The sequence below is a fragment of the Sulfitobacter sp. M368 genome (assembly GCF_025141875.1).
GTDB classification, from domain to species: domain Bacteria; phylum Pseudomonadota; class Alphaproteobacteria; order Rhodobacterales; family Rhodobacteraceae; genus Sulfitobacter; species Sulfitobacter mediterraneus_A.
This window is the reverse complement of sequence record NZ_CP081113.1, coordinates 2,780,350-2,838,020: the sequence shown is the minus strand read 5'-3', so window position 1 is coordinate 2,838,020 and position 57,671 is coordinate 2,780,350. Positions and strand designations below refer to the sequence as shown.

The following is a 57,671-nucleotide window of genomic DNA, read 5'->3' as shown; positions in this document are numbered from 1 at the left end:
TTCGGCACGCCGTTTTCTGACCTGCCAACGCTCGGCACGATTGAGATCACGGGGCTGGCGCAGGAAGACGAATTGCTTACCGCAAATTTGGAGAACCTGTCAGACGGAGACGGCTTTGCGACACTGGATTTCCAATGGTATCGCAACGGCACGCCGGTGCAGGGGGCGACAGAGGCGACCTATCTGTTGACGCAGGCCGATGTGGATGGCGAATTTTTTGTGACACTGAGCTATGTCGATAACTTCGGCATTGCGGGCATCGCACAGAGTGATCTTCTTGGCCCGATTGTGAATGTGAACGATGCGCCAACGGCAGAAGCGGACAGCTATACCGCCTTTGAGGACAAGCCGCTGCGGATGGATCTGCAAGCCAATGATTTTGATGCAGATGGCGATGATCTGACCTACAGCTTTTTCACCTCGACCATTGGCGGTGCGGGGACACTCACCATCAATGACGACAAGACAGTGACTTTCACGGCGGCAGATCAGTTCCTTGGGCCTGTGTTCTTTACCTATCAGTTGATCGACGAAGACGGCGTGGCTTCTGTCGCCACGGCCGTTAATATCGACGTGGTCGAGGTAAATGATGCACCTGAGATCACCGATCTGGCGGTTACGATTGTCGAAGAAAACTCTGTGACGCTGTCGCCCTTGGTGGGAGTCACGGACGAAGAGGGCGACGCATTTTCGATTGTCGATGCCTATCTCGGCGACAAGACCGAGATCAGCTTTACCGACGATACGATCACCATCACTGGCGATCTGAACGCAACCGGCGATGACATCGTGGCCTATACCGTTCGCGATGCCAGAGGCGCCGAGGCAACCGCTTATATCGCGGTGACAATATCGCCGGTCAATGATGCGCCGATGCCCGTGGATGACTTTGCGCGAGGACCGGAAAACCTTGTTCAGATTGTGGATGTTCTGGCCAATGACACGGACCCCGATGAGGGCGATGTCCTGACGGTCGTAAGCGTTACAGACGGCACATTCAGTACCTCAAAGATCAACGCAGACGGCACCATTTCCGTAACCCCGATTGCAGAAGAGTTCGGCACAGAGGTTCTCACCTACACGATGCGCGATGCTGACGGGGTTGAGCGGCAAGCAACGCTGACATTGACTTTTGATCAGGTGAACGACCCGCCGGTTGCTTTTGATGACCATGTGACCGTGAACGAAGATGCCTCCATAGAGATCGACGTGCGCGCCAATGATGAGGATTTTGGCGAAGAAGATATCTTTGTGGTCAGTTTTACGGCACCCAACTCTGGCGAGGTTGCGCTGCTGGAAAACGGCAACCTGCTTTACACGCCGGACCCGGATTTTGATGGGGAAGACAGCTTCAAGTACCTGCTGTCCGACCATGATGCCAAAGTCAGCGGTGCGTCGGTCTTTGTGGAGGTCACGCCCCAGCCGGACGATCCGGTTGCCAAGAATTTCACCGTTGAACTTCAGCAGGGCAGCACCGTGATGTTTGACCCGCGCCTGTCGGCGACGGGCAACCCGGCGGATGCAGACAGTGACCCCGACCGCGATCCGCTGGGCATCAGCAGCTTTGCCGAGGCTGAGGATGGCACCGTTGAATTTGCGGCAAACGGATTGGGCCTGATCTACACGCCGGATGCCGATTTCTTTGGCACGGATACCTTTGACTATGTCATCGACGACGGCACAGGCCGCACAGACACGGCCAACATCACAGTCACCGTCCACCGCAACGATGTGCCAATCGCCAGGCCCGACAGCTTTGAATTGGTCGAAGATACCAACATTATCATTGATGTTTTTGAAGCTTACCCCGGCGGCATTTTGGAGAATGATGATGACGCCGAAGGTGATTTCTTTGCATTTCAGAGCATCGGCACAGCGGTCAATGGCGCGATTGCCTTTAATGCGATCGAAGGCACAATCACCTATACGCCCGACGCCGATATCTTTGGCACTGGCCTCGATACGGTCAATTACTTTCTTTCAGACAGTTTCGGGCGCGTTGTCAGTTCCACCATCACCTTTAACGTGATCGGCCAGGACGACGCGCCGGTGGCCTTCGACGATGTGGCGACCACGGGGGAAGACACGCCTTTTGCCATTGATGTCCTCGCCAATGACGAAGATTTCGGCGAAGGCGATCTGTCGTTCAACGGGTTCTCGCAAGGTGCCTTTGGCGGTGTGGTTTTGTTGTCTGATGATACGCTGCATTATTCGCCCAACGCCAATTTCAATGGCCAGGACAGCTTTACCTACGGGATCAGGGACACAGCCGGAAACACCAGCACGGCCACGGTCACGGTGAACGTAACAGACGAGCCCGATACACCGACAGCCAATGACGACACGGCCCAAGGCAGTGAGGATGTGGCACTGGTGATCGACGTGCTTGGCAATGACACACATCCAGATACGGGCGCCGTTTTGACCGTTGTTGATGTCACCAACGGCACCTTCAGTACATCCGTGATCAATCCGGATGGAACAATCACCGTGACGCCCGAGGCAGAGGCGTTTGGCACAGAGATCCTGACCTATACAGTGCGCGACAGCGCCGGTGCGGAAAGCCAGGCGCAGATCACTGTCAGCTTTGCCGCCGTGGACGATGCGCCTGTGGCGCTCAATGACATTGCCACGACGGACGAAGACACCCCCGTCGAGATTGACGTGCTGGCCAATGATCTGGACTTTGGTGAGAATGACATTTCGATCCTCGGTTTCTCAGAAGGCAATTCGGGCGGTGTGATTGAACTGGCCAATGGCAATCTGCTTTATACGCCGGATCAGGATTTCAACGGTCCGGACAGCTTTACCTATGTGATCACCGACAACGCAGGGCAGGAAAGCACAGCAACCGTTTCCATCGATGTTGCGGCGCTGCCGGATGATCCGGATGCCAAGGACAAATCTATTTTTGTCCAGCAAGACAGCAGCTTAACCTTTGATCCTCTGCAATCGACCACTGGCAATCCTGCGGATGGCGACAGTGACCCCGATGGCGATGCGGTTTTCTTGGATACCTTTGCGACCGCCCAAAACGGCACGCTCGCGCTCTCCGACGATCTGACCCAGCTTATCTACACCCCCGATGCAGGCTTTATCGGCGAGGACACATTTCTTTATCGGATCGGCGATGGCACCGGACGGTTTGATGAGGCCAGTTTGACCATCACCGTGGGCCGCAACGACGCCCCCGTCGCACGACCAGACAGTTATGAGCTGAACGAAGACACCACTCTCACCATCGATCTTGCAGGCGGTGACAGCCCGCTTGCCAATGACGATGACACAGAGGGCGATCCGTTTTCTTTGACCAATGTGGGCGCTGCGGCCAATGGGGTGGTCCAGTTTGATGCAAATCAGAACACGATCACCTACACACCAAATGCAAACCTGTTTGGTGATGCCTTGGACGTCGTGGAATACACCATCGTTGACAGTTTTGGCCGGTCGGTGACCTCGACCATGAGCTTTAACGTTGCTCCCCAGGACGACCCGATCACCGGGGATTTGCTGATCCAGACCAGCTTTGACGTTTTTGGAAACCCCGAGTTCATGCTTGATGCATCGCAACTGGAAGATGCTGACGGATTACCGGCCCTGTCTTTGGACGACCTTCTAGATGGCGCAACGCCCACGGATGATGAATTTGGCTATTTCGACAACTGGGTGTGGCGGATCGATGGGGGCGTTGTCGAAGGCTTTGATGCGCAATATTTCCCCGCGCCGGATGACGGGCAGAAACAGCTCACGGTAGAGGCAACCCTGACGGATGAGCAGGGCAACACCAGCTTGATCCAGAGCGCGGCCGTTTCTGTGCCTGATGTGCGGGTCATTATCACTTATAACCTGCAACCCGGCGTGGATGACTTGCTTGATCCCTTCGACGGTTCGGGAGGTCCAAATGGGTCAATCCCCGGTTTTGTAAATCTGAAAGGGTTTGAACTGGGCAGAGACCGGATTGATCTGCGTGACGTTGCCTTGCTTGACGCGCTGAGCGCCGTGAACGATGCCACCGAAGGCAGCGCGGTTTTGATCTTTGACAATGGCAGCGTCCTGCGGATCGAAGGGGAGGGCGTGAGTCCGGACACTTTGACCTTTGACAATTTCCTGTTTGCCGACGGCAACATTGAACCCACCGGCACACCGGATGTGAACGGCGAGACCGAACAGGGGGCCGTGCTTCAGGCGGATCCGTCTACGGTCGAGGACGTCGAGAAAATCAACCCGGACAGCGTTACGTATCAATGGCAGCGTGACGGCGTGGATATTCCGGGTGGAACACAAATTACCTACACCCTCACCGAAGAGGATGTCGGCAAGACCATCACCGTGATCTACATGTTCGAAGACAGTTTTGGCACGCCGGAAACCGTCACCAGCGAAGGTGTCGGACCGATCATTGCCACCGGCGAGGAGATCACAGGCGGCACTGGCTCCGAGGCTCTTGACGGCACGGCAGGATCAGACGTCATTCGCGCCCTTGATGGCGATGATGTGATCAATCCGGGCAAGGGCAATGACACTGTCGACGGCGGCGCAGGCATAGATCGCGCCATCTATTCCGGCGACCAGCTGGGCTATACCCTGACCTTCACCCCTGACGGCACTCGGATCACCGATCGCCGCGCCGGCGGCGATGGCACGGATGAGCTTATCGACGTTGAGTTTCTGGATTTCGAAACTGAGTTGCCGATCTTTGGTGGTCAGCCGATGCCACTGAACATCTTTGGTGGTCCGGCCTCGCTGAGCGCAGAAGAGTTTGCGCCGATCATTGAGCTTTATATCGCGTATTTCAACCGCGCCCCGGATGCGCTGGGGCTCTACTTCTGGGCGACATCCTTTACCACCGGCACCTCGCTGGAAGAGATGGCAACCCTGTTTGTCGGGCAACCGGAAACGCAGCTTGAATATCCCGAAGGCACGGCCAACGACGTCTTTGCGCAGACCGTCTATAACAACGTGCTTGGCCGGACACCCGATGCTGCCGGTTTCAACTTCTGGGTTGGGTTGTTGGACAACGGTTTTGTCGCACGTGATGCCTTTATCCTTGAAGTCCTGCGGGGCGCCAAAGCCGATCCAGCGCCGGGTTCAACGCAAGAGTTTATTGACCAGCAGCAGCTCGACCAGGGCTATTTGCAGACCAAGACAGACATCGGCGCCTACTATTCCGTTCTCAAAGGCATGTCCGAGGTCAACAATGCCAAGACCGCGATGGCGCTTTATGATGGATCAGCGCAAAGCGTCGCTGACACACTCTTTGCCATCGACGCCTATTTCGAAGATGCGCTTGATCCCAATACGGGAGAGTTCTTGATGCAGCTGATTGGCGTCATCGATGACCCGTTTGCGATTGTCTAAACGGCCGGGGACGGGGCAGGACGTGCAGATGATCTGTTTGCGGTTTGTCATGGCGGCCTGTGATATTAGGCTAGCTCCAGCCCCTTCGGGGAGGGAGAGATCATGACAGATACTCCACTGTTTTCACTGACCGGATCAGAGTCTTTCGCTGCGTGGTTGGCAGTGCAGGATCTGTCGATTGCGTTTACGACCTATCAAATCGGCAAGTTGTTTTTGGTTGGCGCCCAGTCGAACGGGAAGCTGGCGGTCTTTGAACGCACCTTTGATCACTGCATGGGCTTGGGGGTGGGGCAACGCCGGTTCTGGATGTCCTCGCTCTATCAGCTTTGGCAGTTCGAGAACTTCCATGATCAAGGCGTCATTCAGGATGGCTTTGATGCGACCTACGTCCCGATTGCAGGCCATACCACAGGCGACATTGACGTGCATGACATCCACGTACAGCCGGATGGCACACCGCTTTTTGTGGCCACGCGTTTCAATTGCCTGGCGACGCTCAGCCATACGGGCAGCTTTGCCGAAGTTTGGCGGCCCCCTTTTACTGATCGGCTGACAGCCGAAGACCGTTGCCACCTCAATGGCATGGCCGCGGATGACATGGGGCCACGCTATGTCAGCCTTGTTGGCCAAACCAACGTCGCCGATGGCTGGCGTGACCATCGCCGGGACGGGGGCATGGTTTTGGATGTGGCAAGCGGGGCACCCGTTGCGGCCGGGCTGTCCATGCCGCACTCCCCGCGGTTGCATCAGGGACGGCTATGGATTTTGCAAACCGGCACTGGCGAATTTGGCGAGATGGATCTTGCAACCGGCCGGTTCAACCCGATTTGTTTTTTGCCCGGCTTTGCGCGTGGATTGTCCTTTGTCGGCGATTATGCGGTCATCGGCCTGTCGCGCCCGCGCGAGAACCGCACGTTTGAAGGGCTCATGCTTGATGCCCGCTTGGCGCAACAGGGGCTGAGCCCAAAATGCGGCCTGTGTGTGGTGAACCTCAAAACAGGCGAGTTGGAGCACATGCTGCAGATCGAAGGCGTGGTGCAGGAACTTTATGACGTGGCAGTGCTCACTGATGTCAAACGGCCAAGGGTGCTGGGTTTTCGAAGCGATGAAATCCGGTTTTTCCTCCGCCCTGAAAGCCAGCTTGGTCGGTGATGCGCTAGTAAAGGCGTTGTTCTTGTTTCAACCATGAATAGAGAGAAATTCCGGCTGGGTTAATCTTGGGTTAATTTTGACGGGCGAAAATGCTGCAGTTTACTGCTCTTGTCTGTTCTCACCGGAAAATTGATTGATTGGTTGAAAAAACCTACTTATCAACTGAGGATAGAAAAGAACAATTGACTTGATTTGGTGCGGGGTCGTGATCGAAGCAGAAGCTTTGCACCGCTCGGCAGTCACAAAAAACAAGGTGCGATCAATTGCGCAAACTTGAGATTCTGCTGGGATGTGTGTGTATTCTGGTCATCCTCGGTCTTTTTGCAAACAGCGTTCGCACGAACGCCAAGGTTGCGAACGCTGAATTCCGGCGCTTGACGGATGACAGTATTGAAACCCTGCAAGTCCGGATGAGCACCTATCTGAGCAGCCTCAATGCAACGGCCGCGTTCCTGGAATCCTCTAGCGAAGTGACACGCGCCGAATTCGATCGGTTTGTTTCTCAGCTGGAAATCGAGAGATATCTGCCGGGGATCAACGGCATTGGCTATATAACCCCCATTCAGTCGGGTCAGGAACAGCAACTGGTTGATGAGATGGCCGCTCTGGGTGAGCCGGATTTGAACATTCATCCGCTGACTGACAACGCGCAAAAGTACATCATCAACCGGATTTCCCCGATTGGCCCCAATGTAGAGGCGCTCGGCCTTGATATCTCGTTTGAAGAAGGTCGCAGAAATTCGGCCAATGCGGCGCGGGAAACCGGATTGCCGCAACTGACGCCGCGCATTTTGTTGGTGCAGGAACACAGCAGCCAACCGGGCTTTCTGTTGCTTCGGCCTGTTTATTATAACGACACAGGCGAAGTGCGGCCCGATCCGGCGGTGTCGCGTTTCAAAGGGTTTGTCTATGCCCCGTTTGTGGGCCGCAATCTGCTGACCAACCTGACCGCCAATCAAGGGGTTGTTTACCAATTTTCTGTGTTTGATGGCACCACGACAAACATGGACCAGTTGATTTACGCCAGCGAATCCGACAGCGAAGCGCCAAGCGGAAAATATACAGCGACCTATACATTTGAAAACTACGGTCGCAAGTGGACGGTGCTGTATGAAAGCACGTTGCCGTTCGAGGCAACGTTCCGCAACACCATGGCTTGGACGCTTTTGATCGGCGGTTTGGTGTTGTCGGCGATGCTGGTGTTTTCGGTGCGCAGCCTGCGCATACGGGGCGATGCAACCCATGAGCTGGCCCAATTGCGCGAGCGTCAGATCAGTGCCCGCGAGGAAGAGAACCGCGCCGTTGTCGAAAACGCTGTGACGGCTGTCTTTATCCTTGATGGGCAGCGAAAGATCCTTTTCGCAAACCAGGCTGCACAAGAAAGCTTTTGTTATTCTCCTCGGCAGATCAAGGGGTTGCTCTTTGACGATCTGGTTTCGGCGGCGCACGATCAGGATGAGACATCCGGCGTTAACGCCACAGGCACCACCCGCGAAGGGGCGGAGCTGGTCCTGGATCTGCACTACAATGAATGGACCACCTTTGAAGGGGCTCCCCGCGTCACCGCGATTGTGCGCGATCTGACCCGCGAAACCGAAGCCCGCGAGGAGATACGGATCACCAAGATCCGCTATGATCAGGCCTTGCAGGGGGCGGGGATCGGCGTTTTTGACGTGAACCTTGAGACCGGTCATTCCGATGTCACGGACACATGGCGCGAGATCATGGGAGTTGATCCATCAGAAACCGACATTGACGCACAGGACAACTTTCTAAGCCGTGTGCATCCGGAAGACCTACCTGTGTTGCTGGCCAACGACGCCGCCTGTATCGAGGGCAAAACGGCCCGCTCCATTTCAGAATACCGGATCAAGTTTTCGGACAACGAATGGCGCTGGATGCGATCAGAGGCGGTCGTGGTGAACCGCAACAAAGAGGGCAAAGCCCTCAGGATGATCGGCACGCAAGCCGATATTACTGAACTGCACAATTCCAGACATGCGCTTGAGGCCAGCGAAAAACGTTTCCGACAGGTGCTGTCGGCCGCGCCGATTGGCATGGTGCTGATGGACAATAACGGTAGATTTCTTGGGGTGAATGACGCGTTCTGCGCCCTTGCCGGCTACAGTGAGGAAGATTTGCTGGCCAATGTGCGCATGCCGGACATGATGTCCAAGGACGAACGCAAGAAGCTTTATTCAGCGATCAGCGATTTGATGAACAGCGATGGCAGCCATGTTTACACCGGGGAACATCGCATCGTGAACAGCAATGGAACCGAGCGCTGGGGCTTGTTTCACACGACTTGGGCCTATGACAAAAACAAGGACGAACACTATTTTATCTCGCAGATCATCGACATCACCGACCAGAAAAAGATCGAGCAGATCAAGAATGAATTTGTCTCAACCGTCAGCCACGAGTTGCGCACACCTTTGACCTCGATCAAGGGCGCATTGGGGCTGGTTCTGGCCACTGGGTCGGATCAGCTGGAAGATGCCAAGAAACGCCTGATCGACATCGCGCTGTCCAATACCGAACGCCTGACGACCATTGTGAACGACATTCTGGATCTTGAGAAGATTTCATCCGGCGAGGTGGATTTTGTCTTTCAGGATCTCGACATGACTGCATTGATCAACGAGGCAGTGCGGGAGAATTCGCCATTTGCAACCACCCACAAGAACACCTTGCGATTTGAGCACCCCGACGAGCCCTTGAACGTCAGTGCCGATTTCAACCGAAGCAAACAGGTGCTGGCCAACCTCATCTCGAATGCCTGCAAATATTCAGACCCCGAAACCGAGGTGTTGATAAAGGCCGAGCAATTGGAAGGCAAAGTCATTGTCTACATTCAAAACCGCGGCCCAGGCATTCCTGACAACTTTAAGCCACTGATGTTCCAGGCCTTTTCTCAAGCCGATAGCTCTGACACACGTGCGAAGGGTGGCACCGGACTTGGCTTGAATATCACCAAACAGATCGTGACGCGCCACCAGGGCGAAATAGGCTTTGAAAGCACGCCCGATGGCATCACGGTCTTTTGGTTCACCTACCCGTCAACCGCCGAAGATACGCTGGATGATCCCGTTGCGGCACCCAACGTCAAGCGTCTTCCAAGGCGCGGAAAAGCCCGCGTGCTGCATATTGAAGACGATTATGACTTTGCCGAAGTGGTCAAATCCGGCCTGTCAAAGGTGGCGGATGTCACCCATGCCGGCAGTCTGGAAGAAGCCCGAAAATGTATCAAGAACGGCAATCTGGATCTGCTCATCGTGGATTGGTCTCTGCCTGACGGGGATGCCTCTGAACTGTTTGATGACATTGACCAAATCCTACCGAATGTTACGGTTCTGGGCTTGTCTTCAGACGGCAACAGGCGCCGCGACAGCCGGGTGACGGTCAATTTGGAGAAATCCCGAACAGAATTGTCGACAATTGCGGAATATGTCTCTTCTCGGATGGCAAAAGTGTCTTAAAGACCGGATTGAGGGTCTTTTTCATTAAAAATGTTGCCGCTGCCACATTCTTGCCAGTTTGCTTGTGCAAGGTTTCAAAAATGTTGAGTTGCGTCCCGGTCATTTAAGCGGGCGAAAGCGATACAGATTTGAGTGTGAGGGCAGGATTGTGGCAGACATTATTTCTAGCAAGACCTCCGCAAGGGCCTTCGCCGTCGGGACATTGGCGGCGACAGGTTGGTATGCGATTACCAGCGCCCTTATGGCGTCCCCTTCGAGTTTCCTGCTGGACATGTTCATCCCCATTGGCGGCGCGATCGCGCTGGCGGGTATGATTCCGGTTTTCCTGAATCGCCATGCGGTCAAACAACAAGCCAATATCGACAATGTCGCCTTGACCCAACGCCTGGGCGTTCTGGACCGGCATGTAATGGTCAATGTGGTCGACACAAATCATTGTGTGAGCGAAGCGAACGACCAATTTCTTGATGTGACCGGCTATGCACGTGACGAATTGATCGGTCAGCCTGTTAAAATTCTCTATTGTGAAAGCAATGGACAATCCAAGGCGGATGAGATCCGCAAGACTTTGCTGCGCGGCGAGACATGGCAGGGTGAGACCCCGTTGCGCCGCAAGAACGGCACTGTGATGCACACGCATACAACTGTGATTCCGTTGTTCGATGCATTGGGAGAATGGACCGGGTCCATTGCCGCGCGCACGGACATCACGCGCACGAAAAAACTGCTGGCCGAGCAAGAAACAATGGAAACATTGGAAGAGCTCCGCGATGACATCTGGATTGTCGATGCCGACAGCGAGCGCTTTACTTATATGAACAGGGCGGCAATGCGCCGCACCGACTGGACCAAGAGTAATTACAAGGAAAAATCACTGGGTGATATCGCCCAGGACCGCGGCGCGAAGGCTATTGTCAGCGCCTGCCGGGAGCTGAAAGAAAATGGCGAGGGCATGACCCATTTCGAAACGGTTCTGAAGGGCAGACCGTTTTACGTCAGCATCAAGCTGCTGCGGGTCAAAAATGCCGAAGACCGGTTCCTGATCTTGCTGAACGATATCTCTGACCGCGTTGCCGAAGAACGTAAGAAATCCGATTTCATCGCGATGGTGAGCCACGAATTGCGTTCGCCTTTGACCTCGATCAAGGGGTCCATGGGACTGCTGTTGTCCAATGCCACCGGCGAGCTGCCGGACAAGGCGCTGGCACTGCTTGGCATTGCACACCGCAATGCGGACCGTTTGGTATTGATTATCAACGATATTCTGGACCTTGAGAAAATCTCTGCCGGTCGCATGGACTTTGATCTGCAAGATTGTGACATGTCCGACCTTGTACGCGAAACCAACCATGCCACCGAAATGCTGCAACAACGCTTTGCGCTTCAGGTGGAAACCAAGGGCATCGACAAGCCAATTCCGGTCAAGACAGATTCCACCCGGATCATTCAGGTGTTGACCAACTTCATGTCCAACGCCTGCAAATTTTCCAAGCCGAACGGCAAGATCGTCATCGAAGTTCAGCAGCTTGATGAAAGCCTGCGGGTGTCCGTCACGGACGAGGGTCCGGGCATCCCAAGCAGCGATCATCACAAGATTTTTGAACGCTTTGCAGATCTGGAAAATTCGGATAGATCTTCTAAAGGTGGTACAGGCTTGGGTTTGAGTATTTGCAAAGCCATCGTGGAAAGTCTAGGAGGCACTATAGGCTTTGAAACGGAAGAGAATGTCGGAACGACGTTCTATTTTGTTCTCCCGCAGACGCAGTGCGCAGAAGATGGCGACAGGGCAGAAGAAGAGTTCCGCGAAGCCTCGTAAAAGGGAACGCAGATGATCAACTTACTTCATGTCGAAGACGATGCTGATATCCGGGAAATTGCGATGATGGCGCTGGGCATCTCGGGAGAGTTTGCCATTATTCAATGCGAATCCGGGGATGAGGCATTGTCCGAAGTTGAAAACTCAACGCCGGATGTCATCCTGTTGGACATGATGATGCCGGGCATGACCGGTCTTCAGACACTGCAACACATGCGCAAGATGCCCCATCTGGCCGAGGTTCCGGCGATCTTTATGACAGCCCGCACCCAACAATCGGACATGGATGAACTGCGGGCGATAGGCAATGTCGAGGTGATCACCAAGCCGTTTGACCCGATGACCCTGTCCGATCAGATCAAAGAGGCGATGGCCAAGATCGACGCCTGACACTGCGATCACTTTCAAAACAACCTGAGAAATGCAAAAGGGCCCGCGCGGGCCCTTTGTCGTTCTACCTCAATTTTGATCAATCAATTCGGGTGGGACACAGCCCGGCATTGCACGACGAATTCATCCAGTTCCACAATCAGATCACCAGGGCAGGTCAGCGATCTGCCATCGTTGTCTTCGAGGTGTTTGATGATGCGGATTTCGCAGGCGCGGGCGGTGTCGCCCAAAGGACCAAAGCCCAGCGATCCGGCTGTGCCGGCTATCTGGTGCAATGTGGCTTGTGCCGCGGCAAGGTTGGTCTTGATGTCGTCGGGGTTCTTTGCGTCCCAGGCTGCAACAGTATGAGACGCGATTTGCTCGCGCCGTTCGGCCAGAAGGTCGATAAATCGAGTCCGAATTTCGGACATGCCGGGTAATTCGTAATTGAACCGTTTCACGCTGTTTGCCCCATCTGCCAAAAGTCATGTTTGGATTGCTCAAAGGCCAAGCTGGCATTTTCGGCACTGGCATGGGCCTGCGCCATCGCATCCATCAGGGAGGCGCCAGATTTCCAGATCAAACGCACGGCTTCGCCAGCGCTCACGCGGGCCTGCAAACGTTCGCCTTTATTGTTGTAGAGCTCGGTCTGCGCAAGCGACAGATTCACCGCATCCATCAACCGGCCCATGTCAGGACGCCAGCCGCTTTCAGTGATGCACACAAAGGTGCCGTTTCCGGCGTAAGACATCAGGTATTGATGGCCCTCAAGCGTGTCGGAAATAATCTCCGCCACATCAGAGATCAGGCTATAGAACTCGAAAGAGCTGAGGCTTTGATGGAACTGGAGCACTTCACGGATGGTGAAGGCAAAGGTCGTCGAGCCGAACAAGGCGCTGCGCGACAATTGTTCAACGTAGTTTTCCATCGCCATATAATCGATGACGTTTTCCACGTCATAAATCGAAATCGGCTCATAAAGCTCCACATGGGCTTCTGGTTCTGCCAGCCCCTGCGTTGCGAAAATCTTGCGATTGCGTTCCCGGCGGGACTCGACAAGCCCTTCAACCATCGTGACACGTGCGGTCAGCTCTGCAATGTCGAATGGCTTGGTAACGTAGTCAGTGGCTCCGGCTGCAAAGGCCGCGTCCACGTAACGTTTGTCCGCCATCGCGGTCAGCATCAGAACAGGCGTGTCCGCATAGGTGGACATGCTGCGCACAGACCGGGTCAGGCTGATCCCGTCCATTGCGGGCATTTGAACGTCAAAAAGGAAACAATCGAATTCGGGGGTGTTGGGGTTTTCGAGAACAACCAGCGCTTCTGTTGCGCTGTCCGCTGTGGTCAGATCATGATCGCCGATTGCCATCACGAACTGCGTGAGCAATTCGAGAATGATCGGATCATCGTCTACCGCCAGGATTCTCATTTCAAACTCCAAAAACCGTTTATATGCGCCAAAAGCTTTGACTGCGATGTTACCAATCTGAACGGGAAACATGGCCTAATTTGGGCGGAGATCAGAAAATTCTGAATTCTAGGTCAAATTATCTGCAATTATTTACATCGCTTTAACCCACCCCCCTCTAAACGGGGGGCAGGCGTGTCGGAAATGGTACGTTCGGCCTCATTTATTACCAAACTACATGGTCTTCTTGTCATTCACGATTTTCATCTGTGCGATCCCGCTCTGCCCCAAATCAACTTTGGCAAAAGGTCCGCCCTGCAATATTTCGGCAGGATCGGTCAAATCGGGGGCAGGGGTTTCAGCCAGCACTTTTTCGGCAAATTGTTCGGCGTTGTCCTTGGGCCGATAGCCGAGGAACGATGCCTTGGTGTTGTCGACCGGGACGCGGTCATTGTTGGACACACCGTAAATGATGCTGAATCCGACCGATGGTGTATCGACCGCCCGCGTGACCAGATGGATCAGATCATCATAAGACAGCCAAGACCCCAAAGCCCGGGCGTTGTTGACCTGTGCCGCGCTCAGGATGCGCAGATGCACGGATTCCAGCCCGCGTTTGTCCCAGTACATGCTGCCCAGGTCTTCGGTGAAGCATTTGGCGAGGCCGTAGAATGTGTCCGGGCGGTGCGGCGCGTCAACGCCAATGAAGTCGGACTTCTTGTGCATCCCGACGGCGTGGATAGACGACGCATAGACAATCCGGCGTACGCCCTGTTGATACCCGGCCTCCCAGATATTGTAGGAGCCGACAAAGTTCGGGCCAAGCAACTCCTCAAAAGGTTTTTCGTCCACGATGGCACCAAAATGTACAATCATTTCAGCGCCTTCCAGAACCGGAAACACCGCGTCATAGCTGGCCAGATCAGCTTGCTCATAGGTCTCATTTGGGTGGAGCTTGCCAATATCATCGGCGATATCGGTGCTGACCAAGGTGTCGCACATCTGGCTCAGTGGCTCGCGCAGATAAGAGCCAAGCCGCCCCGCGGCACCGGTGAGAACGATTTTCTTGAGTTTCATGAGATGTCCTTTCGAATGGTGTGAACCCGTGGCGATCAGGGCCTAGGCGGCAAAGGGTTTGTCCAATGCCCGCGCCACCATGTCCAGCCGGTCCTGACCATAAAACATGTCCCCGCCGACGAAATAGGTGGGCGAGCCAAAGACGTTTCGGGCGATGGCCTCTTGGGTGTTGGCATCATGCTGGGCCTGCACTGCATCCGTTTCGGCGGCCAGCAACAGGGCGTTTCCGTCCAATCCAATTTGCTCGGCAAGTGTGATCAAGGTGGCCCGATCGGCAATATCCGCATCATCCCGCCAATGGGCTTGCAAGATTGCCTTGCTCAGCGCGGGCGCATGATCGTCCGATGCGATGATCATTCCATTGGCCAAATGCAGCGGATTGTCATGAAACGTAGGACGATGGCGGATCATCGGCAGACCGCGCCATTCGGCCCAACGCACCATCTCGCGCCCGAAGAAGTAATCGACATGCGCCTGCGTCCGGTCCTTGAACCGCCTGCCGCCTGCCGCATCCATCACCGGCATAAAGTCAAACGGACGGTGCTGAACCTGCGCCCCTGCGGCCTTTGCAATACGGTCAAGCTCCCATGCGCCAAGATAGGCATAGGCGGAATGGGCAGAATAGAAATACTCGATAATCGGCGTCGCTGGCATGGCGGGTCTTTCTGTTGCAGATGGCAGATGCGGCAACCTAATCAGGTCTGGCGCAGTGAGGAAAGCCAAAGACATGTGGCAGGGGGAAAAGTGCGGATTTGACTTCTGCGCCGCGCAGGTCATTTTTGGTCAACACCCTAGGAAATAGGCAACACCGGCATGGATCGCCGCGAAATTGAAAACCTGATTGCCCGCGTTGCGCTCAAAGACCGCGCGGCCTTTGACATGCTTTATGATCAAGTGAGCGCGAAACTCTTTGGGGTTTGCCTGCGTGTCTTGTCCAAACGGGCCGCGGCTGAGGATGCGATGCAGGATACTTTTGTCAAAATCTGGAACAATGCGGATAGATACCAATCAAATGGTCTGTCTCCGATGACTTGGCTGATCACCATTGCCCGCAATACCTCGATCGACCGTTTGCGCGCGCGGAAAAGCGGGCATCAGGACATTGACACCCCGGGGCTTGAGCTGTCTGCGCCCGGTCCGTCGCCGGAACAGGCCGCCGTTGCCGGATCAGAGGCCAAGCGGTTGATTGGCTGTCTTGATGCGCTTGAGCCGGATCGCGCCTTGGCGGTGCGCGGAGCCTATCTGGACGGGCAAAGCTATGCCGATCTGGCGGATCGTTTCAACGTACCGCTCAACACGATGCGTACATGGCTGCGCCGCGGCTTGATTGCCCTGCGGGAGTGTATGAGCCAATGACCGAACCGCAGGAAATCCCGCCGGAAGATGATGCGTTTCTGGCGGCAGAATATGCGCTCGGCCTTTCCGAAGGCGAAGATCTGGCCAATGCTCGGTTCAAGCTGGCGAATGACCGCCAGTTCGCGATCAAAGTGGCCGCATGGCAAGAAAGCTTTGCACGGCTGACGGACGATATCGCCCCGGTAAAACCGCCGCGCAAGATCAAGAAAAAACTGCTCAAGGATCTCTTCCCGAAACAGCAGGTTCCATTGCTGGAACGGCTCTGGGTGTGGAAGGGTATCAGCTTTGCTGCGATCGGATTGCTTGCCTATCTCGCCATTCCGATGCTGCGCCCCGCGCCGCCAGAAGTGCAGGTGCCGATACTGGCGGCACAACTCAAAGGGCAAGCCGGCCCGCTTGAACTTCTGGCCATTGTTGAGGCAGGCAGCAACGAGGTTGGATTGCGCCGCGTCGCAGGCGCTGCGCCCGAGGGGCGTGTGCTAGAGCTTTGGGCGATTTTGCCAGAGCAACCACCGTTGTCTCTCGGCGTGCTGCCGCAGGCGGAGGTCATGCGCATTGCATTGCCTGATGTGCTGTCTGGTCAGTTGGGACAAGTCACCCTCGCCATCACGGATGAGCCCATTGGCGGCGCGCCAGGCGGCAGCCCGACGGGCGAAATTCGCGCTCTTGGTGCTTTGGAAGAAATTTAAAAGGCCTGAACTCAAGGTGTTGTTGAAATTCGCGAGAGAATTTCAACTATTTTGAAACTCTCCGCCACCCCGCTCCGTATCTTCATTACAAGCCGCCGATGGGGTGGCGTTTTTGGAGGTAACGACCACAATGTTTCACAAATTTGCAATAACCGCAGCAGCAGCCCTGATGGCAACCGCATCTTTCGCAGCCAACCCCGATGTGGGCGGCGCGGCGATGTTCGAGAAAAAGACCATCGTTGAAAACGCGGTCAACTCTGCCGATCACACAACACTTGTGGCCGCGGTCAAAGCCGCAGGTCTGGTGGACACTTTGAATTCCGAAGGGCCATTCACGGTCTTTGCACCCGTCAACTCCGCCTTCGAAGCGCTGCCAGCGGGCACCGTTGAAACGCTCCTGAAGCCAGAAAACAAGGATATGCTCGTCAAGGTTCTGACGGCCCATGTGGTGCCGGGCGATTGGTCCGCGGCGACCATCGCGGCCAAGGCAAAGGCATCCAATGACGGGTTCTATCACTTCAACGCAGCCTCAGGCGATGCGCTGTCCGCACAGGTGCGGGGCGGCAATGTCTATATCTACGACGAAAGCGGCAATGCCGCCAAAGTCACCATCGCTGACGTCAAACAATCCAATGGCGTGATCCATGTCGTCGATCACGTCCTCGTACCGAAGTAACCAGTGCCGCAAGTGACCACCCCACTTGCTTAAATGGTGCCACCGGACCGATGTGCCTGCATGTCGGTCCGGTTTGTATTTCGCGCTGCAAACGCAACGCCACTTGATCAGGAGCGACGCTGCATTTTGACCTACAGGTCGTTTTCTGTGTTGAGAAAATGCTGCGCCGGACGCATGCTGACGTTATGAAAGCCCCCCTGATTGACAATCTGCAATATGCCAATTTCTCTCCCGCGATCTTCGAACAGATGCGGCAGGGCGGTGTGGATGCAGTGCATGTGACCATCGCCTATCACGAGAATTTTCGCGAAATGGTTCTGAACCTCGAACGCTGGAACCGCTGGTTTGAGGACCATCCCGATCTGATTTTCAAGGGCACAAGCGCCGCTGATGTGGAGCTGGCCCAAGAAACTGGACGCACCGCGATCTTCTTCGGCTTCCAAAACCCCAGCCCAATCGAAGACGACATCGGCCTTGTCGAGATTTGCCATCAACTTGGCATCCGGTTCATGCAGCTGACCTATAACAACCAATCCTTACTGGCCACGGGCTGTTATGAGGAGGACGACACCGGACTGACCCGCATGGGCCGCGAGGTGGTGGCTGAGATGAACCGCGTCGGCATGGTGGTGGACATGTCCCATTCTGCGGACCGCTCCACGTTGGAGGCGATTGACCATTCGACCCGCCCGATTGCCATCACCCATGCCAATCCGCATTGGTGGCATGCCGCGCTGCGCAACAAATCAGACGAGGTGCTCAAAGCCTTGACCAAGGCAGGGGGGATGCTTGGCTTTTCGGTTTATCCACACCACCTCGCGGGCGGCTCTGATTGTACGATTGAGAGCTTCTGCACCATGATCGCAGAGGCGGCTGACCGATACGGGGCGCAGAACCTCGGTATTGGCACAGATCTTTGCCAGAACCAGCCCGACAGCATCGTCACATGGATGCGTGTGGGCCGCTGGACCAAGGGCATCGACTATGGCGAAGGATCCGCCAGCAACGCGGGCTTTCCCCCGATGCCAAACTGGTTCAATGACAACCGCGATTTTGGAAACATTCGCAATGGCTTGACCAATGCGGGGCTGAGCGTTTCCGAAGTTGACGGCATCATGGGCGGCAACTGGGCGCGGTTCTACAGCGAAAGTTTTGGCCCGGCATGAAGGACGATGTGATCCCACCACAAATGCCCCTGCGCCCTCCCGATGAGGTGATGCGCCTGGCGCGGATGGGATCGATGTTTCCCACCCGGCTGTCGTTTCTGCGCAGTATGATCCGGCGTCTGGCACAGGAAAACGCCCATGTCGCCCGGCCGGTTTGGAACATGGACGCAGACGGTTTTGGCCATGCTGTTTATTCGCTGCGATTTGGCGGTCATGTATATTCTCTGGTGGCCATCTCCACCGATCTGCCACCTGAGTTGCGCACGGATCGGGTGATCGCCACCGCGTGGGACAGTGCCTATGTCCTTTATGACGGGGTGCCGGACGAAGCAGAAATCGCCCGGATCGCCGCTGCCGCCCCCAAACAGGAGGCGGCCCGGTTCACCGAACGTGATCTGGTTCTCAGCCGTGCCAACAAATCCGTGCGGCTCTTTGCCCATGTGGTGCAGGCCTTGCAGGATGGTCAGCAACCGGATGAAAAGATGATCCGCGACGTAGGCTATCTGATGCGCACCACGGCGGTCTATGGCAACGGCAAATTTGGCATCGCGGATCGGGCGTTGATCGCGGATCGCCCCGGTCTGGAAGGGCCGTTCGCTGCTGAAATGCTGACGGTCTGGCTGATCCGGCATTTCACTCATGATCTGGTCGAACATGTGGGCGGCGCCAAGCTGGATCCCCGGATCAAGCGCCATCTGGGCATCGGCAATTCCACCGGCCTTGGCATGGCGCCGTTTCTGGTGACCCATCCGGTGCTGCTCAACAATTGGATGATGGCGCGTGAGACTGCATTGGCACGGGTCCGGGCCATTGAAACGCTCAGCCCAGCCCAGCAGGACCGCCTGATGCAACTGGCCATCCGCGCCGCACGGCATCTGGCGGAATGGGATGTACCGGACCCCGAACATCAGGCCCGCATCGTGACCTTGCGGGCGGATTGGCAGTCGGTCCTGTCAGATCTGAAATTTGATGGCACGCATCCGCTGGACAAAGCGATGGAACAGGCCGCCCGCTTCAGCTTTGATGTGCAGGAATTGATGGCGGCACTGGTGATCGAACCCTTTGGTGATCTGGTCGACGGCCTGTGCGGTTGCATGGCCGACCCGCAAGGCCCGTTTTGCCCGCCGCTGACGGGCACCACCGCCCTGCAAGACAGCATCCGCAGCCACTTCAATTGGGCGCTTGTGCCGGATTACGATGCAGACACCGGCTGCGGCCAGTTCTGGTATGTGTCTGAAGCAAAACAGGAACCCCGCCTTGGCCTGCGCTTTTCCGAGCCCGGCGCAGAACTGGAAAGTCCGCTGGACATCGGACGTCAGATCAAAGCGCTCCAGATGGCGCTGCCGGATGAGGATCAACCCATTTCAACCTTCCTGTCGGACCACCCGCAGCACGCCATGGCGGTGGAGCGTGTGCAACTGGGCGCGGTGCATCCCTATGCCGAGATCCGCGATAATCTGATCGCGACCTCCTGCCTGCCCATCGACATGCTGCGCTGCAAACTGTCGTTCTTTGGCGCGTCGAAATTTGACCCCAAATCGGATCGCTGGACCCGGATCACCCTGTGTCAGGGCGCGCCGCTTGCGCATGAATTGAACGCATCAGCAGATGACTGGTGGCTGCCGGTGTTTGCCCCATGATCGGTTCCGCAAATGAAGTGATGAACCTTGCCGCAAAGGCCGCGCGCGGTGGTGGTGCCCCCGTGGCGCAGGCATATGCCTTTGGCCGGGCTGCGGCCTGCCACCTCATTGCGGGCCGTCCCGCCGCGGATCTGGGTGCGGCGCTTGACGCTCTGCCAAACGGCCCGATCCTCGATCTGCCGGTGCTGCTGATGGCCTGCGCCGAAGCCCGGCAGCATGAGGCAATGATTCCCGCCGGTCCACTGCCCGAACTCACGCTGAGCTATGCCCAAACCCAATCCTTCGCCTGCACCGCGATACTCTGCGGCAGTCAACTCACTGTATCCCAGACCTTCGATCAACAGGCCGTCCAAACACCCGCCAAACGCGTCACATTGCCCGATACACTGGCGGCTAAAATGCAAACTCTCGCGGCCCGCCTTTTGGTTCCCGAAACCGAAGCCTCCCGCCTTGCCGGGGCAGGGGCCGGTCTGACCGACAACGACTGATCCCCCCTTTTTGGCCCTAAATATTCTTGGGGGGTTTGGGGGGCAAACACCCCCCCATCACCAAAATAGAATGCGGCGCAGCCGCACATCCTATCACGTCCCGCGCGGCTTGGCCCGCAGGGTCGGATCGGCCACGGTGGGGTCTTCGGGCCATGGATGGCGCGGATAACGCCCGCGCATGTCCTTGCGCACATCCAGATAAGAGCTGACCCAGAACCCCGGCAAATCCGTTGTCACCTGTACCGGGCGCTGGGCGGGGGACAGCAGGGTAATCTGCAAGGGTTGTCCTGCGATTTTCGGATGCCGTGTGACGCCAAACACCTCCTGCAACCGCAGCGATATCTGCGGCTGCGCGCCGGAATAATCTATTGGAACCTTGCGGCCCAGCGGCGTTTCGAAATGCGCGGGGGCGGCGCGGTCAAGCGCCTGGGTCTGATCCCAATCCAGTCGCCCGCGCAGGGCCGGCAAAAGATCAAACCCCTTCCAGTCCCCCGCGCTGCGCACCCCGGTCAGATGCGGCAAAAGCCATTCCTCCAGTGTCGCCATCAAATGTGCATCGGAAAAGTCGGGAAACCCTTCGCCCATCAGGGCTGCCCGCGACAAAAACCGCTGCGCTGCGGCGGAGGGCAAGAGCCCCAACTGCCGAACGCCGTCCAGCATCGCCAGCGCCACAGCCTCTGGCGGAGCGTCTGGCCAGTTGCGATCTTCCAGAACCAATGCGCCAAAACGCTGCTGCTGGCGGGTCAACACACGGTTTTCGCGTCGCGACCAGGCGCAGACGTCCTGCCACAGGATCTGATCTTCAAACACCTCGCGCAGATCGGCCTCGCTGATCCGGGCGGCTTGCCGAACCTTGGCCTCGCGCGGATCACCATCGAGATCGGTGGCCACGATCAAACGTTCCCCCGCCATCGCATCGCCCTGCGGCATCACTGCCCCTTTGCCGCCAGACAGCACATAGCGCGGCGCGTCCCCCTTGCGGCGCAGGCCGACCCGGTCCGGATAGGCCAGGGCCGCCAAAACCCCGATATCGTCAGAACCGGGGCCGTTCTGGCCCTTCGCCAGCCGCTTGGCCTCCTGCCGGATGCGGGCCAGCGTTGGCGCATGGGCCTGTGCCGCGCCGCCTTGGCCGCGAATGGCCGCCATGCGCAAGGACAGATCGACACCCGCGCCGCGCAGCGGATCACGTTCCGCCAGCAGCGCCGCCAATGTCGGGGCCAGCGGGCCGCCTTTGGCCACCATATGCGCCAGCCGGGGATGCAGCGGCAGCCGCGCCAAGGCCCGCCCATGTGCGGTGATCCGGCCCTGAGCGTCCAACGCTTCCAACATCCGCAGCACATTCTGCGCCTCGGCCAGACGCCCCTCATGGGGCGGCGTAACAAAGGCCAGATCGTCTGGTTGCGCCCCCCAAAGCGCCAGTTCAAGCGCAAATCCTGTCAGGTCCCCCGCCTCGATCTCGGCGGGCGGGTAGGCGGCCAATGCCCCTTCTTCGCCCTTGGTCCACAGCTTGTAGGCTACTCCTTCGGACATCCGGCCCGCGCGGCCCGCCCGTTGTGTGGCCTCGGCGCGGGTGACCTTTTCCGTGACCAGTCGGGACATGCCGGAGGCCGCGTCAAACCGCGCCCGACGTGCCCGCCCGCCATCCACGACGATCGTGATGCCTTCGATCGTGAGGGATGTTTCTGCAATCGAGGTGGCCAAGACCACCTTGCGCCCCGTTTGTGCAGGGCGGATCGCGGTCCGTTGCGCTTTGAAATCCATCGCCCCGAACAGCGGCGCGATGGTGCAGTCTTTCGGCACCTGCGCGGCCAGCAGGCTTTCAACCCGCCGGATTTCGCCTTCCCCCGGCAGAAACACCAGCGCCGATCCCTTCGCCTCCGCCAGCGCGGCCAGAACCAGATCAGAGACCGCATTCTCAAAGCGCTCTTTGCCAATTGGGCGAGACAACCAGCGCGACTCAACAGGAAACGACCGCCCCTCGGATGTCACAATCGGCGCCTGCATCAGCTCGGCCACCGGGGCGGCGTCCAGTGTCGCAGACATCGCCACCAGCATCAGATCATCGCGCAGCGCCCCGGCCACCTCAAGACAGAGCGCCAGCCCCAGATCGGCATTGAGGGACCGTTCATGAAATTCGTCGAAAATTACCGCGCCGACACCGGGCAGATCCGGATCACCTTGCAACATGCGGGTCAAGATACCCTCGGTCACCACTTCGATGCGGGTCTCTTTGCTGATTGCCGAGGCACCGCGCACACGGTAGCCGACGGTCTGTCCGACCTCTTGCCCCAAAGTGGCCGCCATCCGCTCCGCCGCTGCGCGCGCGGCAAGGCGGCGCGGCTCCAGCATCAGGATGCGCCCCTCGGTCAAACCTGCCTCCAGCATGGCCAGCGGCACACGGGTGGTTTTACCCGCACCGGGCGGCGCTTGCAGCACCACGCGGCCTGTGCTGCGCAGGGCGGCAAGGACCTGCGGCAATACGTCGTCGATGGGCAAAGCAAATGACATAGCGCTTTATCAGGGAAACAGAGGGCCGCGCCAAGGGCAGGGGATGGACATTTCACCGCTGTCCCGCGAAAAAGCGGCATGGATATTCAAGACCTTGCCCAACGGGTCACCGCCGGAGAGCGCCGTGCCCTTGCCCGCGCGATCACATTGGTTGAATCGGCCCGCGACGATCATCGCGCGGCGGCCACCACGCTGCTCGCCGCATTGCCGCAAGACCGTCAGGCGCTGCGCATTGGCCTGTCCGGCACGCCGGGGGTGGGCAAATCGACCTTTATCGAGAGCTTCGGCATGATGTTGACCGCGCAGGGGAAGCGCGTAGCGGTGCTTGCGGTCGATCCGTCATCATCCCGCTCTGGCGGGTCGATCCTGGGCGACAAAACCCGGATGGACCAGCTGAGCCGCGATCCAAATGCCTTTATCCGCCCGTCTCCAAGTCAGACCCACCTGGGCGGCGTGGCCCGCCGCACCCGCGAGGCCGTGCGCCTTTGTGAGGCGGCCGGCTTTGATGTGGTGTTGATCGAAACCGTGGGCGTCGGCCAATCCGAAACCGTTGTGGCGGAAATGTCTGATCTGTTCTTGTTGCTGCTGGCCCCGGCAGGCGGCGATGAATTGCAGGGCGTCAAGCGCGGCATCATGGAAATGGCCGATGTGATCTTGGTCAACAAGGCAGATGGCGATTTGAAAGCCGCCGCCACGCGCACCTGCGCCGATTATGCCGGCGCCCTGCGTCTGCTGCGCAAACGGCCGCAAGATCCCGATGGCTACCCCAAGGCGATGACCGTTTCGGCATTGCAGGAAAACGGACTGGGCGAGGCTTGGGAGGCGCTGGAAACGCTCACGGACTGGCGCCGCGCCAATGGGTTTTGGGACAGAACCCGTGCCGCCCAGGCGCGGTATTGGTTCAACGAAGATGTAAAACAGCGGCTCTTGGCACGATTGCAGGCGCCCGACGCGCAGGCCGCATTGGCCGATCTGGGGGATAAGGTTGCCGAAGGCGCGGTTGATCCGGCAGCAGCGGCGCAAGATTTTGTGGATCAGCTTGGCAGGGCGTAACCCGCTTTCGGCGCCTAACCCGCCTTGGGATGCGCCTTGTTGTAGACTTCCATCAAACGTGCGGTATCAACCGCTGTATAGGCCTGGGTTGTCGATAGGGACGCATGGCCCAGCAATTCCTGAATGGCCCGCAAATCGCCGCCCGCATCCAGCAGATGCGTGGCAAAGCTGTGGCGCATCGCATGCGGCGTTGCTGTGGCGGGCAGACCAAGCTGCATCCGCGCATCTGCCATCACCTGCGCAATTGCACGCGCCCCAAGTGCACCGCCTCTAATGCCCCGAAACAGCGGCGCATCGTCTGACTGCATATGCGGGCAGAGCCGCAAATACTCGGCCACCGCCGCCTGCGCGGCAGGCAACACCGGAACCACGCGTTCTTTGCCGCCCTTGCCAACGATCCGCAGCACGTCGGGCAGGGGCGCATCGGCACCGCGCAGACCCAAGGCCTCGGATATGCGCAAGCCGCAGCCCCATAGCAGGGTCAGCACTGCCACATCCCGCGCCGAGACCCAAGGCCGGTCTGACTGGATTTCGACGCAGTCGAGCAATGCCTTGGCCGCATCTACCGCCAAGGGGCGCGGCAGCTTTTTGGTGAACTTGGGCGACCGGGTGGACAAAACTGCCGTTGGCTCAAACCCTTCGCGTTCGGACAGCCAGCGATAGAAAGCCTTGACCGAGGACAGCTTGCGGGCCATCGACCTCGGGCCAACATCGCCTGCACGTGTCTGCGCCATCCAGCTGCGCATGTCGGATATGGTGATCTTGGACAAAGCCCCCAAACCTTGGGCGTCACCCTTGTGGACGGTCATAAAGGCGAGAAATTCGGCAACATCACCTTGATAGGCGGTCAGCGTGTTTTCCGCCGCGCCTTTGAGCGCCCTTTGCTGGGACAGCCAGTTTTGCAGGGCATCGCGTGCCGCTGGGCTGATCAGCCCGGGATGTTCGGATTTGGCAGGGCCGCTCAAGACAGCCAGCGGCGCATCGCACGCTCAAACACGCCGGTAAAGAAAGCCAAAAGATCGGTGCCCTGCTGCGGGCCGAACATATGTGGATCTTCTGCCCCAAAGACCAGCAAACCGGGCAAGCGGCCCTCGCCGAAGTCCAGTTTCAGGCAGGCCTCTGAGCGAATCCAGTCGGCCTTCTCGCCAAAGATCTCTTCTGATCCGTCCTGAACACCGCGCAAAGTCACCTGCCGGGGCGGTGTGCTGCGCCCGCGTGTCAGGTAATCGTCGATGAACCCCGGCTCGGCCACGCTGAGAACCTCGCCCAGCCGTTTGACCGCCGGGTCATTGTCATTCTGAACCGATTCCAGCACCAGTTTGACCGTATCCACCCGCAGGATTTCTGCAACTTCGCCGCCCAGATCGCGCAGGAAGGTCTCAAACTCGACCGGATCAAGCATCCGCAGGATCGCACGGTGGATCTGGTTGGTGCCCGCCAGATTTTCATAAGCGGCGGCAATCACACTGCGGTGGGTGTCTTCAAGCCGGTCCAGACGGCTTTCCAATCGTTCCATTGCGATGCCGCGCAGATCGACGATATTGCCGCCCATCGCCTTTTCATTGGCCGCGATCAGGGCCTGCATCACATCGCTGTCATCCAAAATAACATCGGGCTGTGTGATGATCGCCTCGCGCAGGGCGTCATCAATCTTGGGATTGCTGCTCATGGTCGTCTCTTTTTTATTTGCGCCCGTATAGCATGGTTGCAGAACAAAATCTGCCCCCGTCGCGTTCTTTTTTGCCTGCGCCTTGGCCCTGTGTCCAAAGGGAGTCATTTCGTCTCAAAACAAACCCGCCGCAGCGGCATGCGCAACGGCGGGTCAGCTCACCAAAGGCGGGCGTTTCTCAAAGGATGTTCTGGCCGGTCTTGGCCCAGTCTTTCATGAACTGGTCAAGGCCCTTGTCAGTCAGCATGTGGTTGGCCAGCTTCTTGATCACCTCTGGCGGCGCGGTCATCACATCAGCCCCGATCAAGGCGCAATCCTGCACGTGGTTCACCGACCGGATCGAAGCAGCAAGGATCTGGGTGTCAAAACCGTAGTTGTCATAGATCGTGCGAATGTCCTGGATCAGTTCCAGACCATCAAGATGGATGTCGTCCAGACGGCCAATGAAAGGGCTGATAAAGGTCGCGCCGGCCTTGGCCGCGAGCAACGCCTGATTGGCCGAGAAGCACAGGGTGACGTTGACCATCTTGCCTTCGCCGGACAGCACTTTACAGGCTTTCAACCCGTCCCATGTCAGGGGCAGTTTAACGGTGATATTGTCCGCAATTTCGGCCAGTTTGCGGCCCTCGGCGATCATTGCGTCCGCTTCCAGTGCGACCACTTCGGCGCTGACGGGGCCATCCACCAGATCACAGATCTCTTTGGTGACTTCCAGAATGTCGCGGCCTGATTTCAGGATCAGCGACGGGTTGGTGGTGACGCCATCCACCATGCCCAGATCGTTCAGTTCGGCAATGGCGTCGATTTCGGCGGTATCTACGAAAAATTTCATCTCAGTGTCCTTGCGCTTGAGGAAGGGAGCCTTGATCCTGCCTTTACCGCATGATCTGACCTGCTTAAACCCTGAAAACCCCTTTGTCTGATCGGAGCCCTTGGTGAGCACACCGGAATTTTATGACCATGGCGCCCTGGTCGCGGTGTTGACCACGCAGCCCTTGGGAAAGGCGCTGGATTACAAAGCGCCGGAGGGTGGCTGTTTTCTGGGTGCCTTTGTCGAGGTGCCGCTGGGTCCGCGCAAGGTTCTTGGTGTGGTTTGGGGGCCGGGGCAGGGTGATTATGATATCGCAAAGGTACGCCATGTGATCCGGGTGCTTGATGCGGCACCGATGCGCAGCGAGATGCGCGCGTTTCTGGCCCGTGCTGCAGCCTATACCCTGACCCCGATGCCCGCGATGCTGCGCCTTGCGACCCGTGCGCCGGGGCTGGGCGATCCACCCTCGATGCGCAAGATCTACCGGCGCGGCAGCGGCACGCCGCCGCGCATGACAGATGCCCGCAGCCGTGTTCTGGACACTCTCGAAGAATACGGCGATCTGGCCTTCACCCTCAAGGAACTGGCCGAAATGGCCGGGGTCACGCCTTCGGTGGTCAAGGGATTGGCGCAATCCGGCGCGGTGTTTGAAGAAGACAGCCCGCGCGATCTGCCTTTTCCGCGCCTTGACCCCGCTTTGCCGGGCAAGGAACTGACCGAAGATCAGGCCAAGGGGGCGCAGATGCTGGCCGAGGCCGTCCGATCAGAGACCTACGGCACAACATTGCTGCGCGGGGTGACAGGGTCAGGCAAGACCGAAGTTTATCTCGAAGCGGTGGCCGCCGCATTGCTGGCCGGCCGGCAGGCGCTGGTTCTGCTGCCGGAGATTGCCCTGACCGAACAATTCCTGCACCGTGTCGAGGAACGCTTTGGCGCAAAACCTGCCGAATGGCACTCCGGCGCGACCATGACCGAGCGGCGGCGGATCTGGCGGATGGTCGGGCAGGGGCAAGCGCAATTGGTGATCGGGGCACGCTCGGCACTGTTCCTGCCCTATCAGAACCTTGGCCTGATCGTCGTGGATGAAGAACACGACAGCTCCTACAAACAAGAGGAGGGTGTCCTATACAATGCCCGCGATATGGCCGTGCTGCGTGCCGCGATCTGCGGGGCGCAGGTGGTGCTGGCTTCGGCCACACCCAGCCTTGAGACATGGGCCAATGTCGAGGCGGGCAAATACCGGCGGCTTGATCTGACTTCTCGTTTTGGTCCGGCAGTGATGCCGACCATGGGCGCAATCGACATGCGCGGCGAAGCCTTGCCAAGCGACAAATGGGTGTCACCGAGCCTTCAAGCCGAAGTCAACAAACGGCTGGAGAAAGGTGAACAAGCGATGCTGTTCATCAACCGCCGCGGCTATGCGCCGATCACGCTCTGCCGGGCCTGCGGGCATCAGATCGGCTGCGATCATTGTGATGCGCGGATGGTGGAACACCGGTTTCTCAAGCGGCTGGTGTGTCACCAGTGCGGCGAAAGCAAACCCATGCCAGAGGCCTGCCCGTCCTGCGAAGCGGTGGACAAGCTGGCGCCGGTGGGGCCGGGGGTGGAACGGCTGGGCGAAGAGGCACTGGCGCTCTGGCCCGATGCCAGGGTGGCCACGCTCAGCTCTGACATGTACGGATCGGCGCGGGCGCTCAAGGCCGAGATTGCAGGCATCGCGGCGGGCGCGGCGGATATCATCATCGGCACGCAACTGGTGGCCAAGGGGCATAATTTTCCCAATCTCACGCTTGTCGGTGTGATCGACGCGGATCTGGGGCTCATGGGCTCTGACCTGCGCGCGGCAGAGCGGACCTTTCAACTGATGCGGCAGGTGGCGGGCCGTGCGGGCCGGGCCGAAGCGCCGGGCACGGCCCTTTTGCAAACGTACCAGCCGGAACATCCGGTGATCCGCGCCATTCTGGCCGGCGACGAAGAAGCCTTCTGGAGCGCCGAAGCGGGCGAGCGCAAACAAGCAGGCGTGCCGCCCTATGGCCGGATGGCCGGTATCATCCTCAGCGGGCCGGACGTGGCGCAGGTGTTTGATGCAGGCAATCTGTTGGCCCGCCAAGACGGCCCGCTCAGGGCCATTGGGGCGCAGGTCTTTGGCCCGGCCGCCGCCCCGATTGCGCGGGTGCGAGGGCGGCATCGGGTGCGATTGCTGGTCAAGGCGGATAAATCCGCGCCCCTGCAGGATGCTCTGGCCCGCTGGGTTGCACAGGTCCGGCTGAAGGGGGATTTGCGGCTGGCGGTGGATATCGATCCGCAAAGTTTCTACTAGATTACAATGCGGATGAGTTTTTTGGCCAATGAAGCAGGGAGGCTGTGCGTCCTTGCACGGATGTGCCCGTGTTTTGGGTCTCGTCAATTCTTGACGGTAGGCGTATTGAACCCCTATGGCACAGTATATCACCCTTCAAGACGCCAAGGCGCTCCCGTTCTGGCGGCGGCCCGTGGCGCTGCTCTTCCTGATGGCTTTGGCGATGCCCATCGCCTTCAACACCTGGTCGGCGCTGCTGAACAACTTTGTGATCGAGGTCGCGGATTTTGACGGCTCGGATATCGGGCTGTTGCACACGGTTCGGGAAATTCCGGGGTTTCTGGCGGTTGGTGTGATCGCCATTATCGTTTTTGTGCGCGAACAGGTGCTTGGGCTGGTGTCCCTGATCCTACTGGGCGTGGCGACCGCCGTGACGGCGTGGTTTCCCTCGATGGGCGGCATTCTGACGATCACCATGCTCAGCTCTATCGGGTTTCACTATTACGAGACCGTCAACCAGTCGTTGCAGTTGCAATGGCTCAAGATCGAAGACGCGCCGCGCATGTTGGGATGGCTGATGGCGGCGGGATCTCTGGCCACTTTGGTTGCCTATCTGGCGATCATGGCGCTCTGGGAGACGCTGAATCTGACCTACAACATCGTCTATCTGATCGGCGGCGGTGTCACCGTTTTGATCGCGGTGTTTGCAATGCTCGCCTATCCACAGTTCGAAGCCCCGACCGTGCAGATCAAGAAAATGGTCCTGCGCCGCCGGTACTGGCTCTACTACGCGCTGCAGTTCATGTCGGGCGCGCGGCGGCAGATCTTTGTGGTTTTTGCCGGCTTCATGATGGTCGAACGGTTCGGGTTCGAAGTGCATGAGATCACCACGCTTTATCTGATCAACCTCATTGCCAATATGATCTTTGCCCCGCTGATGGGCCGCGCCGTGGGTTACTTTGGCGAACGCAAGGCGCTGGGCTTTGAATACATCGGGCTGATTTTGGTGTTTCTGAGCTATGGAGGTGTCTATTATCTCGGCTGGGGCGTGATGGTGGCTGCGACGCTATATGTGCTGGACCACATGTTCTTTGCCCTCGCGCTGGCGCTCAAAACCTATTTTCAGAAAATCGCCGATCCGGCGGATATTGCACCCACGGCGGCAGTGGCCTTTACCATCAATCACATCGCGGCGGTGTTTCTGCCCGTGGGGCTGGGTCTTTTGTGGCTGCTCTCACCCGCTTTGGTCTTTTTGTTGGCGGCAGCCATGGCGGCGGTTTCGTTGATGCTGGCGATGTTGATCCCGCGCCATCCCGAACCGGGGCATGAGACGATATTCTCGCGCCCGCTGGCGCAGGCGGCGGAGTAATCCATGTCCGAAGGGCGCTTCCTGACCGGCGGCACGATGGGCCATGTGGTGAGGATGACGGCCACCGGTGCGATGGGCATCACCTTTGTCTTTCTGGTGGATGCTGCGAACCTTTTGTGGATTTCGCAACTGGGTGATCCGCAACTGGTCGCTGCCATTGGATTTGCCTATGCGGTGCAGTTCTTTTCGGTCTCGATCATTGTCGGCCTGATGATTGCGGCCACCGCCGTGATTTCGCGGTCTATCGGTGAGGGGCGGCGCGATCAGGCGCGGCGGCAGGCCGGGGCTGGTATCGCGATTGCCGTTGCCGTGATGGCACTGGTCGTGGCGGTGATTGTTGGGTTTCGGCATCACCTTGTGGCCCTTGCGGGGGCCGAAGGAGAAACGGCGCGACTGGCGGCGCGTTATCTGGCCATGACGGTGCCTTCCCTGCTGCCCATGGCGGTCTCGCTGATCTGCTCGGGGGCGCTGCGGGCCGAAGGGTTCGGCGCCAAGGCGATGTATATCACCCTGTATTCGGGACTGGTGCTGCTGGTGCTTGATCCGATTTTGATATTCTGGCTGGAGTGGGGGCTGGATGGCGCGGCCGTCGGATTGGTGCTGTTCCGGTTCAGCCTGATGGGACTTGGCCTTTTCTACGCGGTGCATCAATGCGGGTTGGTGGACCGGCCACGCCTGCGGACGCTGCGCAATATATCGGCGCCATTCATCGCGGTGGCAATTCCGGCTGTGGCGACGCAGATGTCGACACCTGTGGGAAATTATATCCTGACCATTGTGATGGCGCAGTTTGGCGATGATGCAGTGGCGGCTTGGGCCGTGGTGGGGCGACTGACGGTGGTGGTCTTTGGCGGCATTTTTGCGCTGTCCGGCGCCATTGGCGGTATCTTTGGACAGAACTATGGCGCAGGCCAAATGGACCGGGTGCGCCGCACCTATCGGGACGCGCTGCTGTTTTGCCTCGGCTATACATTGGTGGCCTGGGCCTTGCTTTATGCCGCGACGCCGCTGGTCTTGCGGATCTTTGCTCTGGACGGGCAGGGGGCCGAAGTGTTGCGGGCCTTTACCTTTGTCGGGGTGGGCGGGTTTGTCTTTATCGGAGCGCTGTTCGTCTCCAACGCGGCCTTCAACAATCTGGGCAAGCCGGGGCGATCCACTTTGTTGAACTGGGTCAAGGATGGGGCGCTGAGCTGGCCCGCGGCGGCGGGGCTTGCTGCGCTTTTTGGTGCGCCGGGCGTGATCTATGGTCAGGCACTGGCGGGAGGCGTTATGGGGCTGGTCGCGGCCATCTGGGGCTGGATCTATGTGGCGAGGCTGGACCGGGCCGCACCTCTGGCCCTTGACCCCGCGCATCCACGGCCCTACCCGAACCCCGACAGACATCGGAGAAGATAATGACCACATTCACTGCGCTCACCACTTTGACGGGCCGCGATCAGGCCTATGCCCTTGGCGATGCGATGGAGCGGCTGGAGCCCGAGCCAACAGGCGTCGGCGTCTTCGAGATGGAAGACGGATCGGGCCTGTGGGAAGTGGGCGGTTACTTCGAAGAGGCACCAGATGAAACGGCGCTGACGCTGCTGGCCACGGCGATGGGCGCAAAGCCCTTTGTCGTGTCGGAACTGCCCGAAACCGATTGGGTGGCCCATGTGCGCCGCGAACTGGCCCCTGTCGAGGCAGGCCGGTTTTTTGTTTATGGCAGCCATGACGCCGATAAGGTGCCTGAGGGCAGCGCGCCACTGTTGATCGAGGCCGCGATGGCCTTTGGCACCGGCCACCATGGCACGACTCTCGGTTGCCTGCGGGCGCTGGACCGTCTGGCCAACGCGGGCTTTCATGGACAAAACGTGGCCGACATCGGCTGCGGCACGGCGGTTCTGGCGATGGCAGCGGCGCGGATCTGGCCGGAAACGGTGCTGGCCAGCGATATCGACGAGGTCGCGGTGGATGTCGCTCGGGCCAATGTGGTGGCCAATGGCCTTGAGGGGCGGGTGACCTGTGTTGAGGCGGCTGGTTTTGATCATCCTGATCTGGCAGCGGCAGCACCGTTTGACCTGGTCTTTGCCAATATCCTCAAAGGGCCGCTTGTCGCATTGGCCCCGGACATGGCGCAGGCGCTGCAACCGGGCGGCTATGCGATTCTCTCGGGGATTCTGAATGAACAGGCGGATGAGGTGATCGAGGTTTATGCACGATCCGGCATCAATCTGGTCCATCGCGAAAGCATTGTTGACTGGACGACACTAACCTTGCGGATTGGCCATTAACTTTCGGCTATTTTAGGTCTTATTCTCGCGATTTGCCCTGTTTTCGCCACATTTCATGACTAATACTTTCTTAACAGCGGTGGGGGCCGACTGTTGAGAGAGACTGTCATGGTAGAAACGCATGATCACTTCGTGAACCGGCTGGAAATGCTGGGTGAGAAACACGCTAAAATGACGCGTGGGTATGGCACTAAGATCAGTACCAGCGGTTTGATTGTAATTGAGCCGAAAGAGGAACGCCGCAATTGGGCGTTTCCGGTCAAGCTGGTGATGATGGCTTTGCTTGGCTTTTTGGGCTTCAAGGTATTTATGCTGGCGGCTGTCGGTCCTGAGACCTACAACGCGCGTCTTGCCACGCTGGAGAACGGCACCATCATCGAAAAAGCAGGCGCATTTGCCCTGTCCGTTGATCCGGTGACTGCAACACTGGCAGAAAAAGCTGTGACCAAGCTGAAGTAATCTGGAACGGCCCCTGCGATGGGGCCGCAACCCTCCACACGAAAAAGCCGCGCTTCTGTCGATCAGAAGCGCGGCTTTTCGTTCTAGGACGTGGTGCGGCGCTGGGCAGCGCCGCGTTCCGCCTTAGCGGATGATGTTGGACTGTGCGACGTAGTCGATGTCCCCGCGAACCAGACCGATGTCTTCCAGCTCACGGTTGGACAGAGATGCCAGTGCAGCGCGTGTCACGCGTGCGTCGTTCCATGCAACAACGGAGGCGACGATGCCTGCGAAGAATGCGGCGATTGAGGAAACGGCTGTCGCGGAGCCGTATGCGGTGCGGGATGTGTCGAAAGATGCCATGTTAGCCGTCCTTTATGTCTAATCGTTGGGCCGGTTTCCCCGGCGGTGTGAGGGGCAGATAGGCCTAAGTCCGGGATTGCACAACAGATGGAAACGCATGTGTGACCTGCGTTTTTTGCATAGGTCAGGATTGTGGTTAAGCTACCGTTAAGTAAGGCAAAATCATGGCTTGGTATTGTCGTTTTTGACCTCGAATTTGGCGATAACGACCGATGCGGCCCGAAAGCGACAATCGGGGTGTCGCAATCGGATGATTTGTCGAAATGCTTGGCGGATGTTCGCGTTTCGTGCTAGTGCATCAAAAAAGCAACAAAATTGAACGAGGCGGGCAGATGATCAGGGTTATTGGCATTGATCCGGGGTTGCGAAACACCGGCTGGGGCGTGATCGACGTGGCGGGCAGCCGCATTTCGCATGTCGCGAACGGAATCTGTTGCTCAGAAGGGGATGATCTGGCGACTCGTTTATTGTCTCTGCATGGGCAATTGACCCGTGTTTTGGCCACCTACCGCCCCGAGGCAGCGGCGGTAGAGCAAACATTCGTGAACAAGGACGGGGCTGGCACGCTCAAACTGGGGCAGGCGCGGGGCATCGCGATGCTGGTTCCGGCGCAGGCCGGATTGGTTGTGGGCGAATATGCGCCCAACAAGGTCAAGAAAACCGTTGTGGGTGTTGGTCATGCCGACAAGGGCCAGATCGCGCATATGGTGCGAATGCAATTGCCGGGGGTTGAAATCGCCGGACCGGATGCCGCCGATGCCCTTGCCATCGCCATCTGCCATGCCCATCACGGCGCCGCGAGCACACTGGCGGCTGCAATCGCAAAGGCAAGCGCATGATTGGCAAAATCTCGGGCCGCATCGAATACCGTACCACGGATCATGTTCTGATCGACGTGCGCGGTGTTGGCTATCTGGTATATTGTTCCGAGCGCACTTTGGCCGCTTTGCCCGGCGCGGGGCAGGTCGCCGCGCTTTATACCGATTTGCTGGTGCGCGAAGACGTGCTGCAACTCTTTGGCTTTCAGACCCTGGTTGAAAAGGAATGGCACCGGCTGTTGACCTCTGTGCAAGGGGTCGGGGCAAAGGCATCGCTGGCGATCCTGGGCACGCTTGGCCCGGATGGGGTCAGCCGGGCCATTGCGCTTGGGGATTGGAACGCGGTTAAGGCGGCCAAAGGTGTTGGCCCCAAGATTGCGCAGCGCGTCGTGCTGGATCTCAAAGACAAGGCGCCCAGCGTGATGGCGATGGGCGGCACCATGGCGCAGGCCCAAGGCGAAAGCGCGGCAGACTTTGACGTGATCGAACCGGTATCGCCGGCCTCCGCACCAATGACACCGCCGAATGCCTCTGCGCAGGCCGAGGCGATGTCGGCGCTGGCCAACCTCGGGTATGCCCCCGGCGATGCAGCAGGGGCCGTGGCCCAGGCCGCCGGAGAACAAGAAGGCGCGGACACTCCCACATTGATCCGTGCGGCGTTGAAACTTCTGGCCCCCAAAGGGTAGAGTGCAGACAACGGCCCCGGCGCCGGTCCTGCTTGGATAAATGATGACAGAAATAGACCCCACTGTTCGCCCCGAGGCGCTGCCGGAAGACTTTGACCGGGCTTTGCGTCCACAAATGCTGGACGAATTTGTCGGGCAGGCAGAGGCACGGGCAAACCTCAAGGTGTTTATCCAATCCGCCCGCCAACGCGGCGAGGCGATGGACCACACCCTGTTTCACGGCCCCCCCGGCCTTGGCAAAACAACGCTGGCACAGATCATGGCGCGTGAATTGGGTGTTGGCTTTCGCATGACCTCTGGCCCTGTTCTGGCCAAGGCCGGGGATCTGGCCGCGATACTGACCAACCTTGAGGCCCGCGATGTGCTGTTCATCGACGAAATTCACCGGCTCAACCCGGCCGTCGAAGAGGTGCTTTACCCCGCGCTTGAAGATTTTGAGCTGGATCTGGTGATCGGCGAAGGGCCCGCCGCCCGCACGGTGCGGATCGAACTGCAGCCCTTCACGCTGGTGGGGGCAACCACCCGTATGGGGCTTTTGACCACGCCGCTGCGTGACCGTTTCGGCATTCCCACACGGCTCCAGTTCTACACCGAGGACGAGCTGTTCGTCATCGTGGACCGCAACGCCCGCAAGCTGGGTGCCCCCGCTGATGAGGGCGGCGCCCGCGAGATCGCCAAACGCGCCCGCGGCACCCCGCGCATCGCGGGCCGTCTGCTGCGCCGGGTGGTCGATTTTGCCGTGGTCGAAGGCGACGGACGCGTGACCCGCGCATTGGCTGATATGGCCCTGACGCGGTTGGGGGTGGATCATCTGGGCCTTGATGGCGCGGACCGGCGCTATTTGCGCTTGATTGCCGAGAATTACCAAGGCGGACCAGTGGGTATTGAGACCATGTCAGCCGCCTTGTCCGAAAGCCGCGATGCCCTGGAAGAGGTGATCGAACCCTTCTTGTTGCAACAAGGGTTGATCCAGCGCACCCCGCGCGGACGGATGCTGGCGCAAAAAGCCTGGACCCATCTGGGGATGACACCGCCAAAATCGCAAAGCGATCTGTTTGGATGACAGGACAGAATTGAGTTTTTTGAAGGCCAAATGAAGATGGATGCAGCGCAGATCGAAACCCTGTTCACCCGCAGTGATGGCAGCTTTGCCTTTGCCCGCTGGGGGCGGCCGGTGTGCCCGATTGTATTTGGAGTTGATGACGCCACGCTGGCGGTTGTGAAGGGTGCGATTGAGGCGACCTGTCAATTGGCGGGCCACGACATGGGAGAGATGGACGCCGAATTGGGCAGCAATCTGATGATGTTCTTTTTCTCGGACTGGGCCGAATTGATCGAGGTGCCGGGCATGGACCGTCTGGTGCCGGATCTGGATCAGATGGTTGGGCGGCTGCAGGCCGCAGATGCCAATCAATACCGGTTCTTCCGCTTTGATGAGGCGGGCGCGATCAAGGCCTGTTTCGTGTTTCTGCGCATGGACCACCATCTGGCCGATGTACCGGCGCAGACCCTCGCGCTCAGCCAGATCGTGCAATCCATGCTGCTATGGTCGGATGAGGCGTTTCAGGACCAAAGTCCGCTGGCCATCGCGGCGGACACCACGGTGCTGCGCCCCGATGTGGCGGCACTGATCCGCGCCGCTTATGATCCGGTTTTGCCCCATACGGCGCAAGACCCCTCACATGCGCTGCGGCTGGCCGCGCGGGTTGGAGCAGTGCAATGAGCCACAGTTTTCCTGTGCGGGTGTTCTACGAGGACACCGATATGGCGGGCATCGTCTATTACGCCAACTATCTGCGTTATATTGAGCGGGCCCGATCCGACATTGTCGAGCAGATGGGCGTCGACCAACGCAGCATGCGCGATGAGGATCTTGTGTTCGTGATCACACGAGTTGAGGCGGACTATCTTGGCTCTGGCCGCTTTGGCGACCGGCTTGAGGTGCGCACCAGCCATCACGGCAAAGGCGCGACGCGCTGGATCTTTGATCAGGAGGTGCTGCGGGGGGACGAGGTGATTTTTCGCGCCAAGGTTACGGCGGTCTGCATGACCACCGCCGGAAAACCGACCCGTTTGCCAGCAAAACTCCGCTCAATGCTGGCCGATCCGGCGGAATAAGGCCGTTGCACTAGCTTTCACTCTTGCACTTCGCTAGATTCAGGCGAAATGGAGCCTTGAAAACAGGGCCCTTGAGGCAGCACGCCGTGTAAACGGCACAAATATGAGCGGGAAAAATGGAAGCAGAAACGCTGGCATTGGCGCAGGAGATTGATTTCTCCATGTGGGGTCTGTTTGCACGGGCCACGCTGACGGTGAAACTTGTGATGATCATGCTGATCATCGCTTCGTTCTGGTCTTGGTCGATCATCATCCAGAAATTGATCCAATATCGCAGCGCTCGAAGCGAGGCCGCGCGGTTTGATCGGGCGTTCTGGTCGGGGGAGCCGCTGGATGGATTGTTTGACACCATTGGCGCAGATCCCGATGGCCCGTCGGAGAAGATTTTTGCGGCAGGCATGTCGGAATGGCGCCGTTCGCACCGCGATGATGGCGGGTTGATCCCCGGTGCCACGGCCCGCATTGACCGCAGCATGGATGTGGCCATCGCCAAGGAGGCCGAGCGCCTGCAAAAAGGCCTGACGGTGCTGGCAACAGTCGGGTCATCCGCGCCTTTCATCGGTCTTTTCGGCACGGTGATCGGCATCATGAACGCCTTTATCGAAATCGCGGAACAACAAAACACCAATCTCGCCGTGGTGGCACCGGGCATTGCCGAGGCACTTTTGGCGACGGGTCTTGGTCTGCTTGCCGCGATTCCGGCGGTTATTTTCTACAACAAGCTTTCGGCAGACAGTGACCGGGTGCTGGGCACACATGAGGCCTTTGCCGATGAATTTGCCACGATCCTGTCACGCCAGTTGGACAGCTGACCGATGGGCGCAGGTGTAGTCAAAAAGCAAGGCGGGGGCGGACGCGGCCGCAGGCGTGGCCGGGTTCAGCCGATGTCAGAGATCAACGTGACGCCCTTCGTGGATGTCATGCTGGTGCTTTTGATCATCTTCATGGTTGCTGCCCCCTTGCTGACGGTTGGGGTGCCGGTTGAACTGCCCAAGACGGCCGCAGGCGCATTGCCTGCCGATCAGGAAGAGCCGCTGACCGTGACCATCACCGCCGAGGGCGCCGTTCAGATCCAGACCACACAGGTGGAACGGGCCGCGCTTGTCACGCGACTGCGGGCCATCGCGGCAGAGCGCACCAGCGACCGCGTGTTCCTGCGGGCGGATGGCAAGGTGCCTTATAGCGCCGTGATGGAGATCATGGGCGCACTGAATGCAGGCGGGTTTTCCAACATTGGTTTGGTGACGGACATTGGCGGTCCGGCGCTGGACGGCGACGTTGCATCGGGGAACTAGGCGGTGCATGCCGGGCATTATATCTCTGGCGCAGGCCACATTGGCCTGATTGGCTGGTTGCTTTTGGGTGGTGTGTTCCAGTCAGAGCCTTTGCCGTTTGAAATGACTGAGGTCTCGGTGATCACCGGCGCGGAATTTGAGGCAATGCTGGCCGCCCGGCAAGCGCCGGATGCGCCAACAGAGGTGGCCCAACCTGCCGCACCCGAGGTGACACCAGACGCGCCCGAGATCGCGGCAACGCCGGATCAGGCGATTGAGCAGCCCAAACCCATTCCAACGGAAACGCCGCCCGCCGATCCGGCCCCCGAGGTGACAGAGCAAGCCGCCCTTCCACCCGAGGCCGAAGTCTCAGACACCCCGCCGGAACTGGATCAACCCAGCGGCGATGTGGCCGTGATCATCCCGGAACTGGCCCCGCGTTCCGTGCCGCGCCCTGTGCCACGTGTCGCGCCCGAACCGGTGGCACAACCCGCACCGGAGGCGGCGCCTGATCCGGTTGCGCAAGAGGCCGTGACGCCAGAGCCTGCTGCCGAAGCGCCGCCCGAGGAGCCGCAAGAGGCAACCGCGCCGGAAGAGGCGACAACAGAAATTGTGACTGAAGCGACCCAGGCGCCCAAAGCCTCGCCGCGCCCGCCGGGAAGACGGCCTGCTGCGCCCAAGCCGCAGGTGGCGGCCGCCAAGCCCGAGCCGGAAAGCGGCAGCAGCGAAGACGCCGACGCCGCCGCGATTGCAGCAGCGGTTGCCGCTGCGCAAGCGCCTGCAGAAACCCCCAAACCCGCCGCGCCCAGCGGTCCGCCCTTGACCGCAGGTGAAAAGGAAGACCTGCGCGTTGCTGTCAGCAGCTGTTGGAACGTGGGTTCGCTGTCTACCGCCGCCTTGCAGACGACCGTGGTCGTCAGTGTCGAAATGGCGCAGAACGGCAAACCGATTGTCGGTTCGATCCGTATGGAGGGCAGCTCCGGCGGGACGGCGGCCTCGGCCAAGCAGGCCTTTGAGGCAGCCCGCCGCGCGATCATCCGATGCGGGTCGAAAGGATATGATCTGCCGGCAGACAAGTACGGCCAGTGGCAAAGCATTGAGATGACCTTCAATCCCGAAAAGATGCGGGTCAAATGATGGGAAATCTGTATCTCGTTGCAGCGGCGTTCCGCCATGGTGTCATTGCGGGCAAACTTCCCCTCGAAAACCGCCGCATTTGGCGGAATAGTAAGATCACGTTCAATCCCGAAAGGATGCGTATCAGATGAGTGTCAGGTTTACGTTGAAATGTCTTGCCGCGGCTGTGGCGATCTTTGGATTTCAGGCCGGCGGGGCATTGGCCCAGCAGGGGCCGTTGCGTATTGAAATCACCGAGGGTGTGATTGAACCCTTGCCCTTTGCAGTGCCCAGCTTTCAACCAGAAAGCGCCGAGGCCGGACAGATGGCCAATGACCTGGCGCGCGTGGTCTCAGATGACCTGACCGGCACAGGGTTGTTCCGGGAAATTCCCGCCTCTGCGTTTATCTCGACAGTCAGCGATTTCAACGCGCCGGTGCAATATGCCGATTGGAAGGCAATCAACGCGCAGGCCTTGGTCACAGGCGCGGTGAACGTGCAAGGCAACAGTTTGACCGTCAAGTTCCGCCTTTATGATGTGTTCTCAGGCGCCGAGTTGGGCAGCGGATTGCAGTTTTCCGGCACAACCGAGGGCTGGCGGCGCATGGCACATAAGGTGGCCGATGCGGTTTACAGCCGGATCACCGGCGAAGGCGGCTATTTTGACAGCCGCGTGGTCTTTGTATCCGAGACCGGCCCGAAAGATGCCCGCAAGAAACGCCTCGCGGTGATGGATTATGACGGCGCGAATGTGCAGTATCTCACGGACAGCGGTTCCATCGTGCTGGCACCGCGGTTCTCACCCACGGGCGACCGGGTGCTTTATACATCTTACGAAACCGGCTTTCCCCGCATCTATGTACTGGATGTCGGCTCGGTGCAGCGGCGCGTTCTGGAAAGTGCCGACGGCACCATGAGCTTTGCACCCCGGTTTTCCCCATCGGGGCAAACGGTGGTGTTTTCGATCTCGCAGGGCGGCAACACTGACATCTACAGCATGGACATTGCCAGTGGCCAATCCGTGCGCCTGACCAACACACCGGCCATTGAGACCGCGCCCAGCTATTCGCCAGACGGCGGGCGCATCGTGTTCGAAAGCGACCGGTCCGGCACGCAGCAGCTTTATATCATGCCCGCGACCGGCGGCGAGGCGACGCGCATTTCTTTTGGCGAGGGGCGTTATGGTACGCCGGTCTGGTCACCGCGTGGTGACCTGATCGCCTTTACCAAACAGAACAAAGGCCGTTTCCATATCGGCGTCATGCGCACCGATGGCTCCGAAGAGCGGCTTTTGACGGCATCTTTCCTCGATGAGGGGCCGACATGGGCACCCAACGGTCGGGTGTTGATGTTTGCCCGTGAGACTCAAGGGGCAAGCGGTTCATCGACGCTCTATTCGGTGGATGTCTCTGGCCGCAATCTGCGTCCGGTGCGCACACCCGAAGGCGGGTCCGACCCATCGTGGTCCCCCCTGCAAAAGTGATCGGCCCGGTGCGGGAAAAAATTTCAATGCCCGCGCGGCCTGTGTTAAACATCAATCAAACAACAAAAACGCCACCCATGAGAGGCAGACCATGAAACGCATTACGACAAGCACGATCCTGATCGCAACCTTGGCCGTGTCGGCCTGTACCAATCCGGGCCGTTTTGGCGGTGAGGATGGCACCTATGTCGGCTCCGCCGCGCCTGTGAATACCGGCATTGTGCCGGGCAGTGCCAATGATCCGGCTTCAACGGCCTATTTCCAGCAGGCCATCGGCGACCGGGTGCTGTTCGAGGTGGACCAGTCCAACCTGACGGCCACGGGCCGCGCCACCTTGGACGGCCAAGCCACGTGGCTTTTGACCAACAGCGACTATCAGGCGGTGATCGAAGGCCATGCCGATGAACAAGGCACGCGGGAGTATAACCTCGCGCTTGGCGAACGCCGCGCCAATGCGGCCCGCGAATATCTGGTGTCCAAGGGCGTGCCAGCATCCCGTCTGCGGGTTGTCAGCTACGGCAAAGAACGGCCGATCGAGGTGTGTTCGAACGAGGCCTGCTATGCCAAGAACCGCCGTGCGGTTACAGTGCTTGCTGGTGGTTTGATTAGCTAACCGAAGGGAAGAACATGACAGTGGCAATTCTACGCGGTGCGATCTTCGGGCTTTTGCTCTGCCCTGCGGTGGCAATGGCCCAGGATGATCAGACACTGGCCGATGTGCGCCAGGAACTGAACATACTGTTTGTCGAGGTGCAAAAGCTCAAGCGGGAGCTGTCAACAACGGGCGGCGCGTCGGTCAATGCTGCCGGCGTGAGCGTGCTGGAACGTGTCGGCGCGATGGAAAGCGAATTGCAGCGCCTGACTTCCAAAACCGAAGAGCTGGAGAACCGCATCAACCGCATTGTTGCCGATGGCACCAACCGGATCGGCGATCTGGAATTCCGCTTGGTTGAGCTTGAAGGGGGCGATCTGTCCGCATTGGGTGAGACAACCACCTTGGGCGGCGACACACAAACCTCTGTATCGGCGCCGATCACCGCGCCCTCAACGCCCACAGATCAGGCATCGCTTGCCATTGGCGAAGCGGATGATTTCAAGCGGGCGCAGGAGGTGCTCGCCTCCGGTGACTTTCGCACCGCCGCAGACCTCTTTGCGACCTTCAATCAGACCTATCCGGGCGGACCACTAGCCGCAGAGGCCGAACTGCGCCGCGGCGAGGCACTGACCGCGCTGGGCGACACCCGCGAGGCTGCCCGCGCATTCCTCGCCAGTTTTAGCACCGAACCCGAAGGGCCAATGGCCCCGCATTCCCTTTATGAGCTTGGCAGTGCCCTCGCGGATCTTGGCCAAACCCAGGAGGCCTGCGTGACACTCAGTGAAATTGGTGTGCGTTTCCCCAACAGCCCCATGGTGGCCCAAGCCGAACAGCGTCGGCAGACCATCGGCTGTTCCTGAGCGGATGTTCACACGCCTGACACAGCAGGTTTCGGATGCGTTCCTTCCACATCCCCCTGCGGTGACAGGCGTTGCAGTGTCAGGCGGCGGCGATTCCGTTGCGCTTTTGCACCTGATGCATGGATTTTCCACATTGCACGGCACCAAAGTGCGCGCCGTTACGGTCAATCACGGCCTGCGCCCCGAGGCCGAAGCCGAGGCAAAATCAGTCGCCGATTTTTGTGAGCGCCACGGCATTGCCCATGACACCCTGTATTGGAAGGGTTGGGACGGCACCGGCAATCTGCAAAACGAAGCCCGCAAGGCGCGGTATGAGCTGATTGCGGGTTGGACAAAACAACATGAGATTTCGACAGTTGCGCTGGGCCATACCGCGGATGATCAGGCCGAAACGCTGCTCATGCGGCTGGCGCGGCGGGCCGGGGTGGATGGCCTTTCGGGTATGGCGCCACGTATCACCCGCCACAGCGTCATTTGGGTGCGGCCGCTTTTGCGGGCCAGCCGGACGGATCTGCGTGACTACCTGCTGCACCAAAATATCAAATGGATCGACGACCCAAGCAACGAAGATGCCACATTTGAACGGGTTCGCATGCGCGAGGCGCTCAAGCTATTGGAACCTTTGGGCATTGACGCCCAAGGGCTATCGCAAGTGGCTGGTCAGATGGCCGAGGCGCGTAAGGCGCTGAACTGGCAAAGCTTTCTCGTGGCGCGGGATATCGTGACGATTGATGCAGGGGCGGTGGTCATCGAGGAACGGCAGCTGCGGGTGCAACCTGATGAGATCCAGCGCCGCCTGATTGTTCAAGCGCTCAACTGGATCAGCGGAGAGGACTACCCGGCGCGGCGCGGCGCGGTCAGCGCGTTGATGAGCGCAATGCGCAAAGGGCAGGCGGGAACGGCGGATGGATGCCAGTTGCGCCGTGTGGGCGGCGAGATCTGGATCTTCAGAGAATACAAGCCCGCCAGTGCGATCACCACCCCGGTTCAAGATCTTTGGGACGGTCGTTGGACGCTGGCAAATGACGATGCCGCACAAAATATCGACGGGTTGCATATCGGGGTGCTGGGCGATCACGGGCTGGCCCAATGCCCCAATTGGCGCGAAACGGGCCGCCCGCACCCGGTCCTGTTGTCAACGCCTGCGGTCTGGCGCGGCAATGAACTTGTCGCGGCCCCTCTTGCTGGCTACGGCCAAAACTGGCATGCGGAGGTCGACGGCGGCGCAGAGTCCTTCTACGGCGCATTATTATCGCATTGAACATGAGCGCATCATCTCTATCTTAGTATGGTGTCCGCGCCATTTCGGTGTGACCTGGGGGTTCGCGCATCCGCGCAACCCGAAGAAATTGGGAGAATGTCCTTGGGCAACGTGCGTAATCTCGCCTTCTGGGTTGTTTTGCTTTTGCTGGTTTTGGCGCTGTTCAATCTGTTCAGCGGATCCAGCGGAAATTTGCAAAGCAATGAGATCACTTATTCAGAGTTTGTAAAATCCGTTCAAAACGGTGAGGTGCGTCAGGTGACGCTGGATGGCGAGCAAGTCCGCTTCCGCAAGTCGGACGGTGCAGAATACGTCGCGATTAAACCGGAAGATGCTGAAATCACAACGCTTTTGATTGACAACGAGGTGCCGGTCAAAGCCACGCCTCAGGAACAATCAGGCTTCCAGACCTTCTTGATGTCGCTCTTGCCGATAGTGCTGCTGATTGGTGTGTGGATTTATTTCATGAACCGGATGCAGGGCGGTGGAAAAGGCGGGGCCATGGGCTTTGGCAAATCCAAGGCCAAGATGCTGACCGAAAAGCATGGGCGCGTCACGTTTGACGATGTCGCTGGCATTGATGAAGCCAAGGAAGAGCTTGAAGAGATTGTGGAATTCCTGCGCAACCCGCAGAAATTCTCTCGCCTCGGTGGCAAGATCCCCAAGGGCGCCTTGCTTGAAGGCCCTCCCGGTACTGGTAAGACTTTGCTGGCCCGTGCCATTGCGGGTGAGGCGGGCGTGCCATTCTTCACCATCTCGGGGTCCGATTTTGTCGAGATGTTCGTCGGCGTTGGCGCGTCGCGTGTGCGCGATATGTTTGAACAGGCGAAAAAGAACGCGCCTTGTATTGTGTTCATCGACGAAATTGACGCCGTGGGTCGCCATCGTGGTGCCGGTTATGGCGGCGGCAATGACGAACGCGAACAGACCTTGAACCAGCTCTTGGTAGAGATGGACGGTTTTGAAGCGAATGAAGGTGTCATCATCATCGCCGCGACCAACCGTAAGGATGTTCTGGACCCTGCATTGCTGCGTCCGGGCCGGTTTGACCGTCAGGTGACGGTGGGCAATCCAGACATCAAAGGCCGCGAAAAGATCCTTGGCGTGCACGCCCGCAAAACACCGCTTGGCCCTGATGTGGATCTGCGCATCATTGCCCGTGGCACGCCCGGCTTTTCCGGTGCCGATCTGGCCAACCTTGTGAACGAGGCGGCACTGACCGCCGCGCGACTGGGGCGCCGGTTTGTTGCAATGATGGATTTTGAATCCGCGAAAGACAAAATCATGATGGGCGCGGAACGCCGGTCGATGGTGCTGACGCAGGATCAAAAGGAAAAAACCGCGTATCACGAGGCAGGCCATGCCATCGTCGGCATCAAGCTGCCGAAATGTGATCCGGTGTATAAGGCCACGATCATTCCGCGCGGTGGCGCTTTGGGCATGGTGATGAGCCTGCCAGAAATGGACAAGCTGCAGATGTTCAAGGATGAAGCCGAGGAACGCATTGCCATGACCATGGCGGGCAAGGCGGCTGAAATCTTCAAATACGGCGCTGACTCTGTATCGTCCGGCCCTGTGGGCGACATCATGCAAGCCAGCCAGCTGGCCCGTGCAATGGTCATGCGTTACGGCATGTCCGACAAGGTCGGCAACATCGATTACCAGGAAGCTGCGGCTGGATATCAGGCCAACGGAGGCGCGGGCGGGTTCTCTGTCTCGGCGGCGACGAAGGAACTGATCGAAAGCGAAGTGAAGCGGATCATCGATGAGGGCTATGAACTGGCTTACAAGCTGATCAGCGAAAACAGCGAAGAATTCGAGCGTCTTGCGCAAGGCCTGCTGGAATACGAAACCCTGACCGGCGAAGAGATCAAGCGCGTGATGGCTGGACAGCCGCCCGCCGAAGATCCCGATGACGACAATTCGGACGAAGGCAACGCACCCAGCGTGACGGCCATTCCAAAGGCCAAGGGCAAAGGCAAGAAATCACCGCCCTCCGGCGGGATGGAGCCAGAACCCTCGGTCTGATCTGGCCAGGCCATCACGAGGCCCGATCATTCTGAAACAAGAAATTATAGACCCTGCTTCGGTGGGGTCTTTTCTTTTGGCGAGGGTTTCAGCAAGGTGCGCCGCATGAATTGACCCTGCGGCAGTTCGCCGCCGTCCACGGGGCCGGTTTGAAAATTTCGAGGAACACCATGCCAGAATTAATACCAACTGATCATTACGCCCGCATCACCTGGATGGGCACAGTGCCTAAGGATCGGCCGAATATCCGGTCACAACCGATTGACACCGCTTTTGCCAGCTATGCCGGCATTGCAGGGGACTACCACGAAGGGCTGACCCGTGCCTCCTGTGTGCGTGTCACGTCGCAGCACCCCAAAGGCACCGAGATCCGCAATGTGCGGCAGCTTTCCATTCTGTCCGCGGAAGAGCTGGATATCATCGCCAAGGAAATTGGTCTTGAGGCGATCAACCCGATCCATCTGGGCGCGTCGCTCGTGGTTGAGGGGATTGATGATTTCACCCACCTGCCGCCCAACTCCCGCCTGCAAGCCGAGAATGGCGCGACCATCGTGGTGGATATGCAAAACGGCCCCTGCAACTATCCCGCCCGCGAGATTGAGAACGATCACCCCGGTCACGGCAAAGGATTCTTGCCCGCCGCACGGGGCCGCCGGGGCGTCTGCGCCTGGATCGAACGGGAAGGGCAGTTATCGATTGGGGACGTTTTGCGTTTGCACATCCCCGGACAGCGGGCATGGGCCCACAAATAAGCGCGGGGCGTTTCCAAAAAGAAACGCCTGATCGGCTCATCGCCGCAACGAGAGGCGGATATGTCGGAAATGCGACCTCCGACACCGCCCGCATCCCTGTAAGACAGGGCAAAGAAAACGCCAGTTTGGCAAAAGGGGATTCCTAATGGCTTTCAAGACCGACATTCAAATTGCACGAGAAGCGTCCAAACGCCCGATTCAGGAAATCGGCGCGAAGCTGGGCATCTCCTCTGACGATCTGCTGCCCTATGGCCACGACAAAGCCAAAGTCAGCCAGCAGTTCATCAACTCTGTACAAGACCGCAAAGATGGCAAATTGATCCTTGTCACCGCGATCAACCCGACACCAGCGGGCGAAGGTAAAACCACAACGACCGTCGGTCTGGGCGATGGCCTGAACCGCATCGGCAAAAAAGCCGCCGTTTGTATCCGCGAAGCATCGCTTGGACCAAACTTCGGCATGAAGGGTGGCGCCGCAGGCGGCGGCTACGCGCAGATCGTTCCAATGGAAGAAATGAACCTGCACTTCACAGGCGACTTCCACGCGATCACATCCGCGCACTCCCTGCTGTCCGCGATGATCGACAACCACATCTACTGGGGCAACGACCTTGAAATCGACACACGCCGCGTTGTGTGGCGCCGCGTAGTGGACATGAACGACCGCGCCCTGCGCCAGATCACCACGTCCTTGGGCGGTGTTGCCAACGGCTTCCCCCGTGAGGCGGGCTTTGACATCACTGTAGCGTCCGAGGTTATGGCGATCCTTTGCCTGGCGAAAAACCTCGAAGATTTGCAGAAACGTCTGGGCGACATGATCGTGGCCTATCGCCGCGACAAATCCCCCGTCTTTGCGCGCGATATCAAGGCGCACGGCGCGATGACTGTTTTGCTGAAAGATGCAATGCAGCCGAACATCGTACAAACCCTTGAGAACAACCCAGCGTTTGTCCACGGCGGCCCGTTCGCCAACATCGCACACGGCTGTAACTCTGTCATCGCGACAACCACCGCGCTGAAACTGGCCGATTATGTTGTGACCGAGGCGGGCTTTGGGGCCGATCTGGGTGCGGAAAAGTTCCTGAACATCAAATGCCGCAAGGCCGGCCTCGCGCCATCTGCTGTTGTTGTCGTCGCCACCGTGCGCGCGATGAAAATGAACGGCGGCGTGGCCAAGGCCGACTTGGGCAGCGAAAACGTAGATGCGGTCAAGAACGGCTGTGCCAACCTGGGCCGTCACATCGAGAACATGAAATCCTTTGGTGTGCCTGTGGTTGTTGCGATCAACCACTTTGTCACCGACACCGACGCCGAAGTGCAGGCGGTAAAGGATTACGTGGCCTCCCAAGGGTCCGAAGCGGTTCTGTCCCGTCACTGGGAACTGGGCTCCGAAGGCTCTGCCGATCTGGCGACCAAAGTTGTCGAGACCATCGAAGCCAACGAAAGCAACTTTGCCCCGATCTATCCTGATGACATGTCTCTGGCGGACAAGATCAACACGATTGCAACCAAGATCTACCGTGCCGACAGCGCCCAGATGGACCAGAAGATCCTCAACCAGCTGAAGGAATGGGAAGATCAGGGTTATGGCAACCTGCCGGTTTGTATGGCCAAGACGCAGTACAGCTTTACCACGGATCCGAACGAGCGCGGTGCGCCAACAGGGTTCGACATCCCTGTGCGTGAAGTGCGTCTGAGCGCGGGTGCCGGCTTTGTCGTCGCCATCTGCGGTGAGATCATGACCATGCCGGGCCTGCCCCGGGTGCCCTCCGCCGAAAGCATCGGTCTGAACGATGCAGGCGAAGTCGAAGGCCTGTTCTAAACAACACAAGGGGGGCAAATTGCCCCCCTTATCCATTCCACCCTGCTTGGTCGTATTTTCGCGCCAGCAAAGGACCAATTTACATGAGTGCAACGATCATCGACGGCAAAGCCATTGCAGCAACGATGCGCAAGGGCGTTGCAGCGCGTGCTGGAGAGCTGGCCGATAAGGGCTGGCAGCCCAAACTGGTGTCCCTGTCTGTGGGCGATGTCGCCGCCGCCGAACTTTATGTACGCAACCAGCAAAAGTCGGCCCACAGCGCCGGCGTGGATTTCGAGGCGCGCAATTATGACGCCGATACCTCGCTGGAACAGCTGACCGGTATCATCCAAGGTTTGAACGCTGACCCGCGCGTAAACGGGATCATCATCCAGCGCCCCTTGCCGGATCACATCCCGGTCAAGACCCTGCAAAAGCTGGTGCATCCGCTCAAAGACGTCGAAGGTATGCACCCCGCGTCCATCGGCAATATTGTCTACAACGATCTGGCGCTTGGCCCCTGTACGGCCGTGGCCGCAGTCGAGATTCTCAAAACTCTGCCGCTGGATATCGAAGGTCTCAACGTCGCGGTGATCGGTCACTCCGAAATTGTCGGCAAGCCCATTGCATTCCTGCTGATGGGGCTTGGCGCCACAGTCACGGTTTGCCACCACATGACCCGATCAGTTGCGATGCACAGCCGCGCCGCCGATGCGGTATTTGTTGCGGTGGGCAAGCCGGGGTTGGTGACGGGCGAGATGCTCAAGCCCGGATGCGTTGTGATTGACATTGGCATCAACCGGGTCGATGGAAAGACCGTTGGCGACGCCGATTACGAAAGCTGCAAGGATGTCGCGGGCTGGATCACACCGGTGCCGGGCGGGGTTGGCCCTGTGACGGTTGCGACGCTGATGTCCAACGCGGTCCATGCCACAGAAATGCAAATGAACCACTACCGGGACGCCTATGCCCGGACAGATTTTTAAAGGGAGAGCCTGATGACAGCTCAGATCATTGACGGAAAAGCCTTTGCAGCCACCGTGCGCGAGAAAGTCGCGGGGCATGTGCAGCGCCTGAAAGCCGATCACGGCATCACGCCCGGTCTGGCCGTTGTGCTGGTCGGCGAAGACCCGGCCAGCCAGGTCTACGTCCGCTCCAAGGGCAAACAGACCGTCGAGGTTGGTATGAAATCGGTCGAACACAAGCTGGACGCCGGCACCTCCGAAGCGGATCTGCTCAAGCTGATTGATGATCTGAACAACGATCCTGAAATCCACGGCATTCTGGTACAGCTGCCGCTGCCCGGCCATCTGGACGAAGATCTGGTGATCAACTCCATCTCGCCTGCCAAGGACGTGGACGGCTTTCACATCTCCAACGTGGGCCTTTTGGGCACGGGTCAAAAATCCATGGTGCCTTGCACGCCGCTGGGCTGTTTGATGATGCTGCGTGATCATCATGGGTCGATCTCTGGCATGGATGCGGTTGTCATCGGGCGTTCCAACATCGTGGGCAAACCCATGGCGCAGCTTTTGCTGAACGACAGCTGCACCGTGACCATCGCGCATAGTCGCACCAAGGATTTGGCCGACGTGGTGCGCCGTGCCGATATCGTTGTGGCCGCCGTGGGCCGCCCAGAAATGGTGCCGGGTGACTGGATCAAGGAAGGCGCAACCGTGATCGACGTTGGCATCAACCGTCTGGATGCGCCGGAAAAGGGCGAAGGCAAGACCAAGCTGGTCGGCGACGTTCATTTCGAAAGCTGCGCCGCACGTGCTGGCGCGATCACGCCTGTTCCCGGCGGTGTTGGTCCGATGACCATCGCTTGCCTTCTGGCAAATACAGTGACGGCCTGCTGCCGCGCAAATGGCCTGGAAGAGCCTGAAGGGTTGACGGCCTAACCGCCGCTCACCACGGAAAACATGATCCGGCCGGGGATAAAGGTAAACGCCCCGGCCACGATCAGCCCCCAGAAAACGATGCTTTTCATAATCGCCTGATGTTCGGCGATCCGGCCCAGCCGCGCCGCCCGGACCGCACCGATGAGGCCATAAAGCACATAGGCCGACAGCAGGTGAATGGGGCTGAACGGGCCAATCAGGCGAAACCCCCAGATCCCGAAACTGCTTATTGCGGTCACCGCCATGGAGGTCACCCAAACGCGCCCCATCCGTTTGTGCAGTGGCGTGCCGCGGGGCAGGGCAAACATCATAACGGCGATCCCCAAGGCCAGCATTGCGGCAATGGCGTGTATTTGAATGATTGGGTCTGCACGCAGCAGCGGTGCAAGGGTCATGTCGGGCTCCATTGAACATCTGGGGACGGATGTGACAGAAACCGCTCAGGGATTGCGATCCCCTTTGCGCGGCTGACATGAGGGACACGCGAATGACAAGCAAACCGAGTCTTTTGCATCTGGCGCTTCGTGAACGGCGCGGGTTGGTACTGGGCACGGCAGTCTGGATCTTGGTGACAGTGGTCTGCGCCCTCTCCGGGCCATTTGGTACAATCGACCACCTGTCGCTGGCGGGGCGATTTGCCTATTGGTTTGTGGTGGTCGGGGCTTCGGTCTGGGGCAGTTTCTTGCCGGATCTGGCCCATGCGGGTGATCAATGGCGGCGCGCCGCGCTCTGGCTGGCATACGCGCTTGGGCTCAGCGGGTTCGTCGTGATGCTGAACCTCTGGGTGTTCGGCATTGATCCGGCCTGGGGCTTTTTCTTATACCTTCTGGGGCTGATTATCATTGTTGTCCTGTTGGTGATTGGGTTCATCTGGCTGATTCAGCAGGTCCATCCCGCCGCTGCCGATCTTGAAGATGCACCGGACAGCACAGCACGGTTTCTAAAGCGCATTCCATATGCACAGCGCGGCCCGCTGGTCCGGATTGAGGCGCAGGATCACTATCTCAACGTGGTGACCACCAAAGGCGATAGCCTGATCCTAATGCGGTTCAGCGATGCGGCGGCAGAGCTGGAAAAGGCGCATGGGCTTGTGGTGCACCGGTCCCATTGGATTGCACTGGATGCGGTCACCGGTCACCGGCGCAGCAACGGGCGGGATATTCTAGTGATGTCCGACGGCAGCGAAGTGCCCGTAAGCCGCAGCAACCGCCCAGCAGCCAAGGCGGCGGGATTGCTTTAGGAGGTCTGCCCCTAGACCCTAGCCCGCAACCGGCACCATGGTGCCTTGCAAAATCGCGATCAATTTGCGGGTGCCGTCCGTTTCGGCAAACACTTCCGAAGTAACCACGCATAGGCGCTTGCCGGGTTTCACCACTTTGCCCACGGCGATCAGCCGATCCCCAATGGCGGGCGCCAGCAGGTTGATCTTGATCTCGGCCGTGACCACTTCACTGTCGAGCGGAAGGGTGGTCAGGGCCGCATAGCCAGCAGCAGAATCGCCGATTGAAAAGGTCAGCCCTGCGTGGCCAAAGCCCTGTTGCTGCATCGCGCCGGGCAGGATTGGCGCGGTGATCGTGACACTGCCTCGCGAGACATCCTCCAGCGCCGCGCCAAGGGTCGCCATCATGCTTTGCGCGCCAAAGCTGCTGTGTATGCGGGCAATTTCCTCGGGGGTCATGATCGTCCTATCGCGGCATCGGGATTGCAGTGGGGGTTTTGCCTGTCAGGATAGCCTTTGCCTCCGGGCGCATGAGTTCTGCCAAAGGTTCGGCGCGGCTGCGCAACCCGCCAGTATAGGTGCCATATGCGGGCAGGATCAGCCGGTCACTGTCAAACAAGAACGCAGGCCGCGAGATGCTGCGCCCGCGCAGGCTGACGCTGGCCTTGGGATGGTAATGCCCCGAAACCTCACCGCTGGCTCCAGGCAGGGCAATGTGGCGAAAGGTCAGCGGCGCGATGGGCAGTTCAAACAGATGGCTGCCACCCAGGTTCACCGGTCCGGGATCATGGTTGCCCTCAATCCAGACCCAGCGCCGTCCCGCTTGTAGACGCGTGATCCAAAGCCGCTCTTCCTCGGGCAGGGCAAGGGCCGCACCCAGATCATCGAAACTGTCCCCCAGACAGACCACGCTGCGGGCGTTGGTCAACGTCAGATCTGCCGCCAGCCGGGTCAGCGTATCACGGGTGTCATAGGGGGGCAGGGCCGCGCCGCCGCGCCGTGCGATCCGTTCGGATTTGCCCAAATGCAGATCACTGACACAAAGCAGGCTTTGCTCGGCCCACCAAAGCGCACCGGACCCAAGCGCCATCAATTGCGCGCCGGCCAAAGTGAAATCAAATCCGTTCATCCTATTTTCATGTTGGAATTCTGCAGGTTTGGCAAGCGCCGCGGCGGGCGGCCCCCTCATAACGCAACGGCCCGCCGGACCAAAGGTCGGCGGGCCGCGCAACTGCTCGATCTTGTTTTAATGACTTTCGGATGTTTCCGGATCAAAGGTGGTGGTCACGCCTACCGCCTCGCGGCGGCCATCATTGTAGATCGCCTTGATCAATGCGATCCACATCAACACCATCACCAATGAGAACGGCAATGCCCCGATCACCATCGCCGTCTGGATCGCGGTCAAGCCGCCCACCAGCAACAGCGCCGCAACCACAGCCGCCAGTGCCGCACCCCAGAACAGGATATGCGGGCGCGCCTTTGGCCCTTCGTCGCCTGCGGCATTGATGGTGTTCACGATCAAAACCGCCGAGTCTGCCGAGGTCACAAGATAGGTCATCAGCAAGATAACGATGATCACCGCCATGCCCCAGCCCAGCACTTCACCCAGCATCAAGCCGGTCATGGCAAAGATCTTGTCGCCATCACTGGCCCCAAAGATCGCACCGTTCGCCGCGCCGTTCAGCTCCATGTCAATGGCCGTGCCGCCCGCAAAAGAGAACCAGACAAAGCACATGATCGCAGGCACAATCAACGCACCCAGCACAAACTCACGAATGGTGCGCCCCCGCGAAATCCGCGCAAGGAACAGACCAACGAAGGGGGCAAAAGCCACCCACCAAGCCCAATAGAATACGGACCAAGCGCCCTGCCAGCCTTCAAGCTTGTCCGCAACGCCGCCTGTGCCATCGCCGGAATAGACGGTAAACATCATCGACGGCAGGTTAATGATGTATTCCCACATGCCCACGAACAACGCCTGAACGCCAAACCAGGTGGAGCCAAACAGCATCAGGAACCCAAGCAAGAAGATCGACAGACCCATGTTGATATTGGACAGCCATTTGATGCCCTTACCTACGCCGGACAGCGCCGACAGGGTTGATGCGCCCATGATGATCACAATGGCCACAATGATGCCCAGCGAGGACGCTGTGCCTTCGTCATTCATCAGCCACTCGCCAATGCCGATCCGGCTCATCCCGGCAACAAACTGTTCGACACCGAAGCCCAGCGTCTGCGCAACCCCAAGGATGGTCGCAATCACCGCCACAATGTCAATCACAGTGCCCAGCGGACCGGACAGCGCCCTGCCAAACAGCGGTGTCAGCGAGGACCGGATGGTGAGCGGCAAACCGCGGCGATAGGCGAAATAGGCCAATGACAGGCCAGCGATGGCATAGGAGGCCCATGCCGAAAAACCCCAGTGCAGGTAAGACCATTGGTAGGCATTGATGAAATTCTCTGCCGTGCCGCCTTCAACCGCGCCCTGAATAACCTCAGGATTGTTGCGGAAATGGTAAATCGGTTCGGCAACGGCCCAGGTCAACATGCCGACCCCGATGCCTGCGCCAAACATCATCGAGAACCACGAAAAATTGGAAAATTCCGGCACATCGTCCGGCAGACCCAGCTTGAGCCGTCCGGCGGCGGGCCAGAGGGCCAGCGCGATGCAAACCAGAACAAACGAGGCCATCACATAGATGTACCAAAGACCAAAGTTGGCCAGAATAAAACTGTTGAACCCGGACAGGACCGAACCGGCCTGTTCGGGAAAGGCGACAGCCCAAATGACCAGCGCGCCAACGACCAGTTTTGACGTCACGGTGACATCGACGTTGAAGCCTGAATAAAATCCCTTGTCCGCCGTCTTGATCGGCAGATCGGTTAATGGTGGTTGCATCTTGGTTATTCCCCCCTGTGCCGCTCTGCCTGCGCACCACCTGCGACCTACGCAGATATGAACGGCAAAGCTTTTTCCTATGAGGGAAATGTGTAGAGTATGGTTTTTTGCCGTTGAAGTGAGAGAATTGAATGGCTCCCATAACCAATAGCTATCGCCATCTGCTGTGGAGCGTTGCCGACCTTTGTGCATTTGTCGTGGTTTGCCGCAATGGCAGCATCACCCGCGCGGCCAAGGAGCTGGGCGTGTCACAACCCAGTTTGAGCAAGCGCATCAAGAATCTCGAAGAGACTTTGCAAACCGAGTTGTTCTTTCGCCGCTCGACCGGGATCGAACTGACAGGCAGTGGCGCGGCCCTGTTTCAGATGGCGGCAGAGCCGCTCGACACGGTTGCACATCAGTTCGACCAGAGCCGCCGCCGCACGGCGCCCAACCGCGTATTGATCGCTGTGGACTATGCCTTTGCCTCTTTCTGGTTGCTGCCGCGCCTGCCGATGTTGCGTGAACATCTGGGCGAGATTGATCTGCGGGTTCTGGCCTCGCAAGACCCGTTGCAGGAAAGCGATGTGCAGCCGGATATCTCAATCTTTATGGCGGCCAAACCCGATGTCGGCCCCGAGGCGCATTTGCTGTTCCCCGAAGCTGTGTCCGCCATCGCAAGCCCTCGACTTTTGGAAACGATAGGACCTCTGTCCGATGCGAATGACCTATGGGACTATCAATCCAAACTGTTGCATCTGGGCGCGGGAAACACCGCTGCCCCCTGGTTTGATTGGCCTGAATGGCTGTCCCACGCAGGCGGGCGCAGCGGGGTCTTGCAAAAGGGTGCGACGTTCAACACCTATGAAATGATCATCCGCGCGGCGGTGTCGGGGCAGGGGATCGCACTGGGCTGGCACAGCCTGATCGACGATCATATCGCCAACGGAGAGTTGGTCGAAGTGTTGCCGCATGTCGTGACCTCAGGACGGGGCTATTTCGTCAAGATCAATCACCCCGCGCCGCGCAAGGGGTCCATTACGACACGGGTTCAAGACTGGATCGTCAGCGAAAGCGGGGCAAAATGATCGGGCTATGGTACAGGTCAAAACCCCGCCCGCCAGCGAGGCTTGTCCGAGGGCGGCGGTGTGATCTGCGCAAGGCCCGAGGTTTCCATCAAACGGGTCGCCTCTTCGGCCAGCAGGCGCTCCTCGGCCGCGCCTTTGACCGGCACACGGCCCATTTCCAGAAACAGCGGCGCGGACAGCGGGGTCACGCGGGACAACCGTTTGTGGTCAATCCGGCCATCCACACGGGCGATCATCTCTTCAATACGGCCAAAATCGACCAAGCCGCGCAGCGCCTCTTCACGGGTGATCTGCATCATCAGATGATCAGGGTCATAGCGCAGCAAAGTGTCATACAGGATATCTGACGAAAAGGTTGCCTGCCGCCCCGATTTTCGGGCCGAGGGTGTGTTGCGTTCGATCAATCCGGCAATGGTCGCGGAGGCACGAAAGGTGCGTTTCATCACCGCGTTACCGGCCAGCCAGGTCTCAAGCCCGTCCTGCAACGCGCCCAGATCGAACAGCGGCGCAGGGTCATCCACCGCATCCAGCCCCCAAATCAGCGTGGCATAATCCGTGGCAACAAAGCCCATCGGATGCAGTCCCAGTTCCTCCATCCGTTTGGTGAGGAGCAATCCCAACGTCTGCATCCCGTTGCGCCCGGCAAAGCCGTAAATCACCGTCTGCTCCCGTCCGTCATGGGGGAAGCTTTCGATGAGCAAACGCCCCGGCTGCGGCAACTGGCTGACCTCCCGTTGTAGGGTCAACCACTCCGCCGTGTGGCGCGGCAGTTCTGGCCAGCTGTCTTGCGTGAACATCTGCTGGACCCGCGCAGAAAGCTGGGTGGAGGTGGCAAATTTGGTGCCCATGAAGGTAGCGATCTTCGGCTTTTTGGCGGCGTCACGGCTGACCTCGACAGTCATCTCGCGCAGGCCCTCGTATTTGACGATCTGTCCGCCAATCAAAAAGGTATCGCCCGGCGTCAGGGTCGCGGCAAAGCCTTCCTCGACCTCGCCCAGCGGTTTGCCACCGCGATTGCGCCGCATCCGAACCTTGAGCGTATCGGTGTCCTGAATGGTGCCGATGTTCATGCGGATGCGCTGTGCGGCGCGGGGATCTCGCAGTTGCCATTGTCCATCGGGCCGCTGCAACAGCCTTTGCCAACGGTCGTAAGCCTGAAGCGCATAGCCGCCCGTGGCGCAAAATTCGAGGCAGGCGTCAAATTCTGCGCGGGGCAGGGCGGCATAGGCACCCGCGCTGGTCATTTCGGCAAAAAGATCATCGGCGTTAAAGGGGCCGGCGCAGGCCGCAATCAGGATATGTTGGCACAGAACATCCCGTGGGCCGGGGCCGCGCGGATCACCGTCCAGATCACCGGCCAGCACCGCATCCAACGCCGCCACACATTCCACCACCTCAAAGCGGTTTGCGGGCACCAGCAGAGCCTTGGATGGCGCATTGTATCGGTGGTTGGCGCGGCCGATCCGCTGCACCAGACGTTTGACGTTTTTGGGCGCACCGATCTGTATCACCAGATCTACATCGCCCCAGTCGATCCCCAGATCCAGACTGCCGGTGCAGACAATCGCCCGCAAATCGCCGCGCACCATCGCCGCCTCGACACGGGCGCGTTGTTCGCGGTCCAACGATCCGTGGTGGATGCCGATCGGCAAGCTCTCGTCGTTGGCAAGCCATAGATTATGAAAGAAAATTTCCGCCTGCGCACGGGTGTTGTGAAAGATCAAGGTGGTTTGGTGTTTCTTGATTTCCTCCAGCACACCGGGGATGGCATAGGCCGCGCCGCCGCCTGACCATGGCGGCGCTTCATCGGTTCGGAGCATTCGAATATCGGGTGCCGGTCCGGGGTCCGCCTGCAAAATCTCGCAGGGATCCGGATGGCGGGCCATGAAATGCGCAATGGCTTGTGGATCTTCGACGGTGGCTGACAGACCCACCCGTTTCAGATCAGGGCAGATCGTCTGCAACCGCGCCAGGGCCAGCATCATCTGGTCGCCCCGTTTGCTTTCGGCCAGCGCGTGAATTTCGTCAATCACAACCCGCTTCAACCCTTTGAACATGCGCGGCGCATCTTCATAACTGACCAGCAGGGCAAGGCTTTCCGGTGTGGTCAAAAAGATATGCGGCGGGTCGGCCCTTTGCCGTTTGCGGCGTGTCGCGGTGGTGTCGCCGGTGCGCTCATCAATGGTGATCGGCAGGCCCATTTCCGTGACCGGTGTGGTCAGATTGCGTTTGATATCCGCTGCCAGCGCCTTGAGCGGCGAGATGTAAAGCGTATGCATTCCCTGATGATCGCCCTCCGCCAAATCAACCAAGGTTGGCAGAAAGCCAGAGAGAGT

Annotated in this window: 50 protein-coding genes (2 of these 50 only partly in view); 36 read left to right on the top strand and 14 right to left on the bottom strand. The window is 58.9% G+C overall.

What is annotated here, in order from left to right; genetic code table 11:
* From K3754_RS14215 to K3754_RS14195, 5 genes are all read left to right on the top strand, one after another.
* Positions 1–5,358, top strand: partial view of an Ig-like domain-containing protein gene (locus tag K3754_RS14215; RefSeq protein WP_311201428.1) — the 3' portion only. 8,187 nt of this gene lie to the left of the window's left edge; 5,358 of the gene's 13,545 nt are visible here — the last part of the coding sequence; its start codon lies off the left edge, out of view; its stop codon occupies positions 5,356–5,358.
* Between the two features lie 102 nt (positions 5,359–5,460).
* Positions 5,461–6,510 carry a TIGR03032 family protein gene (locus K3754_RS14210; protein ID WP_259938145.1) on the top strand — a complete coding sequence of 350 codons (1,050 nt, stop codon included), beginning with the start codon at positions 5,461–5,463 and terminating at the stop codon, positions 6,508–6,510.
* A gap of 410 nt (positions 6,511–6,920) precedes the next feature.
* On the top strand, positions 6,921–9,989 hold the full coding sequence (locus K3754_RS14205; RefSeq protein ID WP_259938144.1) for a CHASE domain-containing protein: 3,069 nt from the start codon (positions 6,921–6,923) through the stop codon (positions 9,987–9,989).
* 148 nt (positions 9,990–10,137) lie between these two features.
* Positions 10,138–11,805, top strand: a complete 1,668-nt coding sequence (locus tag K3754_RS14200) for a PAS domain-containing sensor histidine kinase (protein ID WP_231024094.1) — start codon at positions 10,138–10,140, stop codon at positions 11,803–11,805.
* A 12-nt stretch (positions 11,806–11,817) separates the two neighbouring features.
* Complete coding sequence (locus tag K3754_RS14195; protein WP_203210477.1) at positions 11,818–12,195, top strand: response regulator; 378 nt, start codon at positions 11,818–11,820, stop codon at positions 12,193–12,195.
* Positions 12,196–12,278: 83 nt separating this feature from the next.
* Here the strand turns inward: K3754_RS14195 and K3754_RS14190 are convergent, their stop codons facing one another.
* The 4 genes from K3754_RS14190 to K3754_RS14175 form a co-directional block, all read right to left on the bottom strand.
* Complete coding sequence (locus K3754_RS14190; protein ID WP_259938140.1) at positions 12,279–12,635, bottom strand: Hpt domain-containing protein; 357 nt, start codon at positions 12,633–12,635, stop codon at positions 12,279–12,281.
* Positions 12,632–13,603 (bottom strand): PleD family two-component system response regulator, encoded by a 972-nt coding sequence (locus tag K3754_RS14185; RefSeq protein ID WP_203210478.1) that lies wholly within the window; start codon positions 13,601–13,603, stop codon positions 12,632–12,634. The genes K3754_RS14190 and K3754_RS14185 overlap by 4 nt, the downstream gene beginning before the upstream one ends.
* 213 nt (positions 13,604–13,816) lie before the next feature.
* Positions 13,817–14,659, bottom strand: coding sequence for an NAD(P)-dependent oxidoreductase (locus K3754_RS14180; protein WP_259938139.1), 843 nt, complete (start codon positions 14,657–14,659; stop codon positions 13,817–13,819).
* A gap of 42 nt (positions 14,660–14,701) precedes the next feature.
* Positions 14,702–15,313: a 2-hydroxychromene-2-carboxylate isomerase gene (locus K3754_RS14175; RefSeq protein WP_203210480.1), complete on the bottom strand. Its 612-nt coding sequence runs from the start codon at positions 15,311–15,313 to the stop codon at positions 14,702–14,704.
* Between the two features lie 159 nt (positions 15,314–15,472).
* Between K3754_RS14175 and K3754_RS14170 the strand changes: the two genes are divergently transcribed.
* The 6 genes from K3754_RS14170 (at position 15,473) to K3754_RS14145 (ending at position 20,674) form a co-directional block, all read left to right on the top strand.
* Positions 15,473–16,015: a sigma-70 family RNA polymerase sigma factor gene (locus tag K3754_RS14170; protein ID WP_203210481.1), complete on the top strand. Its 543-nt coding sequence runs from the start codon at positions 15,473–15,475 to the stop codon at positions 16,013–16,015.
* Positions 16,012–16,704, top strand: coding sequence for an anti-sigma factor domain-containing protein (locus tag K3754_RS14165; RefSeq protein WP_259938137.1), 693 nt, complete (start codon positions 16,012–16,014; stop codon positions 16,702–16,704). The genes K3754_RS14170 and K3754_RS14165 overlap by 4 nt, the downstream gene beginning before the upstream one ends.
* Before the next feature lie 169 nt (positions 16,705–16,873).
* The gene (locus tag K3754_RS14160; RefSeq protein WP_259938135.1) at positions 16,874–17,380 is read left to right on the top strand and encodes a fasciclin domain-containing protein; all 507 of its coding nucleotides are present in this window, start codon (positions 16,874–16,876) and stop codon (positions 17,378–17,380) included.
* 185 nt (positions 17,381–17,565) lie between these two features.
* On the top strand, positions 17,566–18,546 hold the full coding sequence (locus K3754_RS14155; protein WP_259938133.1) for a dipeptidase: 981 nt from the start codon (positions 17,566–17,568) through the stop codon (positions 18,544–18,546).
* Entirely contained in the window at positions 18,543–20,186 is a 1,644-nt protein-coding gene (locus K3754_RS14150) for a DUF1387 domain-containing protein (RefSeq protein WP_259938131.1), read from the top strand. Before K3754_RS14155 ends, K3754_RS14150 begins: the two co-directional genes overlap by 4 nt.
* The gene (locus tag K3754_RS14145; RefSeq protein ID WP_203210486.1) at positions 20,183–20,674 is read left to right on the top strand and encodes a hypothetical protein; all 492 of its coding nucleotides are present in this window, start codon (positions 20,183–20,185) and stop codon (positions 20,672–20,674) included. The genes K3754_RS14150 and K3754_RS14145 overlap by 4 nt, the downstream gene beginning before the upstream one ends.
* 93 nt (positions 20,675–20,767) lie before the next feature.
* On the opposite strand, the gene hrpB is transcribed toward K3754_RS14145, so the two are convergent.
* Positions 20,768–23,182 (bottom strand): ATP-dependent helicase HrpB, encoded by a 2,415-nt coding sequence (hrpB, locus tag K3754_RS14140; RefSeq protein WP_259938129.1) that lies wholly within the window; start codon positions 23,180–23,182, stop codon positions 20,768–20,770.
* Positions 23,183–23,260: 78 nt separating this feature from the next.
* Here hrpB and meaB point away from each other — a divergent pair, with 78 nt between their 5' ends.
* Positions 23,261–24,235, top strand: coding sequence for a methylmalonyl Co-A mutase-associated GTPase MeaB (gene meaB / locus K3754_RS14135; protein WP_259938126.1), 975 nt, complete (start codon positions 23,261–23,263; stop codon positions 24,233–24,235).
* Positions 24,236–24,249: 14 nt separating this feature from the next.
* Here the strand turns inward: meaB and K3754_RS14130 are convergent, their stop codons facing one another.
* From K3754_RS14130 to fsa, 3 genes are all read right to left on the bottom strand, one after another.
* Positions 24,250–25,200 (bottom strand): tyrosine recombinase XerC, encoded by a 951-nt coding sequence (locus K3754_RS14130; protein ID WP_259938123.1) that lies wholly within the window; start codon positions 25,198–25,200, stop codon positions 24,250–24,252.
* Positions 25,197–25,904 carry a DUF484 family protein gene (locus K3754_RS14125; protein WP_259938121.1) on the bottom strand — a complete coding sequence of 236 codons (708 nt, stop codon included), beginning with the start codon at positions 25,902–25,904 and terminating at the stop codon, positions 25,197–25,199. The genes K3754_RS14130 and K3754_RS14125 overlap by 4 nt, the downstream gene beginning before the upstream one ends.
* Positions 25,905–26,082: 178 nt before the next feature.
* Entirely contained in the window at positions 26,083–26,736 is a 654-nt protein-coding gene (gene fsa / locus K3754_RS14120; protein ID WP_203210490.1) for a fructose-6-phosphate aldolase, read from the bottom strand.
* Positions 26,737–26,839: 103 nt separating this feature from the next.
* Here fsa and K3754_RS14115 point away from each other — a divergent pair, with 103 nt between their 5' ends.
* The 5 genes from K3754_RS14115 (at position 26,840) to K3754_RS14095 (ending at position 33,109) form a co-directional block, all read left to right on the top strand.
* A complete protein-coding gene (locus tag K3754_RS14115) occupies positions 26,840–29,035 on the top strand; it encodes a primosomal protein N' (protein WP_259938119.1) in 2,196 nt (731 codons plus the stop codon).
* A 115-nt stretch (positions 29,036–29,150) separates the two neighbouring features.
* Positions 29,151–30,383: an MFS transporter gene (locus K3754_RS14110; protein WP_259938118.1), complete on the top strand. Its 1,233-nt coding sequence runs from the start codon at positions 29,151–29,153 to the stop codon at positions 30,381–30,383.
* Between the two features lie 3 nt (positions 30,384–30,386).
* On the top strand, positions 30,387–31,778 hold the full coding sequence (locus tag K3754_RS14105) for an MATE family efflux transporter (protein WP_259938116.1): 1,392 nt from the start codon (positions 30,387–30,389) through the stop codon (positions 31,776–31,778).
* Positions 31,778–32,650: a 50S ribosomal protein L11 methyltransferase gene (locus K3754_RS14100; RefSeq protein WP_259938114.1), complete on the top strand. Its 873-nt coding sequence runs from the start codon at positions 31,778–31,780 to the stop codon at positions 32,648–32,650. Before K3754_RS14105 ends, K3754_RS14100 begins: the two co-directional genes overlap by 1 nt.
* A gap of 132 nt (positions 32,651–32,782) precedes the next feature.
* Positions 32,783–33,109, top strand: a complete 327-nt coding sequence (locus K3754_RS14095; RefSeq protein ID WP_203210494.1) for a hypothetical protein — start codon at positions 32,783–32,785, stop codon at positions 33,107–33,109.
* A 123-nt stretch (positions 33,110–33,232) separates the two neighbouring features.
* Here K3754_RS14095 and K3754_RS14090 read toward each other — a convergent pair whose 3' ends face one another.
* A complete protein-coding gene (locus K3754_RS14090) occupies positions 33,233–33,451 on the bottom strand; it encodes a DUF1127 domain-containing protein (protein ID WP_203210495.1) in 219 nt (72 codons plus the stop codon).
* Between the two features lie 335 nt (positions 33,452–33,786).
* Here K3754_RS14090 and ruvC point away from each other — a divergent pair, with 335 nt between their 5' ends.
* From ruvC to folD, 17 genes are all read left to right on the top strand, one after another.
* On the top strand, positions 33,787–34,290 hold the full coding sequence (gene ruvC / locus K3754_RS14085; protein WP_174233520.1) for a crossover junction endodeoxyribonuclease RuvC: 504 nt from the start codon (positions 33,787–33,789) through the stop codon (positions 34,288–34,290).
* A complete protein-coding gene (gene ruvA, locus K3754_RS14080) occupies positions 34,287–34,955 on the top strand; it encodes a Holliday junction branch migration protein RuvA (protein ID WP_259938112.1) in 669 nt (222 codons plus the stop codon). The genes ruvC and ruvA overlap by 4 nt, the downstream gene beginning before the upstream one ends.
* A 43-nt stretch (positions 34,956–34,998) precedes the next feature.
* Entirely contained in the window at positions 34,999–36,018 is a 1,020-nt protein-coding gene (gene ruvB, locus K3754_RS14075; RefSeq protein WP_037910064.1) for a Holliday junction branch migration DNA helicase RuvB, read from the top strand.
* 30 nt (positions 36,019–36,048) lie between these two features.
* Complete coding sequence (locus K3754_RS14070) at positions 36,049–36,678, top strand: hypothetical protein (protein ID WP_409202357.1); 630 nt, start codon at positions 36,049–36,051, stop codon at positions 36,676–36,678.
* Positions 36,675–37,073 carry a YbgC/FadM family acyl-CoA thioesterase gene (locus K3754_RS14065; RefSeq protein ID WP_203210497.1) on the top strand — a complete coding sequence of 133 codons (399 nt, stop codon included), beginning with the start codon at positions 36,675–36,677 and terminating at the stop codon, positions 37,071–37,073. Before K3754_RS14070 ends, K3754_RS14065 begins: the two co-directional genes overlap by 4 nt.
* A 116-nt stretch (positions 37,074–37,189) precedes the next feature.
* On the top strand, positions 37,190–37,885 hold the full coding sequence (gene tolQ / locus K3754_RS14060; protein WP_203210498.1) for a protein TolQ: 696 nt from the start codon (positions 37,190–37,192) through the stop codon (positions 37,883–37,885).
* 3 nt (positions 37,886–37,888) lie between these two features.
* Positions 37,889–38,368, top strand: coding sequence for a protein TolR (tolR, locus tag K3754_RS14055; RefSeq protein ID WP_203210499.1), 480 nt, complete (start codon positions 37,889–37,891; stop codon positions 38,366–38,368).
* Between the two features lie 3 nt (positions 38,369–38,371).
* On the top strand, positions 38,372–39,484 hold the full coding sequence (locus tag K3754_RS14050; protein ID WP_259938110.1) for an energy transducer TonB: 1,113 nt from the start codon (positions 38,372–38,374) through the stop codon (positions 39,482–39,484).
* Positions 39,485–39,611: 127 nt separating this feature from the next.
* Positions 39,612–40,946: a Tol-Pal system beta propeller repeat protein TolB gene (gene tolB / locus K3754_RS14045; RefSeq protein WP_203210501.1), complete on the top strand. Its 1,335-nt coding sequence runs from the start codon at positions 39,612–39,614 to the stop codon at positions 40,944–40,946.
* Between the two features lie 91 nt (positions 40,947–41,037).
* Positions 41,038–41,559 carry a peptidoglycan-associated lipoprotein Pal gene (gene pal / locus K3754_RS14040; RefSeq protein ID WP_259938109.1) on the top strand — a complete coding sequence of 174 codons (522 nt, stop codon included), beginning with the start codon at positions 41,038–41,040 and terminating at the stop codon, positions 41,557–41,559.
* Between the two features lie 14 nt (positions 41,560–41,573).
* Positions 41,574–42,401, top strand: a complete 828-nt coding sequence (ybgF, locus tag K3754_RS14035; protein WP_259938107.1) for a tol-pal system protein YbgF — start codon at positions 41,574–41,576, stop codon at positions 42,399–42,401.
* Between the two features lie 4 nt (positions 42,402–42,405).
* Complete coding sequence (gene tilS, locus K3754_RS14030; protein ID WP_259938105.1) at positions 42,406–43,662, top strand: tRNA lysidine(34) synthetase TilS; 1,257 nt, start codon at positions 42,406–42,408, stop codon at positions 43,660–43,662.
* A gap of 102 nt (positions 43,663–43,764) precedes the next feature.
* The gene (gene ftsH, locus K3754_RS14025) at positions 43,765–45,690 is read left to right on the top strand and encodes an ATP-dependent zinc metalloprotease FtsH (protein WP_311201492.1); all 1,926 of its coding nucleotides are present in this window, start codon (positions 43,765–43,767) and stop codon (positions 45,688–45,690) included.
* 170 nt (positions 45,691–45,860) lie between these two features.
* On the top strand, positions 45,861–46,442 hold the full coding sequence (locus K3754_RS14020; RefSeq protein ID WP_203210506.1) for an MOSC domain-containing protein: 582 nt from the start codon (positions 45,861–45,863) through the stop codon (positions 46,440–46,442).
* A 145-nt stretch (positions 46,443–46,587) separates the two neighbouring features.
* Entirely contained in the window at positions 46,588–48,264 is a 1,677-nt protein-coding gene (locus K3754_RS14015; protein ID WP_259938103.1) for a formate--tetrahydrofolate ligase, read from the top strand.
* An 83-nt stretch (positions 48,265–48,347) separates the two neighbouring features.
* Entirely contained in the window at positions 48,348–49,229 is an 882-nt protein-coding gene (locus tag K3754_RS14010) for a bifunctional 5,10-methylenetetrahydrofolate dehydrogenase/5,10-methenyltetrahydrofolate cyclohydrolase (RefSeq protein WP_203210508.1), read from the top strand.
* Positions 49,230–49,241: 12 nt separating this feature from the next.
* The gene (folD, locus tag K3754_RS14005; protein WP_203210509.1) at positions 49,242–50,144 is read left to right on the top strand and encodes a bifunctional methylenetetrahydrofolate dehydrogenase/methenyltetrahydrofolate cyclohydrolase FolD; all 903 of its coding nucleotides are present in this window, start codon (positions 49,242–49,244) and stop codon (positions 50,142–50,144) included.
* Here folD and K3754_RS14000 read toward each other — a convergent pair.
* Entirely contained in the window at positions 50,141–50,539 is a 399-nt protein-coding gene (locus K3754_RS14000) for a DUF2306 domain-containing protein (protein ID WP_259938102.1), read from the bottom strand. The genes folD and K3754_RS14000 overlap by 4 nt on opposite strands.
* 92 nt (positions 50,540–50,631) lie before the next feature.
* On the opposite strand from K3754_RS14000, the gene K3754_RS13995 reads away from it, so the two are divergent.
* Entirely contained in the window at positions 50,632–51,384 is a 753-nt protein-coding gene (locus K3754_RS13995; RefSeq protein ID WP_259938101.1) for a LytTR family DNA-binding domain-containing protein, read from the top strand.
* An 18-nt stretch (positions 51,385–51,402) separates the two neighbouring features.
* Here K3754_RS13995 and K3754_RS13990 read toward each other — a convergent pair whose 3' ends face one another.
* The 3 genes from K3754_RS13990 to K3754_RS13980 all read right to left on the bottom strand — a co-directional run bounded on the left by K3754_RS13990 (position 51,403) and on the right by K3754_RS13980 (position 54,268).
* A complete protein-coding gene (locus tag K3754_RS13990; RefSeq protein WP_259938092.1) occupies positions 51,403–51,822 on the bottom strand; it encodes a PaaI family thioesterase in 420 nt (139 codons plus the stop codon).
* A gap of 7 nt (positions 51,823–51,829) precedes the next feature.
* Positions 51,830–52,492 (bottom strand): ligase-associated DNA damage response endonuclease PdeM, encoded by a 663-nt coding sequence (gene pdeM / locus K3754_RS13985; RefSeq protein WP_203210512.1) that lies wholly within the window; start codon positions 52,490–52,492, stop codon positions 51,830–51,832.
* 117 nt (positions 52,493–52,609) lie between these two features.
* On the bottom strand, positions 52,610–54,268 hold the full coding sequence (locus K3754_RS13980; protein WP_259938089.1) for a BCCT family transporter: 1,659 nt from the start codon (positions 54,266–54,268) through the stop codon (positions 52,610–52,612).
* 131 nt (positions 54,269–54,399) lie between these two features.
* On the opposite strand from K3754_RS13980, the gene K3754_RS13975 reads away from it, so the two are divergent.
* Positions 54,400–55,335, top strand: coding sequence for a LysR family transcriptional regulator (locus K3754_RS13975; protein ID WP_259938087.1), 936 nt, complete (start codon positions 54,400–54,402; stop codon positions 55,333–55,335).
* Between the two features lie 17 nt (positions 55,336–55,352).
* Here K3754_RS13975 and K3754_RS13970 read toward each other — a convergent pair whose 3' ends face one another.
* On the bottom strand, positions 55,353–57,671 hold the 3' portion of the coding sequence (locus K3754_RS13970) for a ligase-associated DNA damage response DEXH box helicase (RefSeq protein WP_259938085.1). 135 nt of this gene lie beyond the right edge of the window; the window shows 2,319 of its 2,454 coding nt (coding positions 136–2,454); its start codon lies off the right edge, out of view — the gene reads right to left on this strand; it ends in the stop codon at positions 55,353–55,355.

Coding starts and splice junctions, on each gene's coding strand:
- K3754_RS14210 (WP_259938145.1), top strand. CDS start 5,461: ATGACAGATACTCCACTGTTTTCACTGACCGGATCAGAGTCTTTCGCT.
- K3754_RS14205 (WP_259938144.1), top strand. CDS start 6,921: ATGAGCACCTATCTGAGCAGCCTCAATGCAACGGCCGCGTTCCTGGAA.
- K3754_RS14195 (WP_203210477.1), top strand. CDS start 11,818: ATGATCAACTTACTTCATGTCGAAGACGATGCTGATATCCGGGAAATT.
- K3754_RS14185 (WP_203210478.1), bottom strand. CDS start 13,603: ATGAGAATCCTGGCGGTAGACGATGATCCGATCATTCTCGAATTGCTC.
- K3754_RS14180 (WP_259938139.1), bottom strand. CDS start 14,659: ATGAAACTCAAGAAAATCGTTCTCACCGGTGCCGCGGGGCGGCTTGGC.
- K3754_RS14175 (WP_203210480.1), bottom strand. CDS start 15,313: ATGCCAGCGACGCCGATTATCGAGTATTTCTATTCTGCCCATTCCGCC.
- K3754_RS14170 (WP_203210481.1), top strand. CDS start 15,473: ATGGATCGCCGCGAAATTGAAAACCTGATTGCCCGCGTTGCGCTCAAA.
- K3754_RS14165 (WP_259938137.1), top strand. CDS start 16,012: ATGACCGAACCGCAGGAAATCCCGCCGGAAGATGATGCGTTTCTGGCG.
- K3754_RS14160 (WP_259938135.1), top strand. CDS start 16,874: ATGGCAACCGCATCTTTCGCAGCCAACCCCGATGTGGGCGGCGCGGCG.
- K3754_RS14155 (WP_259938133.1), top strand. CDS start 17,566: ATGAAAGCCCCCCTGATTGACAATCTGCAATATGCCAATTTCTCTCCC.
- K3754_RS14150 (WP_259938131.1), top strand. CDS start 18,543: ATGAAGGACGATGTGATCCCACCACAAATGCCCCTGCGCCCTCCCGAT.
- K3754_RS14145 (WP_203210486.1), top strand. CDS start 20,183: ATGATCGGTTCCGCAAATGAAGTGATGAACCTTGCCGCAAAGGCCGCG.
- hrpB (WP_259938129.1), bottom strand. CDS start 23,182: ATGTCATTTGCTTTGCCCATCGACGACGTATTGCCGCAGGTCCTTGCC.
- meaB (WP_259938126.1), top strand. CDS start 23,261: ATGGATATTCAAGACCTTGCCCAACGGGTCACCGCCGGAGAGCGCCGT.
- K3754_RS14125 (WP_259938121.1), bottom strand. CDS start 25,904: ATGAGCAGCAATCCCAAGATTGATGACGCCCTGCGCGAGGCGATCATC.
- fsa (WP_203210490.1), bottom strand. CDS start 26,736: ATGAAATTTTTCGTAGATACCGCCGAAATCGACGCCATTGCCGAACTG.
- K3754_RS14110 (WP_259938118.1), top strand. CDS start 29,151: ATGGCACAGTATATCACCCTTCAAGACGCCAAGGCGCTCCCGTTCTGG.
- K3754_RS14105 (WP_259938116.1), top strand. CDS start 30,387: ATGTCCGAAGGGCGCTTCCTGACCGGCGGCACGATGGGCCATGTGGTG.
- K3754_RS14100 (WP_259938114.1), top strand. CDS start 31,778: ATGACCACATTCACTGCGCTCACCACTTTGACGGGCCGCGATCAGGCC.
- K3754_RS14090 (WP_203210495.1), bottom strand. CDS start 33,451: ATGGCATCTTTCGACACATCCCGCACCGCATACGGCTCCGCGACAGCC.
- ruvA (WP_259938112.1), top strand. CDS start 34,287: ATGATTGGCAAAATCTCGGGCCGCATCGAATACCGTACCACGGATCAT.
- ruvB (WP_037910064.1), top strand. CDS start 34,999: ATGACAGAAATAGACCCCACTGTTCGCCCCGAGGCGCTGCCGGAAGAC.
- K3754_RS14070 (WP_409202357.1), top strand. CDS start 36,049: ATGAAGATGGATGCAGCGCAGATCGAAACCCTGTTCACCCGCAGTGAT.
- K3754_RS14065 (WP_203210497.1), top strand. CDS start 36,675: ATGAGCCACAGTTTTCCTGTGCGGGTGTTCTACGAGGACACCGATATG.
- tolQ (WP_203210498.1), top strand. CDS start 37,190: ATGGAAGCAGAAACGCTGGCATTGGCGCAGGAGATTGATTTCTCCATG.
- tolR (WP_203210499.1), top strand. CDS start 37,889: ATGGGCGCAGGTGTAGTCAAAAAGCAAGGCGGGGGCGGACGCGGCCGC.
- tolB (WP_203210501.1), top strand. CDS start 39,612: ATGAGTGTCAGGTTTACGTTGAAATGTCTTGCCGCGGCTGTGGCGATC.
- pal (WP_259938109.1), top strand. CDS start 41,038: ATGAAACGCATTACGACAAGCACGATCCTGATCGCAACCTTGGCCGTG.
- ybgF (WP_259938107.1), top strand. CDS start 41,574: ATGACAGTGGCAATTCTACGCGGTGCGATCTTCGGGCTTTTGCTCTGC.
- tilS (WP_259938105.1), top strand. CDS start 42,406: ATGTTCACACGCCTGACACAGCAGGTTTCGGATGCGTTCCTTCCACAT.
- K3754_RS14020 (WP_203210506.1), top strand. CDS start 45,861: ATGCCAGAATTAATACCAACTGATCATTACGCCCGCATCACCTGGATG.
- K3754_RS14015 (WP_259938103.1), top strand. CDS start 46,588: ATGGCTTTCAAGACCGACATTCAAATTGCACGAGAAGCGTCCAAACGC.
- K3754_RS14010 (WP_203210508.1), top strand. CDS start 48,348: ATGAGTGCAACGATCATCGACGGCAAAGCCATTGCAGCAACGATGCGC.
- folD (WP_203210509.1), top strand. CDS start 49,242: ATGACAGCTCAGATCATTGACGGAAAAGCCTTTGCAGCCACCGTGCGC.
- K3754_RS14000 (WP_259938102.1), bottom strand. CDS start 50,539: ATGACCCTTGCACCGCTGCTGCGTGCAGACCCAATCATTCAAATACAC.
- K3754_RS13995 (WP_259938101.1), top strand. CDS start 50,632: ATGACAAGCAAACCGAGTCTTTTGCATCTGGCGCTTCGTGAACGGCGC.
- K3754_RS13990 (WP_259938092.1), bottom strand. CDS start 51,822: ATGACCCCCGAGGAAATTGCCCGCATACACAGCAGCTTTGGCGCGCAA.
- pdeM (WP_203210512.1), bottom strand. CDS start 52,492: ATGAACGGATTTGATTTCACTTTGGCCGGCGCGCAATTGATGGCGCTT.
- K3754_RS13980 (WP_259938089.1), bottom strand. CDS start 54,268: ATGCAACCACCATTAACCGATCTGCCGATCAAGACGGCGGACAAGGGA.
- K3754_RS13975 (WP_259938087.1), top strand. CDS start 54,400: ATGGCTCCCATAACCAATAGCTATCGCCATCTGCTGTGGAGCGTTGCC.